The 57,671-nt window shown below is 36.1% G+C and carries 58 protein-coding genes, 6 tRNA genes, 1 rRNA gene, 2 other RNA genes and 2 pseudogenes (1 of these 69 only partly in view); 13 read left to right on the plus strand and 56 right to left on the minus strand.

Annotated elements, in window-relative coordinates:
- Positions 1–631, plus strand: partial view of a NupC/NupG family nucleoside CNT transporter gene (locus tag LJC66_RS18580; protein ID WP_014458944.1) — the 3' portion only. The gene continues 545 nt to the left of window position 1, outside the view; 631 of the gene's 1,176 nt are visible here — the last part of the coding sequence; its start codon lies off the left edge, out of view; its stop codon occupies positions 629–631.
- A gap of 343 nt (positions 632–974) precedes the next feature.
- Here the strand turns inward: LJC66_RS18580 and LJC66_RS18585 are convergent.
- The 13 genes from LJC66_RS18585 to LJC66_RS18645 form a co-directional block, all read right to left on the minus strand.
- A tRNA-Ser gene (locus tag LJC66_RS18585) sits at positions 975–1,065 on the minus strand.
- 112 nt (positions 1,066–1,177) lie between these two features.
- Positions 1,178–1,254 (minus strand) — tRNA-Arg (locus tag LJC66_RS18590).
- A gap of 9 nt (positions 1,255–1,263) precedes the next feature.
- Positions 1,264–1,348: transfer RNA gene (locus tag LJC66_RS18595), tRNA-Leu, on the minus strand.
- A gap of 10 nt (positions 1,349–1,358) precedes the next feature.
- A tRNA-Met gene (locus tag LJC66_RS18600) sits at positions 1,359–1,435 on the minus strand.
- Positions 1,436–1,453: 18 nt separating this feature from the next.
- Positions 1,454–1,546 (minus strand) — tRNA-Ser (locus tag LJC66_RS18605).
- 15 nt (positions 1,547–1,561) lie between these two features.
- Positions 1,562–1,638 (minus strand) — tRNA-Ile (locus tag LJC66_RS18610).
- Between the two features lie 337 nt (positions 1,639–1,975).
- Positions 1,976–2,827, minus strand: a complete 852-nt coding sequence (locus tag LJC66_RS18615; RefSeq protein WP_230933246.1) for a tyrosine-type recombinase/integrase — start codon at positions 2,825–2,827, stop codon at positions 1,976–1,978.
- A 125-nt stretch (positions 2,828–2,952) separates the two neighbouring features.
- Positions 2,953–3,068 (minus strand): 5S ribosomal RNA (gene rrf, locus LJC66_RS18620).
- A gap of 51 nt (positions 3,069–3,119) precedes the next feature.
- An RNA gene (gene ffs, locus LJC66_RS18625) (signal recognition particle sRNA large type) lies at positions 3,120–3,384 on the minus strand.
- Between the two features lie 13 nt (positions 3,385–3,397).
- Positions 3,398–3,586: non-coding RNA, 6S RNA (ssrS, locus tag LJC66_RS18630), on the minus strand.
- A 339-nt stretch (positions 3,587–3,925) separates the two neighbouring features.
- Positions 3,926–4,105, minus strand: a complete 180-nt coding sequence (locus LJC66_RS18635; protein WP_230933247.1) for a small acid-soluble spore protein H — start codon at positions 4,103–4,105, stop codon at positions 3,926–3,928.
- Positions 4,106–4,718: 613 nt separating this feature from the next.
- Positions 4,719–4,889, minus strand: coding sequence for a hypothetical protein (locus LJC66_RS18640; protein WP_230933248.1), 171 nt, complete (start codon positions 4,887–4,889; stop codon positions 4,719–4,721).
- A 200-nt stretch (positions 4,890–5,089) separates the two neighbouring features.
- Entirely contained in the window at positions 5,090–5,482 is a 393-nt protein-coding gene (locus LJC66_RS18645) for a carboxymuconolactone decarboxylase family protein (protein WP_230933249.1), read from the minus strand.
- A gap of 105 nt (positions 5,483–5,587) precedes the next feature.
- Between LJC66_RS18645 and LJC66_RS18650 the strand changes: the two genes are divergently transcribed.
- Complete coding sequence (locus LJC66_RS18650; RefSeq protein ID WP_195696770.1) at positions 5,588–5,971, plus strand: MerR family transcriptional regulator; 384 nt, start codon at positions 5,588–5,590, stop codon at positions 5,969–5,971.
- Positions 5,972–6,339: 368 nt separating this feature from the next.
- Here the strand turns inward: LJC66_RS18650 and LJC66_RS18655 are convergent, their stop codons facing one another.
- A complete protein-coding gene (locus tag LJC66_RS18655) occupies positions 6,340–7,188 on the minus strand; it encodes a sialate O-acetylesterase (RefSeq protein WP_230933250.1) in 849 nt (282 codons plus the stop codon).
- A 91-nt stretch (positions 7,189–7,279) separates the two neighbouring features.
- A complete protein-coding gene (locus tag LJC66_RS18660) occupies positions 7,280–7,507 on the minus strand; it encodes a hypothetical protein (RefSeq protein ID WP_016765065.1) in 228 nt (75 codons plus the stop codon).
- Between the two features lie 511 nt (positions 7,508–8,018).
- On the opposite strand from LJC66_RS18660, the gene LJC66_RS18665 reads away from it, so the two are divergent.
- Positions 8,019–8,207, plus strand: coding sequence for a hypothetical protein (locus tag LJC66_RS18665; RefSeq protein WP_230933251.1), 189 nt, complete (start codon positions 8,019–8,021; stop codon positions 8,205–8,207).
- Between the two features lie 251 nt (positions 8,208–8,458).
- Here the strand turns inward: LJC66_RS18665 and LJC66_RS18670 are convergent, their stop codons facing one another.
- The 5 genes from LJC66_RS18670 to LJC66_RS18690 form a co-directional block, all read right to left on the minus strand.
- Positions 8,459–8,944: a tetratricopeptide repeat protein gene (locus LJC66_RS18670; RefSeq protein WP_230933252.1), complete on the minus strand. Its 486-nt coding sequence runs from the start codon at positions 8,942–8,944 to the stop codon at positions 8,459–8,461.
- A 120-nt stretch (positions 8,945–9,064) separates the two neighbouring features.
- Positions 9,065–9,358, minus strand: a complete 294-nt coding sequence (locus LJC66_RS18675) for an RNA polymerase alpha subunit C-terminal domain-containing protein (RefSeq protein WP_230933253.1) — start codon at positions 9,356–9,358, stop codon at positions 9,065–9,067.
- Positions 9,359–9,519: 161 nt separating this feature from the next.
- Positions 9,520–10,227 (minus strand): DNA alkylation repair protein, encoded by a 708-nt coding sequence (locus LJC66_RS18680; protein ID WP_230933254.1) that lies wholly within the window; start codon positions 10,225–10,227, stop codon positions 9,520–9,522.
- Positions 10,228–10,267: 40 nt separating this feature from the next.
- Complete coding sequence (locus LJC66_RS18685; protein WP_230933255.1) at positions 10,268–10,639, minus strand: iron chaperone; 372 nt, start codon at positions 10,637–10,639, stop codon at positions 10,268–10,270.
- A 139-nt stretch (positions 10,640–10,778) separates the two neighbouring features.
- Positions 10,779–11,372, minus strand: coding sequence for a YdeI/OmpD-associated family protein (locus LJC66_RS18690; protein WP_230933256.1), 594 nt, complete (start codon positions 11,370–11,372; stop codon positions 10,779–10,781).
- 475 nt (positions 11,373–11,847) lie between these two features.
- On the opposite strand from LJC66_RS18690, the gene LJC66_RS18695 reads away from it, so the two are divergent.
- Positions 11,848–12,756 carry a DMT family transporter gene (locus LJC66_RS18695; protein WP_230933257.1) on the plus strand — a complete coding sequence of 303 codons (909 nt, stop codon included), beginning with the start codon at positions 11,848–11,850 and terminating at the stop codon, positions 12,754–12,756.
- A 253-nt stretch (positions 12,757–13,009) separates the two neighbouring features.
- Here LJC66_RS18695 and LJC66_RS18700 read toward each other — a convergent pair whose 3' ends face one another.
- Genes LJC66_RS18700 through LJC66_RS18710 form a run of 3 tightly spaced genes read right to left on the minus strand, consistent with a single transcriptional unit; the run spans position 13,010 to position 15,424 of the window.
- A complete protein-coding gene (locus tag LJC66_RS18700; protein ID WP_230933258.1) occupies positions 13,010–13,801 on the minus strand; it encodes an amidohydrolase family protein in 792 nt (263 codons plus the stop codon).
- The gene (locus LJC66_RS18705) at positions 13,791–14,198 is read right to left on the minus strand and encodes a carboxymuconolactone decarboxylase family protein (RefSeq protein ID WP_230933259.1); all 408 of its coding nucleotides are present in this window, start codon (positions 14,196–14,198) and stop codon (positions 13,791–13,793) included. Before LJC66_RS18705 ends, LJC66_RS18700 begins: the two co-directional genes overlap by 11 nt.
- A complete protein-coding gene (locus LJC66_RS18710; protein ID WP_230933260.1) occupies positions 14,198–15,424 on the minus strand; it encodes an MFS transporter in 1,227 nt (408 codons plus the stop codon). The genes LJC66_RS18705 and LJC66_RS18710 overlap by 1 nt, the downstream gene beginning before the upstream one ends.
- A gap of 104 nt (positions 15,425–15,528) precedes the next feature.
- Here LJC66_RS18710 and LJC66_RS18715 point away from each other — a divergent pair, with 104 nt between their 5' ends.
- Entirely contained in the window at positions 15,529–16,362 is an 834-nt protein-coding gene (locus LJC66_RS18715) for a helix-turn-helix transcriptional regulator (RefSeq protein WP_230933261.1), read from the plus strand.
- A 352-nt stretch (positions 16,363–16,714) separates the two neighbouring features.
- Here LJC66_RS18715 and LJC66_RS18720 read toward each other — a convergent pair whose 3' ends face one another.
- Positions 16,715–17,455 carry a hypothetical protein gene (locus LJC66_RS18720; RefSeq protein ID WP_230933262.1) on the minus strand — a complete coding sequence of 247 codons (741 nt, stop codon included), beginning with the start codon at positions 17,453–17,455 and terminating at the stop codon, positions 16,715–16,717.
- A gap of 315 nt (positions 17,456–17,770) precedes the next feature.
- Between LJC66_RS18720 and LJC66_RS18725 the strand changes: the two genes are divergently transcribed.
- The gene (locus tag LJC66_RS18725) at positions 17,771–18,406 is read left to right on the plus strand and encodes a DUF2711 family protein (protein ID WP_230933263.1); all 636 of its coding nucleotides are present in this window, start codon (positions 17,771–17,773) and stop codon (positions 18,404–18,406) included.
- 214 nt (positions 18,407–18,620) lie between these two features.
- Here LJC66_RS18725 and LJC66_RS18730 read toward each other — a convergent pair whose 3' ends face one another.
- Positions 18,621–19,109, minus strand: coding sequence for a DinB family protein (locus tag LJC66_RS18730; RefSeq protein WP_230933727.1), 489 nt, complete (start codon positions 19,107–19,109; stop codon positions 18,621–18,623).
- A 198-nt stretch (positions 19,110–19,307) separates the two neighbouring features.
- Positions 19,308–19,598, minus strand: a pseudogene (locus tag LJC66_RS18735) (isochorismatase family protein); the annotation flags it as partial.
- A 91-nt stretch (positions 19,599–19,689) separates the two neighbouring features.
- Here LJC66_RS18735 and LJC66_RS18740 point away from each other — a divergent pair.
- Entirely contained in the window at positions 19,690–20,316 is a 627-nt protein-coding gene (locus LJC66_RS18740) for a type 1 glutamine amidotransferase family protein (RefSeq protein WP_230933264.1), read from the plus strand.
- 319 nt (positions 20,317–20,635) lie between these two features.
- On the opposite strand, the gene LJC66_RS18745 is transcribed toward LJC66_RS18740, so the two are convergent.
- From LJC66_RS18745 to LJC66_RS18770, 6 genes are all read right to left on the minus strand, one after another.
- Positions 20,636–21,049: a DUF6892 domain-containing protein gene (locus LJC66_RS18745; protein WP_230933265.1), complete on the minus strand. Its 414-nt coding sequence runs from the start codon at positions 21,047–21,049 to the stop codon at positions 20,636–20,638.
- A gap of 530 nt (positions 21,050–21,579) precedes the next feature.
- Complete coding sequence (locus LJC66_RS18750) at positions 21,580–22,899, minus strand: MFS transporter (RefSeq protein WP_195696244.1); 1,320 nt, start codon at positions 22,897–22,899, stop codon at positions 21,580–21,582.
- Positions 22,900–22,990: 91 nt separating this feature from the next.
- Positions 22,991–24,139, minus strand: coding sequence for a galactonate dehydratase (gene dgoD, locus LJC66_RS18755; protein ID WP_028414811.1), 1,149 nt, complete (start codon positions 24,137–24,139; stop codon positions 22,991–22,993).
- Positions 24,126–24,788 carry a bifunctional 4-hydroxy-2-oxoglutarate aldolase/2-dehydro-3-deoxy-phosphogluconate aldolase gene (locus tag LJC66_RS18760; protein ID WP_230933266.1) on the minus strand — a complete coding sequence of 221 codons (663 nt, stop codon included), beginning with the start codon at positions 24,786–24,788 and terminating at the stop codon, positions 24,126–24,128. Before LJC66_RS18760 ends, dgoD begins: the two co-directional genes overlap by 14 nt.
- 17 nt (positions 24,789–24,805) lie before the next feature.
- Entirely contained in the window at positions 24,806–25,759 is a 954-nt protein-coding gene (locus LJC66_RS18765) for a sugar kinase (RefSeq protein WP_230933267.1), read from the minus strand.
- A gap of 17 nt (positions 25,760–25,776) precedes the next feature.
- Complete coding sequence (locus tag LJC66_RS18770) at positions 25,777–26,535, minus strand: IclR family transcriptional regulator (RefSeq protein WP_230933268.1); 759 nt, start codon at positions 26,533–26,535, stop codon at positions 25,777–25,779.
- Positions 26,536–26,752: 217 nt separating this feature from the next.
- Between LJC66_RS18770 and LJC66_RS18775 the strand changes: the two genes are divergently transcribed.
- Positions 26,753–26,932, plus strand: a complete 180-nt coding sequence (locus tag LJC66_RS18775; RefSeq protein WP_230933269.1) for a hypothetical protein — start codon at positions 26,753–26,755, stop codon at positions 26,930–26,932.
- A gap of 515 nt (positions 26,933–27,447) precedes the next feature.
- Here LJC66_RS18775 and LJC66_RS18780 read toward each other — a convergent pair.
- From LJC66_RS18780 to LJC66_RS18815, 8 genes are all read right to left on the minus strand, one after another.
- A complete protein-coding gene (locus LJC66_RS18780) occupies positions 27,448–28,350 on the minus strand; it encodes an AEC family transporter (RefSeq protein ID WP_230933270.1) in 903 nt (300 codons plus the stop codon).
- 91 nt (positions 28,351–28,441) lie between these two features.
- Positions 28,442–29,875 carry an aldehyde dehydrogenase family protein gene (locus tag LJC66_RS18785; RefSeq protein WP_230933271.1) on the minus strand — a complete coding sequence of 478 codons (1,434 nt, stop codon included), beginning with the start codon at positions 29,873–29,875 and terminating at the stop codon, positions 28,442–28,444.
- Between the two features lie 30 nt (positions 29,876–29,905).
- Positions 29,906–30,640 (minus strand): GntR family transcriptional regulator, encoded by a 735-nt coding sequence (locus LJC66_RS18790; RefSeq protein WP_050690316.1) that lies wholly within the window; start codon positions 30,638–30,640, stop codon positions 29,906–29,908.
- An 84-nt stretch (positions 30,641–30,724) separates the two neighbouring features.
- The gene (gene sftI / locus LJC66_RS18795; protein WP_230933272.1) at positions 30,725–32,065 is read right to left on the minus strand and encodes a sulfoquinovose isomerase; all 1,341 of its coding nucleotides are present in this window, start codon (positions 32,063–32,065) and stop codon (positions 30,725–30,727) included.
- A 114-nt stretch (positions 32,066–32,179) separates the two neighbouring features.
- Entirely contained in the window at positions 32,180–34,219 is a 2,040-nt protein-coding gene (locus tag LJC66_RS18800; protein ID WP_230933273.1) for an alpha-glucosidase, read from the minus strand.
- 56 nt (positions 34,220–34,275) lie between these two features.
- Positions 34,276–34,929: a DUF4867 family protein gene (locus tag LJC66_RS18805; protein ID WP_230933274.1), complete on the minus strand. Its 654-nt coding sequence runs from the start codon at positions 34,927–34,929 to the stop codon at positions 34,276–34,278.
- A gap of 104 nt (positions 34,930–35,033) precedes the next feature.
- Positions 35,034–35,714: a transaldolase family protein gene (locus tag LJC66_RS18810; protein ID WP_102812841.1), complete on the minus strand. Its 681-nt coding sequence runs from the start codon at positions 35,712–35,714 to the stop codon at positions 35,034–35,036.
- Positions 35,715–35,877: 163 nt separating this feature from the next.
- The gene (locus LJC66_RS18815) at positions 35,878–37,275 is read right to left on the minus strand and encodes a glycoside-pentoside-hexuronide (GPH):cation symporter (RefSeq protein ID WP_230933275.1); all 1,398 of its coding nucleotides are present in this window, start codon (positions 37,273–37,275) and stop codon (positions 35,878–35,880) included.
- Between the two features lie 612 nt (positions 37,276–37,887).
- Here LJC66_RS18815 and LJC66_RS18820 point away from each other — a divergent pair.
- Positions 37,888–38,760 carry an AraC family transcriptional regulator gene (locus tag LJC66_RS18820; protein ID WP_230933276.1) on the plus strand — a complete coding sequence of 291 codons (873 nt, stop codon included), beginning with the start codon at positions 37,888–37,890 and terminating at the stop codon, positions 38,758–38,760.
- Between the two features lie 142 nt (positions 38,761–38,902).
- Here LJC66_RS18820 and LJC66_RS18825 read toward each other — a convergent pair whose 3' ends face one another.
- From LJC66_RS18825 to LJC66_RS18835, 3 genes are all read right to left on the minus strand, one after another.
- Entirely contained in the window at positions 38,903–39,190 is a 288-nt protein-coding gene (locus LJC66_RS18825; RefSeq protein ID WP_230933277.1) for a 3-isopropylmalate dehydrogenase, read from the minus strand.
- 131 nt (positions 39,191–39,321) lie between these two features.
- Positions 39,322–40,485 (minus strand): DUF418 domain-containing protein, encoded by a 1,164-nt coding sequence (locus LJC66_RS18830; RefSeq protein WP_230933278.1) that lies wholly within the window; start codon positions 40,483–40,485, stop codon positions 39,322–39,324.
- Between the two features lie 440 nt (positions 40,486–40,925).
- Positions 40,926–41,135, minus strand: a complete 210-nt coding sequence (locus tag LJC66_RS18835) for a hypothetical protein (protein WP_221840932.1) — start codon at positions 41,133–41,135, stop codon at positions 40,926–40,928.
- Between the two features lie 535 nt (positions 41,136–41,670).
- On the opposite strand from LJC66_RS18835, the gene LJC66_RS18840 reads away from it, so the two are divergent.
- Positions 41,671–42,075 carry a hypothetical protein gene (locus LJC66_RS18840; protein ID WP_098526232.1) on the plus strand — a complete coding sequence of 135 codons (405 nt, stop codon included), beginning with the start codon at positions 41,671–41,673 and terminating at the stop codon, positions 42,073–42,075.
- A 574-nt stretch (positions 42,076–42,649) separates the two neighbouring features.
- The gene (gene lepB / locus LJC66_RS18845) at positions 42,650–43,204 is read left to right on the plus strand and encodes a signal peptidase I (RefSeq protein ID WP_098334159.1); all 555 of its coding nucleotides are present in this window, start codon (positions 42,650–42,652) and stop codon (positions 43,202–43,204) included.
- Positions 43,205–43,878: 674 nt separating this feature from the next.
- Here the strand turns inward: lepB and LJC66_RS18850 are convergent.
- Positions 43,879–44,190: a carboxymuconolactone decarboxylase family protein gene (locus LJC66_RS18850; RefSeq protein WP_098332774.1), complete on the minus strand. Its 312-nt coding sequence runs from the start codon at positions 44,188–44,190 to the stop codon at positions 43,879–43,881.
- A 1-nt stretch (position 44,191) separates the two neighbouring features.
- Positions 44,192–44,600, minus strand: a pseudogene (locus tag LJC66_RS18855) (tautomerase family protein).
- A gap of 106 nt (positions 44,601–44,706) precedes the next feature.
- Here LJC66_RS18855 and LJC66_RS18860 point away from each other — a divergent pair.
- Positions 44,707–45,582, plus strand: coding sequence for a LysR family transcriptional regulator (locus LJC66_RS18860; RefSeq protein WP_098332776.1), 876 nt, complete (start codon positions 44,707–44,709; stop codon positions 45,580–45,582).
- A 111-nt stretch (positions 45,583–45,693) separates the two neighbouring features.
- Here LJC66_RS18860 and LJC66_RS18865 read toward each other — a convergent pair whose 3' ends face one another.
- The 4 genes from LJC66_RS18865 to LJC66_RS18880 all read right to left on the minus strand — a co-directional run bounded on the left by LJC66_RS18865 (position 45,694) and on the right by LJC66_RS18880 (position 48,665).
- Entirely contained in the window at positions 45,694–46,320 is a 627-nt protein-coding gene (locus LJC66_RS18865; RefSeq protein ID WP_230933279.1) for a hypothetical protein, read from the minus strand.
- A 20-nt stretch (positions 46,321–46,340) separates the two neighbouring features.
- On the minus strand, positions 46,341–46,877 hold the full coding sequence (locus LJC66_RS18870; protein WP_230933280.1) for an SF0329 family protein: 537 nt from the start codon (positions 46,875–46,877) through the stop codon (positions 46,341–46,343).
- 323 nt (positions 46,878–47,200) lie between these two features.
- The gene (locus tag LJC66_RS18875; RefSeq protein WP_230933281.1) at positions 47,201–47,632 is read right to left on the minus strand and encodes a terpene synthase; all 432 of its coding nucleotides are present in this window, start codon (positions 47,630–47,632) and stop codon (positions 47,201–47,203) included.
- Between the two features lie 250 nt (positions 47,633–47,882).
- Complete coding sequence (locus tag LJC66_RS18880; protein ID WP_230933282.1) at positions 47,883–48,665, minus strand: GNAT family N-acetyltransferase; 783 nt, start codon at positions 48,663–48,665, stop codon at positions 47,883–47,885.
- A gap of 210 nt (positions 48,666–48,875) precedes the next feature.
- Between LJC66_RS18880 and LJC66_RS18885 the strand changes: the two genes are divergently transcribed.
- Positions 48,876–49,775 carry an alpha/beta hydrolase family protein gene (locus LJC66_RS18885; RefSeq protein ID WP_230933283.1) on the plus strand — a complete coding sequence of 300 codons (900 nt, stop codon included), beginning with the start codon at positions 48,876–48,878 and terminating at the stop codon, positions 49,773–49,775.
- Positions 49,776–50,008: 233 nt separating this feature from the next.
- Here LJC66_RS18885 and LJC66_RS18890 read toward each other — a convergent pair whose 3' ends face one another.
- The 7 genes from LJC66_RS18890 to LJC66_RS18920 all read right to left on the minus strand — a co-directional run bounded on the left by LJC66_RS18890 (position 50,009) and on the right by LJC66_RS18920 (position 57,668).
- The gene (locus tag LJC66_RS18890) at positions 50,009–51,388 is read right to left on the minus strand and encodes a PTS ascorbate transporter subunit IIC (RefSeq protein ID WP_116514421.1); all 1,380 of its coding nucleotides are present in this window, start codon (positions 51,386–51,388) and stop codon (positions 50,009–50,011) included.
- Positions 51,389–51,409: 21 nt separating this feature from the next.
- Positions 51,410–51,691 carry a PTS sugar transporter subunit IIB gene (locus tag LJC66_RS18895; protein ID WP_028414844.1) on the minus strand — a complete coding sequence of 94 codons (282 nt, stop codon included), beginning with the start codon at positions 51,689–51,691 and terminating at the stop codon, positions 51,410–51,412.
- Positions 51,691–53,733: a BglG family transcription antiterminator gene (locus LJC66_RS18900; protein WP_230933284.1), complete on the minus strand. Its 2,043-nt coding sequence runs from the start codon at positions 53,731–53,733 to the stop codon at positions 51,691–51,693. The genes LJC66_RS18895 and LJC66_RS18900 overlap by 1 nt, the downstream gene beginning before the upstream one ends.
- Positions 53,734–54,065: 332 nt before the next feature.
- Positions 54,066–54,902, minus strand: coding sequence for an alpha/beta fold hydrolase (locus tag LJC66_RS18905; protein ID WP_230933285.1), 837 nt, complete (start codon positions 54,900–54,902; stop codon positions 54,066–54,068).
- Between the two features lie 36 nt (positions 54,903–54,938).
- Positions 54,939–56,030, minus strand: a complete 1,092-nt coding sequence (locus LJC66_RS18910; RefSeq protein WP_230933286.1) for a low temperature requirement protein A — start codon at positions 56,028–56,030, stop codon at positions 54,939–54,941.
- Between the two features lie 252 nt (positions 56,031–56,282).
- The gene (gene ycaC, locus LJC66_RS18915; protein WP_230933287.1) at positions 56,283–56,927 is read right to left on the minus strand and encodes an isochorismate family cysteine hydrolase YcaC; all 645 of its coding nucleotides are present in this window, start codon (positions 56,925–56,927) and stop codon (positions 56,283–56,285) included.
- A 174-nt stretch (positions 56,928–57,101) separates the two neighbouring features.
- Entirely contained in the window at positions 57,102–57,668 is a 567-nt protein-coding gene (locus LJC66_RS18920; protein ID WP_043980920.1) for an NADPH-dependent FMN reductase, read from the minus strand.
- Positions 57,669–57,671 lie beyond the last annotated feature (3 nt).

Below are 57,671 nucleotides of genomic sequence, written 5' to 3' on the forward strand. Positions count from 1 at the left end.
CATGCAGATGATTCCGGCTGAATACGTATTAATTGCCCTTCCGCTAAACGTATTCTCTGGCTTAATCGTTTCTTCTATCGTTGCACCTGTAAAAGTGGAAGATGAAAACGAAGTCGATATCAAAGCACCTGCTAAGCAAGGTACGCTGTTTGAAGCAATCGGTGACGGAGCACTAGACGGCGGACGCGTTGCGTTAATCGTAGCAGCCATGCTTGTTACATACGTTGGTCTTTTAGCATTAGTGAACTACGTACTAAACGGCGTAATCGGATTAACGGTTCAAGACATTTTAGGCTATATCTTCTACCCAATTGCCTTTATCATGGGTATCCCGGCAGACGAGCTAATGAGAGCCGGCGGCGTAATGGGAACAAAAGTAGTAGCAAACGAATTCGTTGCCATGCTTGACTTCCAAAAAATGATGCCTAACCTTTCTGAAAAAACGATTGGTATCGTATCAGCTTACTTAATCTCATTTGCCAACTTCAGCTCAATCGGTATCGTTCTTGGTACGATCCAAGCAATCAACGGCGAACAAGCTTCACGCGTTGCCAAGTTCGGCTTGAAGATGCTGTTAGTCGCTACAATGGGTTCGATTTTAACAGGTATTATGGTTGGATTGTTTATTTAATGAGGAAAGCACTCACGTTAGTGAGTGCTTTTTTGTTGGGGGTGGTTCTTTTTGGGTTATATCAGGAGCGTTTCTACAATGTTGAAATTTATTAAATATCTCTGTTGACATACTCCGAGTTATCGGCACTATTATCAAATGCTTTTTATCTTCATTCTAATAACATTTAAATTAGTTTTACATAATGGATTAAAGCAATATCTCTTATCCAATAAAAAGACAGCTTGCTTTATCAGCAAACTGCCTTTTTTGTAATGACCCGTCCGGGATTCGAACCCGTGTTACCTTTTTAAAAGGATAATCTCTTGACCACTTGGCCAACGGACCAGATAAAATTATAAAATGGCAGAGAAGAAGGGATTCGAACCCTCGCACCGCGTTAACGATCTACTCCCTTAGCAGGGGAGCCCCTTGAGCCACTTGGGTACTTCTCTGTATGGATCTCCCACTGAGATACTGTGGAATAATAGTAGGCCTAAGTGGGCTTGACACCTACCTCACGCTTATCAGACTTGGGCTCTACCAAAATGAGCTACTTCCCGTTTATGGCGCGCCCGAGAGGAGTCGAACCCCTAACCTTTTGATCCGTAGTCAAACGCTCTATCCAATTGAGCTACGGGCGCTTCCTAAAATGGTGCGGATGAAGGGACTTGAACCCCCACGTCATAAGACACTAGATCCTAAGTCTAGCGCGTCTGCCAATTCCGCCACATCCGCATGTGAAAAATGGTTGCGGGGACAGGATTTGAACCTGCGACCTTCGGGTTATGAGCCCGACGAGCTACCGAACTGCTCCACCCCGCGATAATAACAAAGATACAATGGAAGAGGAAGAGGGATTCGAACCCCCGCGGGCTTTGACACCCCTGTCGGTTTTCAAGACCGATCCCTTCAGCCAGACTTGGGTATTCCTCCATATTTCAGGTTCAATGGTGGACCTTGTAGGACTCGAACCTACGACCGGACGGTTATGAGCCGTCTGCTCTAACCAGCTGAGCTAAAGATCCTTTCTAAGTTCTCTATTAAAATGTGGAGACAGCAACCGGATTTGACCGGTGATAAAGGTATTGCAGCCCTTGACTCTGTCACCAATAAGTATGGAAATTATTTATAGTCAGTCACATTTATCCGTATGCTACCCCTTCATATGAAACATGCACTAGTAAGTTAATAATTAATATTTGTTTCGCTACCAACAAAAATTATTTTACCTTATAATTTCGTAGAAGTCAACATCTATGTAAATTGTGTTTTAATACTTAATTTTGCAATTATTAAGTAGGAACATACACCTAAATAAAAAAACTCTGTAACAAGAATCATGATTCTTGTTACAGAGTTTTTTTATAAAAAGGTTTGCGTAATCGCATTTTCTAAATCTCTTGTAGAAGATTTTAGGTATCGTTTTGTAACATTCACATCAGAATGGCCTGCTAATTCGGCAACTGTTGCAATATCTATCCCTTTCTTAACTAACTCATGACAGAAAGTATGGCGTAATTTATGAGGATTTACATTATATTTTTTTAACATGTACTGAACCGTACGTGCAGACATTCTTCTATCAAAATTAGAGACAAATAAAGCTTCATGACTAGAATCAAGTGAATCAATATATTTCTTTAAACTATTTCTTGCCTCTGTAGAAAGAGGAACAAGTCGCTTTTTAGACCCTTTAGCATTACGAATAATTAAAAAACCGTCAGATTGGTTAATCTTTACGTCTTTATGATTCAAAGCACAAATCTCTGATACTCGAATCCCTGTATGTAATAAAGTATATACAATAGCAATATCACGAAGGTTTCCCTGTTGCTTTACTTCAGATAAAAGGCGGTCACGCTCACTTGCTTCTAATGACTCTGGTACAACCTCGTTATTTTTCTCTTTTTGTTTACGTTCAATATTTTGAACAATTTCTGGTTTTTCAAGAAAGCGTGCAAAAACGCTAATTGTTACAAAAACTTTTTCTATAGTCGACGCACTTTTATTATTAGATTCAAGGTTAACCATATAAGTTTGGACATTATTTCTTGTTACTTGATCTAAATGTCTACCTTCACTTAGAAGCCATTCATGAAATTGGTTTAGCACTGCTCGATAGGTTTTAATCGTATTATCAGATTTGCCTGATTCTATTAACCATTGGCTAAAGTCATCAATCAACGGAATAACTTCTAGGCTATTTTTTTTCACTCTAAATCCTCCTACATGTACTAATAAATTACGTAAAACATACCATTTAATTTCGTAGAAATCAATTTAAACGAAATTAATATACAAAAAAACAGCCCATCATATCAATGATGGGCTGTTTTTTTGCCTGACAACGTCCTACTCTCACGAGGACAAAGTCCCCACTACCATTGGCGCTAGAGAACTTAACTTCCGTGTTCGATATGGGAACGGGTGTGACCTCTCTGCTATTGCCACCAGACCTATTAAAGATAGTTTTTTTACACTAAATAAAAATTGCTAAGTAAAAACACCGTGCACCCGTCATTGACATGATCAAATAAGCGTTACGTGTACAGTTAGCTCGACCGGGTTGTGCTGCAACACACAGAAGAATCTACTTATGGCTGCTTCCTTCCGGACCTGACCATGTTCATAGGTTTCTGTTGTGCAGGACCTAGTTGTCAACACCACTTGTCCAAGTCAGACCTTACCTGACTCATACCTCTGTTAGGAATTAAACCCTGCTAAGGCGGATTGCAGGTTACAGGGCACCGCCATCTCCCCGTCTAGCACGGTATGTATAGTTAAGGGATTCCCACCTATGTCGTCCTCCCAATCTGTTTTGTGAACCCGCGATCTCGCAGGTGGGTTTCCGCATATTAACGTTCCAGCGATCCTGTGTCAAAGACAGGCATGGCATCCGTCAACAAATGTAGGAATCCCAAATAAACAGTACGGTTCAAAACAAATAGGGCATAACGTACATTGTAGGATAAGTATTTAATGTGTTTATTGATGATATAGATTATCCTACAATGAAATTTCGTAGAAGTCAACATAAACGAAAAAATATCTCCTAACTCTCAATGTTTTCTTATTTGCTTGATTTTCTGTTGTTGGGAAGGGATTCCTTTGAAAGGTGGAAGTTATAAGGAGTCGTGTTTCATTATATTGAGTCCTCCACTTAAAAGTGAAGTTCATTACGATTAGATTTTTATACATCCTTGATCTGACAACACTTTTCTGATGCGGTTATTTTTCTTCTTATCCTCTCCATAAAAATGGGAGAAAAATAAAAAAGCCTACATAAAACGGCTTTTTTATTCTAAGAGTAAATTATTGTTCTGTTAGTTCAGTTATAGAAACACTTTGCTTATTAGTTGGTTCATCCAGGTTATGAATTGTAGCTACCCCATTTTGTTGGTCTACATGCTCAATGTAAATGCTTTTCCCGTTATGTATGACATTGGCCATGTCCACTGAATCGGCAATTTCTTGTGCTCTTTGTGCATCCATCTTTATCTAGCCTCCTTTTTATTTATGACAGTGAAAGTATTTGTTTTTAATTAATTTTTATGCATTTAATTCCTCTATATAAAATCAATTTTAATTTTTCAACTGAGACATAAAACAGTAAAAAAGCTATCTCATTCATAATTTGAGATAGCTTTTCATTTTATTATTCAGTTTAATCTTCTTCTGGAATCTTAATTAAAATGGCTATAGCTATTGTTGCCAAAAATATAACCCCTAAAGTTAGCAATAGACTCGTACTCATATGCCTCATCTACCCTTCTCTTTTCATCCCTATGATTCCATTTTAGCAGAGGAAATTAGGTAATAAAACTGGAAATGATAGCGTTTTACTAAAAATTTTATACATGTTAAAATAATGTAGTTGTTTTAACTCAACCAACGTATTCAACTTTTTGCTTGAATAGAGCAAGCTACCTCTTTCCTATTTTGGGGTAGCCCTTTTTTTATCGTGATAAAATGTTGTTTTGGATCTATTCCTTCCTAACCTCGGTTTACATTCGTTATTTACGAACCTGTTCAATCTCTTCTTCTGTAAGATCCGTTAATTCAGATATTGTTTGATTATCCATACCTTTTTGCAGCATTCTTAACGCTACTCTCTTAATAGCTCTTTTTTCCCCTTGTTTTTCAGCTTTTTTTTTAATGTCAATGTTTTATCTACTTGGAATTCCTGGTTTACTTCATAAGTCATTAACATTTGTGGATCCTCAGTTACACGTGCCCATTCATTCATCGCATTTTTCAACGTTTGATCTTTCTCCATTACAACTTCCTCCAAAAATGAGTAAAATCTTCATCTCTTGACACATTAAACAACAATAATTGTTTTACTAATTATGTGTCTCTTTTACGATACTATTCTCACCTATTCCAAAATCAAATTAATCCCACAAAGCTTGTCCGTCCACTCTAAAACTAAAAAAGAGTAATATTAAAATCGCCTTGCCATATATACATATGCTTTTATTTCACCGTGACGGTTAATTCTCTTTCTGTAAAAACTCGTTTAGCAATAAAAATAGCATTTAACACTCTAGGAAAGCCCGTGTATGGAATACAGTGAGTAATGGCTTCTACTATTTCATGTGGTGTGAGACCTACATTAAGCGCAGCATTAATATGAACATTTAATTGTGGTTCACACCCTCCTTGTGTCGTGAGTGAGCTTATTGTAACCAGTTGTTTTTGCTGTAGGTTAAGTCCTTCTCTTGTATAAATATCTCCAAAGGCAAATTCAATGACATATTTCCCAATGTCAGGAGCAATGTCTTTTAATGATTCAATTACTCGTTCCCCACCCTCTCCATCTACTTCCATTAACGTTTTCCAACCATTTTCGTAACGTTCATTCGTCAACTGAATCTCTCCTTACAACTGAGTTAGTTTATTTACAAGTTAGATATTACGCTTTAGAGCGCGCTCTAAAGCAAGCATTTTATTTCTCATGTTATAATAATTAATATGGAAAATTTATTCAGTATTCAACAAGTAGCAAGTATGACCGGTCTTTCTACACATACTTTGCGTTATTACGAAAAAATTGAATTAATAAAAAATGTGCAAAGAGACCAAACCGGATATCGGCAATATACAGACTTTGATCTAGCTTGGATTCAGTTTTTAATTCGTTTACGTGTTACAGGAATGCCTATGCTTAAAATGAAGCAGTTTTCTGATTTGCGACAGAAAGGAGAGTCTACTATTACGGCAAGAAAGGAATTGTTAGAAGAACATTATAAAGATGTCTTAGGCAAGATAGAGGAACTAGAGTTAAATTCGCAGAGAATTGAAGAAAAAATTGCGCACTATAAAAAATTAGAGACAGCGGAGAAACAGCAGTTTTAACAAATATAAAAAAGACCTTGAAAAATGGGTTTCAAGGTCTTTTTTATAGCACTTAAGCTAACATCAAACAAAACCGCTTAGTTCATATATGCAGCAACTTTGATATATTCCCACCTAAAACTCTGTCTGCAACCTCTCCACTAGTTGTATTTAAAAAATTCGCGTGTCTTGAATACCGGCTTTTTGGAGTTCCTGTTTAAAGGATTCTCCTTTTTTTTAGTTTTCATAATTAACAAATCTATACTAACTCCACTCATTCATAATTGCCAAAAGTTCATATCCATATGAACCGCGTTTTTCTTTTAACAAACCTAAGATTAAAAGTGGAATCAATTGATTTCTCCTCATAAAATGGGATTAATTTTGCTTTACTTACTTTCATTAATAGTAGAGACATTAATAGAAAACTCCTCAAAACTTACTTGTCCCAAGGCAAACTTCATACTTTCAACAAATATACGTTCATTTTTAGTTAGTTCACGCTTTGCTTCCTTTTCAATCCATTCATGCTCAACGTCTAAAACATCTAAAACATGCTTTTGTTTTGAAAAAGCCTCATAGTATCTTAATCCAAACTTTCTTTGGGAAACGGCATCAATATGAATGCCATCTGGATTTGCTGTTAAGCCTTTTGATGTTACAAAATAACCATTTTTTTCAGTATGGGCAACTTTAGATAATAGCTGGTTTATTTGTTTATATTCTACAGCGCTTTTTCCAAATCCCACATCTCCAAGGTAATGTCCCAACTCACCGATAATAATCGGGATATCTGGTGCATTCAATTCTTCTCTCAACTGTTTAAATAACGAAAGCAATTTATCTTCATACGTCTTATAACGTTCTCCGTAACTGTCGCTTTCTCCTTGATGCCACAGAATTCCCACTAACTCACTTGTTTCCATTGCGAATTTTGCTTCAGAAATCGCGTGTCTGGTTAATAGTCCGTCAATTGTCCACTCATCAATTGAGCTTCCTCCCTCAGCACATGGTATTAACCCAATGGACTCGCCAGGATGATCCTCTGTCCAAGCTTGAGCAAAAGAGGCTGCCGGCCCAACACCAGCTATGTGACGATCAAAATTAAGCGGTTCTGCCATCGTTTGCCATCTACCGTTTCTCAACATATGTATATGCTCATTATAAATCGGCGGTACATCCTCAATAAATCCTCTGCCTGCCATATTTGATTGTCCAATTAACAATACAGATTTCATAGAAATACCTTCTTTCTCTTCCATGTTGATTACTTTTTTCTAATTTGCTCGTGGTTATACTTACAGAATTAGTTACACTTTGATATATATCTTAATTGATAGCTTCAAGGGCTTGTTTCAAATAATCCATTTCAGAGGTTATATCATCTATCTGTTGGTTTAACTGACTTACTTTATCAAGAGTATTCTGTGCATCTAATAAATTAATTTCTAACATCAACCGGCTTGCTTCACTCTCAAGTTCCAGTCTCTTTGCAAATAATACCTCATGCTTTTTTATAATTTCAGATTTTAAATTCTTACTATTGGTTTCTTTCATACTTCTACCTCCCTACCTTGTAATAACAGTATTTTATTGGAATATAGATTTCCCTATATAATTTAATAATTACCTACAGAGACGGTTTGTGTAATGGTTAAAATTCCCTTTTTTCCTTAAAGGAAAACCACATTTATTTCGCATTTACATAAGATGAATAATAAGAACCCATTAAAATGAATTCCATTATTTAGCCTTATTAGATGGCGTTCATAAGTTCTTGGTGTTGACATTCAGATACATACTGAGCGTTCAAAAGCTTCCCTAATTGTTAAAAACAAATGCAATATTCCAAAATAAGGGAAAATGTAAATCGTTTAGTTTTTTTTGCAGGAAAAGAAAGCGAAGTATATAAAAATAACAGTATGCATTAAAAAGTGTTAAGAACATTTTATTATCATTTTCTATCAGCACGAGAGCAATATTGAGAAAAGAGCTTATATAAGTCCGTGTCTTAAGTATGCCTATTGTATAGAATGGGTTACTTAGTAACTAAGGGAAGGTGATTTATATGTTAGGGGAAGAAGATTTAAAAGTAAATTGTATATCAGCTGCTATAGGTTTACTCATCCAACATAACATTATCACTCACCAGGAACTGGACAAACTAACTAAAACAAATTACCAAGTTTTTTACGATTTTCTCATGGATAAGCTAATTGAACAAGAGTTTAGTAAGGATAGAGTGGTACAAACATAAGTACTTCAATAAAACAAAAACCGCAAAATTAAAAGAAAAGATTTCCTATTTCAAATATAATTCTTATAAGGCTCTTTACATATTAGACAGATATAATATGTAAGGGCTTTCTTTTTTTAGCAAAGCCTCCTATAGTTTAAATGTATTTCTTCACAATCTATCATTTTATTAAAGGAAGTCTGCCAATATTGTTACAAAAAAGTCCTCTCCTCGTTTCAAGAAAAGAACTTATATTCAGTGAATTTTATAAGCTACTTCCAAGTCTGATCTAGTTTATCTGAGTAGAAATGTAAGGCTTTTTTATAACTTAGTATTTCATTGTCATTTGTCGTATGTAGTAAGCACTTCAGTAACAGTTCCATCGCTTTGCTGTGTTCTTTTAAATTGTATAAGGTCATGGAATAAAACACTTTAATTACATGATTATCTGGGAATAACTCCATTCCTTTTAAAAATGTCTCTTTTGATTTTTCATATTCCCCCAAGGCTCTATATGTGCTGCCCAATCCCAATATTGCCCCTTCCATATCCTTAGAAGGTAATCCTATCTTTATGGCATTTTCGTAAAAGGGTACTGCCTTTTCTTCTTCTCCTAATATGTCGAAGCTCCAAGCACATTGATAGTTATATAAAGCATCGTCTGGAAATTCCTTAGCTAACTCACTTAGCAATTCGTTAGATTCTTTGTGATTTCCACTCTTTCGTAACGCTAATGCTTTACTTAGTTTGTTATTCAACTTAAATCTCCAACCCTTCTTTTTCCCACTACTTTTTTATCGCTTAACATCCTTTCATATCCAGAAATTCAGCGTATTCGTACACTTCATCCAGATCTATTTCTTGCTTTAACTATCTGTTTAATTTTTAAAGGCTAATCCATTGGCCTGCAAAGCTGTTCTAAGTTTAGGTAAAGAAGCCGGCCCCATACCATGAAATTGTAATATTTCTTTTTCACTAAATGTTGATAGCTGCTGCAAAGAAGTTATCCCTTTGCTTTCCAATGCTCGTCTTGCTGGTGCTGATAGCATGGAAAGAAATCCGTCTTCAGGTTTGCGTTCTTTCTCACAGGTGGGGCAGGTCGGACAGCTACTGCTTTTATAATATTTGTGTCCTTTATGACAGATTCTTAGATTTCCTTTTTGGGTTTTCATTTTTAACCTCTCCTTTTCTCAAGAGTCTTTTAGCTTTTATCCCTTGCCACTTCTTCAACGGATGGTTTATGAAGGAACAAACATCCTACGTACAGTAAACTAATTATTATTAAATGCTTGTTAGTCTCGTTTCAGATAGTGTAGCTCCATTACAAATCATGCTAACACCTTACATGTTTGCGCTTGAAACCAAGCCGTCCTCTATCTATATCCTTTTGAATGTTTTCGGCAGCAAGAAGAATACTACTTTTTTTCTTATCTTTCTTAACTTCGACTGGACCTACTGCCCTTGCAGTTTCAAGCGCCTTCTCATGAAGCGGCAAATATGAAACACCGACTGTATAGATAAAATTATTCATAGCGGATTTCGTTCGATTTGGAGAATCGTGAATCGTATTTTCCACTTGATTAAGCATATCGGCAATCTTGCTTGTGCTAAATTCATCGTCAGGACGATTACCCAAAAGCCAGCAGTAACAACTCCATCCTGCCGACATTTTAAGTTCTTCATCACTTGCAACCCATCTATCAGCAACAACTTGCGCAAAATCGGTTTCTGACAACGTTACTGCAACTACATAATCGGATAGCATGTAGAAATACGCTTTATCAATCCAACGCTCAAAATCCTCCGCAGTCATCTCTTTTGGGTCTGCAATGATACCAGCAAAATACATAGCATCGTAATTGCCAGACGTATAAAGCTGCTCGGCTAAAGCCTGATTTTTCTTGATTTTCTTTGCAATCGTCTTCATTTTTCCTGTTGCCACTCCAAAAAGTGGATCGTGTGCACCATTATTTATGTAAGTCTTTTTAATTCGTTCCGTACCAAGCGCTTCAAGTTCTTTCATAACCATTACAAAATCCACCGTTCCGTACCCTCCTTCTTCTCCGTTCATAATCTGCTTTTTATTTCCGCCAAAAAGTTGAGCAGTCTTTCTTATCTAACATATTAAACTCGATTATTTTTTTTAGTAATTCATAGTTTACTGGCTCAGTCCATAGAATTCGAAACAGGCCTTTGGTAGCGCTGTATCCAGCCTGGGTGATGTCATGATTAAAGTGCGCCATGCCTGTTTCTTCAGGTGAAACGCTCAAATGATGTTTCGCTGAGGCAAAGCCGATGATAAATGTTCCATGATCAGTAAACATTGGAGTATTCCATTTAATTTGTGGTTCCAAATTCGGGAAAGTATTAGCAACCCAAGCCAAAACCTCCTCTGTTCGGTCACGGTGGTCAGGGCTATCTATACGCGCTAAATATTCTGCAAAAACTTCCATAGCATTTTCTCCTCAAATAAATTTTTTTAATCTACTCTACTTTTATACAAATCAAACATCAATCGTTCATTTAACCTTATTTCATTTTCAACTCAAATACATTAACGATTTATATTAGCGATGTTTTAAATAAAATGTACTAATCATTTAATCCTTTTCCATTAAGAATGTTCGGAATGCATTTTTCAACTCTTGATGCTCGAGTCTTAGATTGTTTGGCCGCAGAAAAATGAAGAATATATGCTCTTTGCCGTCCTGGAGTCAATGTAGTAAAAGCATCTTTTAGCGCAGGTATTTCATCAAATTTATGCTGTAGCTCTTCAGGAATAATGAGTTCTTCAGGCTTTTTAGCTTTGACTTTTAATCCGGCTTTTTCCAACTCAATGGCCTCATAAATATAAGCTTTTAAGATAGCTTCCTTTTCAGCTATTTCTTGCACATCGGTAAAGCGAATTTGTCGCGCCCCTTGTACATTCTCCGTTTGTTGGATTAGAATACCATGAGAATCTTGTAGCAGAGCACCTTTAGGAAACAGCAGTGCACAATATTCTTTAAATCCATGCATTAAAACAATGTTTTTTTTCTCAAACGTATAACAAGGGTTCATCCATTTAAAATCTTCGGTTAACTCACAGTCAAGAACAATCTTTCGCAACGTCTCATATTCTTCTTTCCACTTTTTAGCTTTAGTTAAAAATTCATCAACCTTAGGATTCATTTTACTGTTTGTCATCAAGGAACACCCCTATTCAATTTTTTAATCTGTGGCTCTAGCAATAATATAGTCAGCCGTCCATTCATTTAATGGTGTTACTATTCTTCAAATGTAGGAAATGCCCTTCTTCAACGTTTGCATTTAATATAAAAAAAACCAAAGCAAAGAATGCCTTCATGTCGATACATATAATGAATCTGTTTGGCAGCTGCTCATAATCGATCAAAAGAACCTTCCAAAAAAAGAACAGTCGTTCCCTATATTTTATAAGAACAAACGTTCCCTTTCAATAAAAACTCTAAAACTTTCCGAATTATTCCTATGAATAACGTGGAATTTATTATTTTATTAAAAAAGAAATACCTTATATACCTAGAGAAAGATATCAAGATAACGAAAACAAAAAAACGTGAGAAAATGTTCTACAAAGCAAAATTTCGGAATGAAATAATCAACAAAATTTGCCATAATAAGTGAAGTAAGGAGGTGTATTATGTTTCGATTGTATGGAGCCTTAATTGGGCTTAGTTTAATTTGGGGTTTATCTTTTGTATTTATGAAGTGGCTGCTCCCCTCAGCTGGCATATGGGGAATTGTATTTTTTCGTTGTTTAGCAGGTGGTATCATCTTGCTTCCGTTTTTATGGTGGAAGCGCAGAAAAGTTAAAGAGAAACTGCCCTGGAAGGCATTGATTGTTGTTGGCATATTTAACTGTGGTTTGGCGTGGGGATTAATTTCCTTAAGCGAAACTGAGATAAACAGTACAACTGCCTCTATTCTGAATGCAACCACTCCAATCTGGACAGGTCTTATCGGATTTATTCTTTTTTCTTATCGACTTACCGGACGTCAGTGGATCGGTATTCTTATCGGTTTTTTCGGGATACTCGTCCTTATGGATTTTCAATTTGGTCAGATTTTCGGGAAAGGGTTTGTTGGGATTGGAACAATGCTTGTTGCTTGTATCTGCTATGGGCTTGCTGGGCAGTTAACAAAACGGTTTTTGTCTGAGGTGAGCGTACTAACTATAACAACCTTCACCCTACTAACAGGTGCTATCATTGGTTTAATTGGGATGCTGATTACCGAACCATTTAAATCAGATTTATTGATTCACCCACTTCCGATTCTGGCGATTGTGGGTCTCGGCTGTTTTGGTTCAGGATTGGGTCAGTTAATCTATTTTTATATTAATAAAAATGGTGGCCCTGAATTAGCAGCGACGGTTACTTACCTGATCCCTGCCTCGGCCATGGTATGGGGTTATTTACTACTAGGAGAGACAATTACTCCAAACGTAATCGTTGGACTACTTATTATCTTTGCTGGCGTTTATCTTTCATCGAGGAAATCAAAAAGCAAAACTCCGCATGTCACTCTCGTTAGCAATAAACAAAATTAAGTAAGTAGATTCTATAATGTGAGTCTTTAAAGTTATCTCCGAGAGGAAAATTAAGAAACTGAAAGACTACAGAATATGATATATGTCAAATGGAATTCATCATATGTGATGATAAGACGTAATTCTAGTTGTTCAATCTTGTTTAAAAGGCAGCCCTCTATTTGGCTGCCTTTTTTATTTCAAGGCAGAAAATAATTTTAACATTCACTGCTAGTTACCCTATGCAACACAACATCAAACAAAAACGCTGAATTTATATATTTAGCAGATTCGAGATATTCCCACCTAACACTCTGTCTGCAACTTCTCCTCTAGATGTATGACGCTTAACGGCCTGTAAATTTAAATATGGATCTCCATATGGAAAATCTGAACTAAATAACGTTCTCTCAGGTATTTCTTTTATAGCCAAAGACAAGGCGTATGTTGTATAAAATGCAGATATATCTAAGTAAGCATTTTTAGTGTCTTTTATCACCTCTATCGTTTGTAGCCAATGAATTCCGCCCATATGCCCGTATATAACCGGCACATTTTCATATTTTTGAGTGAGAAGAAATAACTCTTGAATATCCTTTAAGTTCAAAGGATGAAAAGTATGTACCCAGATAGGCAAAGACGTATAGTCACTTGCTGCTTTAAATATAGGTTCTAACAATGGAATTTGACCTGGGCCAAGGGTAAATTCTCCAAGACCTTTCATCTTTTGCTCTTTGACAAGCTTCTCTACCCAATCGTTTAGAGTGACATCACCAGAAGAAAAAGAAAGTGGAACCGAACCAAATCCAACAAACCGATTCGGGTGCTGCTTAATCGCAACGCTTACTTCTTCTAGCGCATTTAAGCGGGCTTGTAGAGGATTCACCTCGTTATTTAGAATTTGATTTAACCTGTTCATTTCGGCTGTAAATTCTTTAACATTACTGCTTTTTTCTGGATGAACAAGAGTAGAAAACAATACGGTTTTATCTATTCCACTGTCATCCATCATTTTAATATGTTTCTCTATAGGCAAAACCACATGTGCATGACTATCAATAATCATTTTGTTTCTCCTTTTCATTTCTTTCATGAAAGACTTCATTAGCAACTTTCAAAATCGTATTTAAAGCTACAGGAAATCCAGCATAAATGACCATTTGTAACATTACTTCTAAAATTTCCTCCTGTGTCCATCCAACATTCAACGCCCCGTTTATATAAAATTTCAACTGTTCCGTATTGCCTAATGCAGTTAGGCCAGCCACTGCAGCAAGAAGGCGTGACTTTAGGTCTAAGCCTGGTCTCGAGAAAATTTGTCCGTAATTAAACTCTACAGCTAACTTTCCCAAATCAGGGAGAGCTGACTGTTCAAAGCCTGCCATTATATCCTTGTAGTTCTCTGGATCAATCTTAGCTAATATATCTAATCCTCGTTGAAAGTTATCTGTATGTGTTCTCATTACATATTACTTCCTTTCTTATTCATGAAATTTCCTATCATTTTTTTAGGAATGTTCATTGGAATTAAAGAACAAAAGCTAATGGCTATCATCAGTATGGCTATTTCACACACCCCATTCCACTGCCATTTAGTCCATGCAAGTAAACCCACATAAGATCCTAGGGACCCGCCTAAAAATGTAGAAACCATATATAACCCATTTAATCGACTTCTTTTCTCTTCTCCTAATTGAAAAATAGTAAACTGACAGGCAACTTGGTTCGCTTGAGTACCTATCGTTATGAGAAGAGCTCCTAAAATTAACCCAGGCAACCAGTACCCTCCCCTTATAAGGCCTATAAAGGCAAGTAAAGATATGGACATACACAAAAGACTTGCAACCCTCGCCCCTTTTGTATCGATTAAACGTCCGATAATCGGCGTAGCAAACGCTCCTGCTATCCCGACTAACCCTATTACCCCTACCATGTCACTTCCATACGAATAGGGATGTGTATGTAATAAAAAGACAAGCGTGGTCCAAAATGCGCTAAAAGAAGCAAACATCATCCCCTGACTTACACATGCTTTTTGCAGGGCTCTTTCTTTTATAAACAGCGGACCTAACGACATGAGCAAGTGTTTATAACTAGTGGCATTTCCTCCCTTATTTTTTGGAAAATAAATGCAAACTAACAAAATCATAAAAAGTGTAGCCACAGCGGATGTCCAATACACCATTCGCCATCCAAAATGAACATCAATAAAACCACTAGCAAGCCGAGCGCCTAAAATACCACAAACTAATCCAATGGCGACATTTCCTAAAACTTTTCCTCTACTATGATCTGAAGCTATATTCGCAGCCAGCGGAACGATAATTTGAGGAACAACCGTTACGATTCCTAAAGCTAAGCTTGTAACCATCATCCACGTTTTGTTAATAGATAAAGCGTTTAAAATTAGAATGATACATATAGAGAATAATAAAAACAAAATTAATTTTTTTCGTTCAAAGATGTCTCCTAACGGTACTAACAAAAGATTTCCTAGTGCATATCCAATTTGAGCTAAGGTAGCTATAATTCCTATGCTGGCTGCAGAAACGTGAAAAGTAGCGGACATGCTTACTAAAAGAGTTTGGTTCAAGTAGACGTTAGCCACTGTAAATCCGCAAACAGTAGCCATTAAAAGAACTAATCCTCCTGATATATGAGACGTCTTTTTGCTATCTTTTACTATCATCTGTTTCACCTCCCTTACCTAGATCATAAAATAAGGATTATAATGGTAATAGGAGTCTAGTTATACTAGTAGTAAAAGTACTACCTACACAAAGGAGTAAAATCATGGTAAGCGATAAAGAAAGAAGAAAAGAATTAGGGGATTTTCTGAAGATGAGACGAGAGCGATTGTCTCCAAAAGATTTTAACTTGCCTATTGGACCGAGGAGAAGAGCCAAAGGATTACGCAGAGAAGAGGTTTCTCAACTAGCAGGAGTCGGCATAACTTGGTATACGTGGCTGGAACAAGGACGAGATATACAAGTATCTTCTGAAGTATTAGAAGCCATATCACGTATTTTTAAATTAAACAAAGAAGAAATGGAGCATTTATTTTTATTAGGCAATCAGCCACTTCCATCTGCAACCGTGCTGAATGAAAGAGAAAATATAGATCGTGTTGTAAAAAATCTATTAAGTCAATTAGGTCACTGCCCTGCCTATGTAACAGACGAAAAACTTAATATCGTAGACTGGAATAAAGCTGCTATGGTGGTATTTGGGGACTTTAACGAGATGGATGAACGAAACCGCAATGCAGTGTGGCGCTGCTTCACTTCCCAAGAATATCAAAATCTTTTTCAAAATTGGGAAGATCATGCCCAACGACTAATTGCCCAATTCCGCCTAGCTTACACGCGTTTTGTCGGAGATGAGTGGTTTAAAGCTATGATTAGTGAACTTAGCGAGAAAAGCCCTCAGTTTTATGAGTGGTGGTCTAACCATGAAGTTTTAGGTACGCCTTGTGGAAAAAAGACCATTATTCACCCTGTGGCAGGAAAAATGATTATGGATCATATTACCCTCCAAGTTTATGATGCACCTGAATTAAAAGTGACTGTTTATCAGCCTCGTGAGGAGAATGAGACAGAAGAGAAGATGAAGCAGTTATTGAGGTAATAGTAATATTGTATATATTCATAGTTTTCAATACTAGAAGCCTATGTACTGCTGATGGGTACATGGGCTTTTTATTTTTGAGTTGGTATAAGATAAACTATGGGAACCAATTGAAATTAAAAGAATAAAGATGCTTATGTTGTGATAATCACATTAATATTAGTAATTTACTCATATAAACTTAAATCAGATCTACGCATTTCGTTTCTTTTGTCTTATTGACTTTAGTATACTTATAAAAGTGAGGCAAAATAGAAAATATAAATTTTCGCATGTGTTTATAAATTGCAGACAAATAAAAAACAGCCTCTACTTAGATTATTAAGTGAAAGCTGCTTTTAAAGTTTATGTATTAATAAAAAGCTTCGTCGCTTTGATAAAAGTTATTTATATAAGGAGAGCCATAAATATTTGCTTTACTTATGTAGATGTTAACTACCTCTTCCACAGTAAGGTTAAATCGTTTAGTAGTAGCCTTTATTGCTTTTTCGCAATGTATTTCAGGTACATAATTCTGTCCGCCATTTGTCATCTGATCAAGTTGATTTTCCATAAACTCATAAACCGCATCTTCGGAAATAGAAACATCTTCATTCTCACTATATTCTTCATCGGGCCGTACACTATCAGGATCTTTGTATTCTAGCAGATCCTCCCTTTTAATCTTTTCGTCATTATGTACTAACGTTTCGTCGCCATCCTTGTTATTGATATTCATTGAATATGAGTCACCCTTAGATGATGATACAGTGAGCGTACCAAATTCACATTTAGTATTTCCACAATAGTTACTTAAATCACTACCTATTCCCTCAGTAGTTCTAGAAAGAATATTAAATATGCCCAAAGGGTTGTTGTCATAAAATGCGTTATCAACATTAGCAGCTATATTTATTTTGTACTTGCCTTCTCCTTCTCCATCATACGAGTATGATAAGCTTTTTGTTCCCTTTGATAAATAGTCGTCAAGAATAGAATGTTTGATTGTTGAATCCGTAACTCGCTTAATAGATTCTAGTTGAATGTCTGAAGAACATCCACTAAGTAGCACGAAAGCACATGCTATTGATGTGTAAAGCCATTTCTTTTTCATAACAAACCCCTTGTATTTTATTTTTCACTAAAAAAAGACCGCAAACTAAGTGGCAGCCTTTTTTGAGAGATAAAGAGTTTTGATCTCTAACTGCATATATAGGGATGGGCACAAATGTGACCATATAATGACATGGTGCGTCATTACGAAATAAATTATACCATTAAAGGTTTGTTATGTAGATAAATACAAAAGATTTCCTGTGCTATTCGGCTTCACTTTTACTTTTGTCTTCCTTCTTTTCCATTTGATAGTTTTTGCTTGCAACAAAACCTCACAGGAATGATATAACCTCACTGATTCAAGGGTGAGGTTTTGTTTTCTAGGTTTATTAGTTTACATAAGATAAATTCTGCTGCTATTCTATTCCACCCTTTTATTCAAATGCCCTCTGGTTGGGAGAAATCAAAGAGGAAAAACCCTTATCAGCATATATATCCTAGTGATGAGGAAATGCTTAAACTTGGAGAACCAATATCATGGAAAGAAGTAATGTCCAAAAGTAATTTAAAATCCTACAAAGAACTATTCAGAGCGTTGCAATACCTTACTGGTGCGCCTAGTGATGAATATAAAAAATTAGCTTCCTATGTTAAGTCTAATCCTGATTTTTATTATCCCGAAGAAGATCGTGCATCGTTGTTTATACTAAATAGTTTAGTAAAGATCCTCTGTTCAAAAGGGGCAAATACTTTATATTTTTCGGAACCTATTCACGACACAAACGGTTCATTTAAAGTCAATGATATGTCACCTTTAGAAATAGCTAACTTATCTCCTAACGAGTCAATTATCACAGATGAAAATATGGATTTTGCATTTATGGGGATCTATGATTCGTTTATAACATTGCTTTTAGCAAAAGATACAAATATTGAGGATACAATTAAACCCCTAAACCTTGAAGCTTTCATATGTGATAAAGAAACATATTTTAATTCATTTATTTAATAGGTACCGATAAAGGGGTTTATGGAAACTAAAAAGGACAAATCAATGGGGCATATTACACGAATTTTTAGTATAGTTGGGTAGGAAACCATTCTTAAGAACGTCTTCCTACCTTTACTAGCGAAATTCATTGTATATACTAGAAGGTGCCGAAAAGTGCAAACTCATACTTTTTTAATTACAAGCATGAGTTTTATCAATAAAGTTTATTAACTTAAATTTTTGGCAATGTATGACTAAGTTCTTTACCAATAAGATTGGCTGAAACTGGTTTCTCCCCTATCTCCCTAGCCCATACCGATAATTGTCCAATATGATGTATTTCATGAGCAATCACATGACGCATAACTTCTCCCCAAGTGTCAGTTGCTATACTTCCGTCTGGTTGCGGATCATAAAGAATATTCTTTTCTTTTTCTGCATTCCAAGACCTAACAAACTCTCTTATCTCAAACTGAAAGCTTGTATCTAGCTGGCGAACTTTTTCTAAGCTTTGATATTTCTCAAAATCCTCTTGGAAATCATCTTTTCCCTGTAGAACACGAATCCAGCTCCACTCTACATCAACAATGTGAAAGAGAGTATGCAAGATTCCTCCTACTCCTCCTGTTCGTTTCCGAAGCAATTCATCTAGTGGAATATTCTCACACCATTGATACCATTCTTCTCTAACCAACCAGTTATAATGAAACATAGTTTGCAAGCTAATTCCTCCGTTTACTGTATTTTTCACTTTGTCTCTTTTTTAAGGGGAGTATGAATTAGTTCGACAACTATTTATAGATACCTATCTCATTGGAATAAGACAAGATAATATATAGAGTCGTATAGGCTATTTTGTTCCTAGCAGAGGTATTATGTTAACTAATTCTGTAGAAGATATACAGTTAAAATAACGATCTTATGATTGTATTGCTTCAGTCAAATTTAACTTTTTGATCAATTCTTCAGTTGTTAAAACTTTGGCAAACTCATTATCTAAAGTTGCTAATGACACAGTATGTATTTGTTCAGCTGGATAATATGCATTATCTGCTCCTTTTATTGCAAATGCAGCTGTGGCATCTGATACGAGATACGTTTTAAACCCTAAATTATCACTCATTCGAGTAACAGTTGATACACAATGTGGAGTTGTTAATCCTACTATTACGACTTTTTCTATTTTGTTTTCTTTCAAATGATTCTCAATCTCCTTGTTTTTTCTGAATATTTTAACATTTTTATAGATATATGCCTTTAAAATGGTATAATATAGAGAACGTCAGTTCGGGAGGCTTAATATGCAAACAAAAAAAGTTTATATTTATGTATTTAATACAATGTCAGATTGGGAGTATGGATATTTAATTGCTGAACTAAATTCAGGAAGATATTTCAGGCAAGGTTTAGCCCCTTTAAAAGTAATGACGGTAGGAGTTAATAAAGAAGTTATTAAAACAATGGGGGGGCTGAGTATACAGCCAGATATTTCTCTTGATGAGTGCACTCTTCTGGATAAAGATCTTTTAATTCTACCGGGAGGAACTACATGGAGTGAGGAGATTCATCAACCTATATTGAAAAAAGTTGGGGAAGTTTTAGAGCTTGGTACTATTGTAGCTGCAATTTGTGGTGCTACTGATGCCCTTGCAAATAATGGATACTTAGATTCTAGAAAGCATACGCTTAATAACTTAGAATATACAAAAATGGTCTGTCCTAATTATAAAGGGGAGAAGTTGTATGAGATTGGACCTGTAGTATCCGATAATAACATGATTACTGCTTCAGGAGTAGCACCTTTAGAATTCGCGAGAGACGTATTAAAAAAATTAGATGTATTTGCATCAAATACATTAGATTCGTGGTATAGCTTAAATAAAACTCAGAAGTCCGAATACTTTTTTCAGTTAATGAACTCAATATAGATTCCTAATTATATACAAGGTCGATTACAATAATTTTCTTTTTTATTTTTGTAGATACCTATTTCCTTTTATGTTAACTAAAAAGAAACAAAAAGAAGCCTTTATAAGAGATTTATTTTTTTCTTCATCTCGTATAAAGGCTCCACCATACTTTTAAATTAATTAATTTCTATTCTGCGTATTTATTTCTAACAGCATCATCCCACATAAACATTCCTTGGTTATCTTCATAGATTTGAACATTATATTTCATTACTGGTTCTCTCTTTATTCTTCATAAAGACGAATTGCTTCCCTTACTACAATAACGTCCTTCTCATTAATCCTCAATCGTAATTCCGGCTTCTTTGAATGGTTCTAATACTTCTGGATCGCACATTGAAATATAGTCCACTGCTTTTAGATTCTTTAAGTTCTGAAATCCTTCAACAGATAGTACGTCAAATGAACTGTCTTCTCCATCCCAGTCTGGCTTTAGAATATGATAAATTTCATTACCTCCATCAAAGCAAAGGGATTCAATCTTTTCCAAATCACTCATTTCCAACGTTAACTCTTCTAAATAATCTCTGATTTCAATAATGGGTCCAGATCCAGAATACCATTCAAAATTATTGGTATACTTATCTTTTAAATCGGTTAATTCTTCTAGAAATAACGGATCTTGATCTAATAAAGCTTCAATGACCACTAATTTAAAATTAAAGTCTTTAAACATTTCACTTTTCCCCATTTTACTACCTCCGATTTTATTTCTTTCTTAGGCTTTTAATCGAACCTGCACTGTTAGTATTGTAACAATCACCTATGAATAAAACCTGCTTATATTGCTGACTTTGACAGGTAGAGAAATAACAGCCCCTGTAAAAGAAGGTCTGCTCTTATTTACTTGTTTTGATTACTACTGCAAACTGATACCACTAGCAATAATACAGCAGAAGTTGTTAAAACCTTTTTCATAAATACACCTTCCATTGTCTAATAACCATTTTCTATCTATTATTCTTTGACTATTGTTAATAAAAGGTAGGAACTTTGTATATTTTATCATGCTTTTTATATTCATGAATATCACTACTACCTAATCTAATGATCTTATTCTTGTACGGACTGAAGTTCTTCTTTATAGGTAACAAAAAAGCATAAACCCGTTGCTCTCCAACAAAATTTATGCTCTTTCTCTAATAGAATTTTTAAGAATTCTCTTTTAATCCCGCCACAAATAATTCCAGATGTATGATTCCTATAAAATGATAAACACCCTTACACAATATCTCGATTCAATTCTTCATCTTTAACCACTTTAATTCTTTCTACTTTTCCTACAAGGAAGATATACGAAAGTGCTCCTAAAAGGGCCAATGCCGCTATGAACACTAGCGCTGGAGCAAAGTTTCCTCCTTTTGCTAAGAAACCAATAACAATTGGGACGATGATAGAAGCTAGACCTCCGATAAAGTTAAACACTCCACCCGTTAAACCGACTAAATGTTTAGGCGCTAGCGTTGAGACAAAGACCCATGTAATAGAAGCTAAGCCATTTCCAAAAAACGCAATAGCCATAAACGTGATAATGAGAGATGTGCTATTTACATAATTGGCTCCAATGATTGAAGTTGATAAAAGCAGCCCTACGATAATAGGTGTTTTTCTTGCAATACCTAATGATACTCCTTTTTTCACTAAGGCATCCGATACAAAGCCAGATAATAATACTCCTACAAACGCTGCTAAAAACGGAGCTGATGCTAAGAATCCTGATTTTAAGAAATCTAACCCTCTGTATTCCACAAGGTACGTTGGAAACCAGGTAAGGAAGAACCATAAAGTAGAGTTGACGGCAAACTGACCTAAGTAGATGCCCCATAGCTTTCTGTGAGAAAAGGCTTCTTTAAGATTTCCCCATTCGAACTTTGCTCTTTCTCCTTTCGTATCAGCAGCTTTAACTAAGCCTCCACCTTCTTCGATATGCTGTAACTCTGCTTTATTTACTTTACTATGCTGAGAAGGATCACGATAAAAGATATACCATATAATGCCCCACGCTATACCGATAATCCCGGTAGTAATAAACAGACCTCTCCACCCTAAAAAGTGCTGAATGGTAACTAGTGTAGGTGTTAAAAATGCTAGTCCTGCAAACTGTCCTGAAGTATAAAAAGCAATAGCTGATGCTCTTTCCTGATTTGGAAACCAGCTGGTGACTACTTTATTATTGGTCGGAAAAGCCGGTGCTTCGAATGCTCCTGTCGCTAAACGCAGACCAAAAAGACTCACAAATCCCTTAGTAAATCCTTGCAGCAGCGTAACAATAGACCAGGTAATTAAACTAAAGGCATACGTAGCACGAGCGCCAAAGCGGTCAGCCATTACCCCTCCTGGTATTTGTAACGCAGCATAAGCCCATCCAAAGGCTGAAAATATGAGACCCAGTTCTACTGATGATAGCTTTAAATCTTTGGACATGGCTGTGGCAGCTACAGAAATATTACTTCGATCCATATAGTTGATGACAACGCTCACGAAAATAAATGCTAAAACACGAAATCTAACGCGAGTCGGCTTTTCGCTATACCCCTTCATTCCCTTATCCCCCTGTATATAATAGTTTAAGAAAAGATCTGACTGACGGTCATTTATCAATCAGATCTTTTTTACTAAAATGGTTTCCCCTTTACCATTCCGCTACAGAACCGTCTTTATGACGCCATACTGGATTACGCCAATTATGACCGATATCAGCCATTTTTCTAACATGGTCTTCATTAATCTCAATACCTAAACCAGGTCCATCAGGAATTTTTACAAAGCCTTCTTCATATTTAAATACGTGGTTATCAACAATATAATCTAGTAAATCACTGCCTTGGTTATAGTGAATGCCTAAGCTTTGCTCTTGAATAAATGCGTTGTGGCACGTTGCATCTACTTGAAGACACGCCGCTAATGCAATTGGTCCTAATGGGCAATGAGGCGCAGCCGCTACATCAAAGGCTTCAGCCATCGAAATAATTTTCTTACATTCTGTAATTCCTCCTGCATGTGATAAATCAGGCTGAATAATATCGACGTATCCGTCCGTTAAGAGCTTTTTAAACTCCCATTTTGAAAACATTCTTTCTCCTGTCGCGATAGGAATGGATACGTGATTGGCAATTTCTCTTAGCGCCTCATTGTTTTCCGGCAAAACCGGCTCCTCGATAAACATTGGACGATAGGACTCTAGTTCTTTAGCTAAAATCTTTGCCATTGGCTTATGTACACGTCCGTGAAAATCAATACCTATTCCTACATAAGGTCCCACTGCTTCTCTAACAGCAGCAATACGTTCTACTACTTGATCAATTTTTTCATATGAATCCACATATTGAAGCTCTTCTGTTCCATTCATTTTTACTGCTGTAAATCCTTGTGAAACAACTTCTCTTGCTGCTTCGCCTACATCTGAAGGCCGGTCTCCTCCAATCCAAGAATATACTTTAATGGATTCTCTTGCTTTTCCGCCTAACAGTTGATGTACAGGAGCATCGTAATATTTTCCTTTTATGTCCCACAATGCTTGATCAATTCCTGATATCGCACTCATTAAAATAGGTCCGCCTCGATAGAAACCGCCTCGGTACATAACGTTCCAATGATCTTCAATATTTAATGGATCTTTGCCAATAAGATACTCCATCAGCTCATCTACTGCAGCTTTAACAGTAGAGGCTCTTCCTTCAATAACAGGTTCTCCCCATCCAACAATTCCTTCGTCTGTTTCTATTTTTAAAAATAACCAGCGTGGCGGCACTTGGAACAATTCATAATTAGTAATTTTCATGTACTTTTTCCCCTTTCGTTATACCATTCACTGCGGCTACGTATGCTTTAGCCTTTTGTGTTAGCTCCTGCAGGTATGCATGCGTAATTTCACAGTTTGTATCAACTAAAGAACTTCCAATACCAAACCCTACGGCACCTGCTTCTTCAAATTCTTGAATATTGTCTAAGCTCACTCCTCCTGTTGGAAGAAGTGGAATATGGGGAAGCGGCCCTCGAATATCTTTAATATAGCTAGCACCCAGCCTAGCAGGAAAGACTTTTATAATATCTCCGCCATTTTCATATGCCGTTAGAATTTCAGTAGGTGAAAAAGCCCCTGGGATACTAACTGCACCGTATCTTTTCGTTAGTTTAATCGTTTCCGTGTTAACAGTTGGAGAAAGGATAAACTTTGCTCCTGCTAAAATAGCTGAACGTGCTGTTTCAGGATCAAGCACTGTACCTGCTCCTACTAACACTTGATCACCCAGCTCTGTAGAAACCTCTTTAATGGCTGAAAGTGCATCAGGGGAATTTAGAGTAATTTCTATATTTTTTACACCGCCGTCATTAAGCGCAGAAGCAATTTTCACTACATCCTGCGGTTTGGCTCCTCTAATAATCGCAACGATTTTATGCTCTAATAAATGTGATAAACTATCCGTCATTGGTAAGCCCCTTTCTTTTATCGTATAACGTCTTCTCTTGTAATCGCATTCATAAATTCGTAAAGCTCTTTCTTATCAGGCAAGCCTTCAATATCACCCTCTACGGTTACGACCATAGCTCCTATAGCACACCCTCTTCTAACCGTTTCTTTTAAAGAGGATTTATCTATTAGTCCCGATAGTATCCCCGCGGCGAACCCATCACCAGCTCCTACTGGATCTATCACTCTAGCAACTTTAAAACCTTCCACGTAAGCGGATTCATTTTCAGTCGAATAATAAGCTCCTTCTTCACCTAGCTTAATAACGACTAGTTCTGCACCTAATTGATGAAACGCTGATGCAACATCTTCAGGATTATCCTTCTCAAATAAAAACTGGCCTTCATTCATTCCTGGTAAGATAATATCCGCATATGCAGCCATTTTAGTTAGTGTTTGGCGCGCAGCTGTTTCATCCCACAGCGTCTTTCGCAAATTTGGATCAAACACTATTTTCACACCATTTTTTTTAGCAGCTTTCATCGCTTGAAAAATAGCTTCGTGGCAGGAATCGCTCAGTGCAGGTGTAATTCCTGTCACGTATAAGTATTTTGCAGAAGAGATATACTCTTCATTCATATCACGCGGATTCATAAAGCTTGCTGCTGAACCTTGTCTGTAATAAAAGACTTTACTGTTCATTTCATTTGTTTTTTGTTTTAAAAACAGACCTGTAGGAGCATTATCATCAAATATCACATGTCTTACATCTATTCCTTCTCCTTTAATACTTGAAAGAATTCGCTCTCCTAGCTCGTCTTTTCCTAATCGGCTAACCCATCCCGTTTGATAACCGAGTTTTGACAGGGCAATCAACGTGTTGCTTTCTGCCCCTGCAATTTTCGAAGAAAAATCTTTAGCATATCGCATCTTTCCATTCGAGTGTGGGGTAAACAGAATCATCGTTTCCCCCATGCTTATCACATCCATTTTACCCCTCTTTTCATTTATCTCTTTGCCTCTTCATATCCAGCGATAAAAGATATATTAGCTGACGTTTGAAGCAGCCTTTCTACTATAAAATCCTTATGTTTCAGCATTCTTTCCTTAGGGCCAGCTACGCTAATAGCAGCTTCAATGCTTCCCTTTGCTCCAAATACAGGTGCAGCAAGGCAAAATAATCCTTCTTCATTTTCTTCATCATCAATTGCATAGCCCATTTGAATAAAAGAATCTAGATTATCATTAAGCACTTTTTTATCTGTGATTGTATAATCCGTAATAGGCAGTAGCTCTATATGTTCAAGCAGCTGCTCTCGCTGATCTTTAGGAAGAAAAGCTAAAAAGGTTTTTCCTAACCCTGTACAATAGAGCGGCTTACGGTTACCAGGCTGAGCTGTTGTTCTAATCGAGCGATTATTGTCAATCTTAACAACATAGACTAATTCTCCATCTGACAGCAAAGCCATAAACACCGTTTCCTGAACATCCTCCATCAGTTTCTTTAAATACGGCTTTCCTTCAGAAGAAATATCCAATGATTCCATAGCCGCTGTCCCAATTTGAATTAGCTTTGGCCCTAGCTTGTACCTCTTTAATGAGTCCTGATTCAAATAACCTTCATTGTGAAGTGTTCCCACAAGGTTAAACGTACTGCTTTGCGGAAGCGAAAGTAAATCACTAACCTCTTTTACTGTTAATCCCTCGGGATGTTGAGCAATCAATTCAAATACCCTCAATACACGTTCTGCTGATTTTACTGACATGAAGAAACCCTTTCTGAATCACATATGTGATTTTAAATTTTATATATGATTTACTGATTTAAATATTATCATAGACCGATCATTAATTCAAAATATTTTTACAAATTAAATAAATATATTTATGACAGTTCCTGAGAAATGATTAATAAATAGCAATATAAAAAAGTTTCCATGATAAAATCATAGAAACTAGAAAAAATTGTAATGGGAGCTAATCATGAAAAATAAAGATTTTTTATTATCTATTGTTTTAAATATCTTTTTAGCTTATTTATGGGTCTTTCTCATTTATTTAATTTTTGATTTTGTTCAGTTAAAGGAGAATGCTTTGTTGCTTGGACTAGCACTCGCATCCATAGGTACTCTACTCTTCGCAGAAGTAAGTAAGAAGAGTTAACCCCTTTGTTGCATATAAAATTACTCACCCTGTAAAAATTGCGGGATTTACATCTTTTGGGTTGGTTGCTAGTGCGAATCTATATTGGATAAGTTTTTGAAGGTTATGATAAAAATTAGAACAAGGAGCTTAAATTAAGCTCCTTGTTCCTTTAAGTGCCAGTAACACAATTTTTTCGCATATATAATCTGAACGTAAAAAAGCTATTTCAATGATATTTGCATCGCAGTGAAATAGCTTTTTTCTTTTACAGTTTTTCCGTATAACCTCTTAAATTTCGAATGAGAAAAGATATCCCTGTCAGCAAACAATTAAGAAACAAATATTTCGTCAGGTAGTGTTGAAAACTGTATGTGAAGTAGAAGTATAAGAAGAACACAAAGCTAAAATAGAAAATAAATTTTAAATATCTTTTTAAAACTGCGTTATGAGGAGAATTCACGTTGACTACTCCTTTTAAAGTCATATAATAAAATTATTTTTCAACCTATATTCGAACATGTTTCTGTGTCATTTTATAAAACAATTAGAAAAATGATAGGTAATGTAGCAAGGCTTAAGGAGGTACTAATTAACGTTGCACTTGATACAAACTCCGGCTCTGTATTAAATTGAAGCGCGTACATAGTTGTATTCGCAGCTGTGGGCATAGCAGCCATAATAATCATAATTTGTTTCACCATCTCATCCACCGGTAACAGAAGTGTTAGGATATAAGCGATAAATGGCGAGATCACAAGTTTGATAGCTAATGACCATGAAACTTTTGCTTTGGCTAAATTTCTAATTGATATTTTAGCTAGCTGCATTCCAAGTACAATCATGATGGTAGGAATAGCTGCACCCGCTACTAAATCAACCGCTTCTTTTACAGAGTTGCTTAATGGAATATGAAGAAACTGAAATATAGCTCCTAAAAGTCCCCCATACACAATTGGTATTCGTCGAACTGCGTCAATGGCTGATTTTATACCATTTCCTTGTGGACTCCCTTTAGCGGCATAATAAACTCCAACTGTACACATGACCAGTTGCTGTATGACCATTAGAATAATGGCAGAGTCTAAGCCTGTAACGCCGAAAAGTAATAAAACAACAGGTGTACCGTAGTTGCCATTATTCATAAATGAAGACGCTAATATCATTCCACAGGTTTCTGAAGTAGAATATCGCTGAAAATAAGCAATCATATAGACGACAGCAATTAATGCAAAGCAAAGTGCAAATGTGTATAACGTAAGATATAAGTAATCAATCGTAAATTTGGTTGTGTAAAATGTTTTGAACACGAGAACTGGAGACATCAAATAAAGTGCCATTGTTGAAATCGTTTTTGTATCAAATCCTATTTTCTTTTGTCCAATAAATCCAAGTGCAAAAATCCCGAAAATAGGAAGAAGGATTGTTAGGAACTCCATATTTGTTCACCTTCGTCATTTTTTCTTTGTTATTTTCCAAATGAAAGACCTAGAAAATTAAAAATCTAGGTCTTTCATTTAAACTGATAAATTATAAATTTAGAACAATGATACGTTCTTCAGTCATTTCTTCAATTGCATACTTCGGCCCTTCTTTTCCGTTACCGCTCTTTTTCACACCGCCATATGGCATATGATCGACACGATACGCTGAAGCATCATTTACAATTAATCCGCCTACTTCGATTTCACGAGCTGCCTTCATAGCAAACTGTAAGTCGTTCGTAAAAAGGCCTGCCTGCAACCCATAGTCAGAATCATTTACCTTTGAAATCACTTCATCAATCTCATTATATTGAGCAATAGCTACTACTGGCCCGAATACTTCTTGACGACAAACTTTCATATCATCATTTACATTGGTCAAAATTGTAGGAAGATAGAAAGCACCATCACGCTTTCCTCCTAGTTCAATTTTCGCCCCTTCTTTCACCGCTTCTTTTACCCATTCTTCCACTCGCTCTGCTTCTTTGAGACGAATCATAGGTCCAATATCCGTTTGCTCATCCATTGGATTACCGACTACTAACTTTTCTGTTTTTTCTTTTAGCTTATTAACAAATGCAGTATAAATATTCGTATGAACATAAATTCGTTGAACGGAAATACAAACCTGTCCCGCATTATTAAAGCTTTTTTGAGAAATTAAAGATGCAGCTTTTTCCAAATCAGCGTCTTTATGTACGATAGTAGCCGAATTATTTCCTAGTTCAAGTGAAACTTTACGCAAACCTGCCTTAGATCGAATGAGCTCTCCTACTCTTGGGCTTCCTGTAAAAGTAAACATATTAACATCCTGGTTTTCTAATAACCATTCACCGATTTCTGCCCCATCTCCAGTCAATACTTGAAGGCGCCCCTTTGGCAGTCCTGCTTCTTCCATTAATTCAGCGAGCTTGAGCGCACAAATTGGAGTGACTTCAGCAGGTTTTAATACTACACTGTTCCCAGCTGCGATTGCTGGTCCGAGTTTATGACAAACTAGATTAATAGGCACATTAAACGGCGTGATAGCTGCAACAACACCAACTGGGACTTTTAATGTAAAAGCCATGCGATTCTCCGAGCCTTGAGCCGATTCAACAGGTACACCTTCTCCATGAATACGCTTTGCCTCTTCCGCTGAAATTTGTAAAGTTGTAGCCGCACGCTCAACTTCTCCGCGAGATTCACGAATGGACTTTCCAACTTCAGTAGCCAAAATTTCAGCAAATTCTTCTTGACGGCTTAGTAATAAATCTGCTGCTTTCATTAATACCTCGTAGCGTTCATATGGTGAAAAAGTGTTTTTTAATGCGTCTTTCGCACTGGCAACAGCTTTATTCACATCTTGTTTTGTTGCTACTGAGATTTCAGCTGCAGGCTGCTGTGTATATTTATTTAAGACTTCCATTTTTTCTGCTGTTGTTTCCCATTCCCCGTTTACATATAAACCATATTGTTTGACTTGAGTTAAACTCGTCATTATCTCCACATCCCCAATTGTATTAGCATTTTATCTTGTAAGTTCGATATTGTAATGATATTTGTCACTGCGATATTTTGTTACCGTAAATTCAAGTGGCTTATCATCAAAACCGTAACTTACTCTTGTCATTTCAAGTAAAGCTTCTCCGCCCCGTATGCCTAACAGATCTGCTTCATAAATCGTTGCGTTAATGGCAGATACCTTCTCTTTAGCTCGTTTTAAGAATATTTCATTCTCTTCTAGTACTTCATAAAATTTTGCACGATTTAAATCTTGTTCAACTAGTATTTTCCCAATATGCAGAGGCCAGCAAGAACGTTCAATCGCAATAGGCACTTCATCAGCAAAACGAATTCGTTCAATAACTAAAACCTCTTCTCCAGCATCCAATTCCAGCATGGAAGTTTCATGATACAAATCTTTTTTAAAATCAGTACGAATGAGCTTTGAATTCGGTGTTAATCCTTTTTCCGCTACTTCTTCTGCTAGGCCTTTAAGCTTGCCTAAGCTGCCGCCGATAAGTGGCTGAGGCTTTACAATTGTTCCCCTGCCTTGTTTTTTTTCCAGCAGCCCGTCCTGTACTAACATAGAAATAGCTTGTCTTAAGGTAGTACGGCTTACGTCAAACTCTTGCATTAATTCTTGTTCTGTTGGAATTAACGTATTGGGCTTCCAAACTTTTTCTTGTATACGTTTAATTAAGACATCTTTTACTTGAAGATAAAGCGCGATATTTTTATTAGAACCTATTGTATCTTTCATTTTCTCAAACTCCTTTTAAGTTAGCGTTTGGTATTATTATATAGTATTGGCTAACTTTTACTGTAGCAGAGAAGTAGGATCTTTTTAGACATACACCTTTGTTTCTAAATTAAGCATACGCCCTAGTTCAATTAGATGTTCTGTCACATCACCATACACTAGTGCAAAGTGAGGCTCATACCCCGCGTGCATAAGTTCATAAAGTGTGTCTGATGCATTTGTCGCCAGTTCCACTTCTACAGATGTACCTGTAAAAGGCTGCTCTACATCTAATGCATTTCCTTTCATCACTAGAAGACGATAGCCATCAGGCGTATGACTTACCCTGAAGATCGTTACTTCTCCTGCTTTTAATCCAAAATCCATTGCAAAACCAATTTTTCTGTTAGGATGCACCCCTGCTGTTGCTCCGGTAGAAGGATTGGCAAGTGAATATGCTCCTGCACCGCAGTGCCAAAAAACAACCGAGTTTTTTTCTTCATCTATGTGAACCAAATCTCCAAGGTAAGGTGCATTTCCGCCTGCTAACTCACGCAGGATAAACATGGAGATTGATCCATGAATATCGGACTCACAGGATGTCACCATTCCGTCTTCCGTAAACTGAGACAGCGTTGAGCACGGAGCAGCTCCTAAATCATTAAAGAAATCCGGCCAGCATCGCATAGCTAGTGCATCTAACTCTTCACGTTGAATGTGCTTTTTAATATATGTGGAAAATTGAGCAAATTTAGTAACCGTTTCATCATTTCGATTTAAACCAATCACCTGCTTTTCTGCCCGCTCAACTTCTCCTATCCATTCTTGTTCTGGAAGCTTTACACACTCTTTAAACGCTTCTTGTAAATCCATCTTATGAAGGGTTACGCCAAGTGCGTTTTTTAATTCTTCTTCGTTTGTTGCTGAGAAAAAGAATCCTGGTGGATAATCTCCCACTACCCCAATTTTTAATTCATTTAATGCTTTTAGCACGCGCATAACGTTAATTTGTCTTAATAGACGATCCTGTAAAGCTTTCTCATCTGGATTTCCAAATACAAATGCAAACGGATGCTGATGGTTGCGCAGTACATTACTGGTGCTATTTCCACCTGTTAGCGAGTTCAAACGTAAACGTCCACCTACGCTTGGCTCACGTACGGACCAAACAATTACAGGCTGTTTAAAATACTCCAATATCTTAACCATAAATTCACCATCGGCAAACGTAACGCTTTGATATAAAACGGTATCAATCTTATCCCCTTTAATTGAATCAAGAAACCCCTGTAGTTCTTCAACCGAAGTTATAATTTGCTCCGGCGCAATCACAGTACTGCAGTTACCTTTCAGCCACTCCATACTTTTTTGACGATAAATTTCAGCTGCTTCAATATCAAATGTTTTTCTACCTATAGGCACATATAAAGCTGTTGTATTTTGCATATAGAGTTCCCCTTGTCATAAAACTATTTGTTATAACCATTTTAAAATACATAATTACCTTTATCAACACTATTTTTCCGTTTGACTACATTTCTTATATAAATAGCTTTTAAATTAGATGTGAATTAGTTTAGAAAACAACTCACTCCAAATCGATTTTTTACGGTAAAATACAGGTGGATAACCTAATGGCGCCTGAACAGTAACCGATCCTCCTGTGTACTCTTCACCACTCCATACATGGACCCACTGATCTTCTGGTAAATATACTTCCCACTCTGTTTGGTTTTCTTGATGAACCGGCGCAACAAGTACATCTTCACCAAATAAATATTGGTATTGAATATCATATGTTTTTTCATCTTCTTCATAGTGCATAAACAAAGGTCGCTGAACAGGAATTCCTCGTCGGGCATTTTCTTCTACAAGCGATTTAATATAAGGTGCCATCGTTACATAAACATTAGACATTCTTGCTAAATGTTCTAATGTTTCTTCATCACCGTCAAACTGGAAACAATCATCCGGACGATTTCCTTCATGTGTTCTCATCATAGGCGTGAAGGCTCCCATTTCTGCCCATCTCATCAGCAGCTCTTTTGAACGTTTATTACCATGTAGGCTTGTGTACCCGCCAATATCACTATGGTGTAAGCCGCAACCACTCATTCCTGAGGATAAAGCTGCAGGAATAACGGAAGCTAAACCATCATCTAGCGACCAATCTACGCTTTGATCTCCGCCCCAAAGAAGCGTACAGTATTTTTGTATGCCCGTATATCCGGCACGCATAAAGTATACAATCTCACTAAGTTTCCCTGCTTCTGATACCGCTTCATAGTTTGCTTTTGCCCACATTGTCGGCCAAGCATTGTGCATAATCTTAGCGTCGACTCCATTTTTGAGCACAACATCCGTTGGCAAATATTCACCAAAGTCGGCCATCCATCCATCTAATCCAAAATCAATCATGTTCTCTTTAATAACTTGTTTATACCATTCAGTAGCCTCTTCGTTGGTAAAATCCACAACTCCGCAATAAAATTCACCGAAATCCACTAAATACGTATTTCCTTCCGCATTTAATGCTAAGTATCCTTTATCTTCAGCTTCCTTATATAAATCACCTTCAATGGCTACATATGGATTAATGTAACCTAGAAAACGAATATCATTTTCTTTCCACTCTGCAATTTTTTTATCTAACTCTGGGTATTCATTCTCGTTCCATTTCCAATTCCACATTAAACGTTTACCGAAAGAAGTAATACGTTTGCCCTGCCAGTCTTGGCACCATACTCCGGATACTTTCATACCTTTTGCTAAAACTTTTTCTAATTTTTGTTCAACAACATCTGTACCACCTTGAATACCTAAAACCACGCCGTTATATACCCAGTCTGGTAGCTCGGGCTGTCTTCCGAATAAACCCGTAATTTTTTCAACTAGTTCAAGGTACGTATCCGCCGTTTCAAACAGCATATATTCAGGTACTTCCCAAACCTGCAGTTCATGGAATGTCTCATTGCGAAAGTCAAAGTCCGCGTATGCCGTTGTTTCAACATGACAATAGTACTTTTTACTAGATACATATGTAGGCTGAGGAAAGTTAGTATTATAATAATCTCCTCCAGCCTTATCAACTACATCAGCTTGCCATGTTACATATGTCTGTTTGTTTCTTCCTACGCCCGGCTCAGATGTCCATAAAGGAAAGTTTTTCCCTCTCATATTAAAATGAGAGAGTTGTTCTCCGCATCCATATACTTTCTCTTGTTTATCTGCAGCTACTCGTAACCAAAAGCGGTTAATGTTCGCATCGTGTTTTTGGTATTCTACTTTTAGACGATTCTCTTCTTCTTTAACTATAAGAGACAGCATGTTATCTCCATTTTCATAGTTAGAGAAATCTATTTTATATGCGCCTTCTACTTCCTCAACAGTTGCGTAGCGAAGAGCTGCACGTTCAGTAACGTAATCTTTAATATCAAAGTTACCTCTATACATTTCAATCGTTTCTTCTCCATAACCAACAAACAGCATTGGTTTTTGTATGGTATGCTGAAGTAGAGCTACACCGTTAAGAGCAACTTCAAATCCATCTTGTAAGATTTCCACATTTACCCCTTTAGTTACATTTAAGGTACCTGACATTTTTATCTCTCCCATCAATTAATAGAGCTTAGTCTTTTGTCTAACATTCATACGCTCTATTGATAAACTTTAATATTTTCTCCTTTTATACCTGGATGTGCACCTTTATTGATTAATTGCTCTCTTTCAGGATGAGCAATTAACCATTTATTTTTCATGAACAATAACTCATCTTCTTTTGTTCTTTTTTGAATATTAGTTGATAACGGATCATTTGTTCCTTTAGGTAAAATAACGATTGTTTTAAATCCTTCATTATTTACCTTACAAGGAGCAAAATGTAATGTCGTACTATATAACTCAACTGCTGTTCCTTTAGGCACGAAGAAAGCGATTACATCATTTGAATTAAAAAAGTTATCCTCAACGTCCTGTACCTTTCCTAATAAAAGAACCATATCTGTTATAGCGATGTTGATTTCACTGCTTTTATGATACTCAAGGCCATTTAAGGTTGAATTAGGACCATTACAATATCCAATTTGAATAGGCATATCACCATAAAAAGCTTCTTGAAGTTGGTTCTTAATAATGGTATTTTCCATCTCCGCGACGGATGCTACATATACATTCTGATCTTGAGGAATAGCTAAATTATCCATATATGTTTCTAGTTCACTGAAGTCATATTCGTTTACTGCCCTTCCATAAGGTTTAAATTTGCTGTCCTCTATATGATAGAAAGGCACATGTTTGTTTAAGTCTTTCATGTGTTCAAAGCTGCGCAACGTTTTCTTCTCTCCTTTTCTATGTAAAAAGCCCCTCAAAGAAGATAATAAGATTCTAAGAGGCGCCTTTTATAAAATATATATGTTTATTTTAAGACAGGAGCTTCTGTGACTGTATTATCCCAAGCATTACGGAATTTGTTTAATCCATAGTCTGTGAACGCATGCTGGAAGCTTTCTTTATATACATCAAATCCGCAGGTCACAATATGCGCACCAGCTTTTGCCGCATCTACAATTTGTTTACCATTACGTAAAGCAGCAACAATGATTTCTGTGTTGTAATCGTAGTTTTTATAGATATTCACAATATCCTGAATATATTGAGTTGTATCGTCCCCGCTATTTTCTTTCCAACCTACAAATGGAGATACAAATTTAGCGCCAATTCTTGCAGGCTGAAGTGCTTGTGATGGCGAGAAGACAAGAGTGACGTTAGTAGAAATACCTTGTTTTTCAAATTCCTTTGCTGCAATTAAACCAGGTTCTGTGCATGGAATTTTAATAACAAAGTTTGAAGATAACTTAGCAATCTTTGTCCCTTCTTCTACCATATCTTTGGCATTATCCAAATGAGGATTGATTTCTACTGAAATTGGGAAATTTTCGATTCCTTTAAACTCACTTGCAAATTCATCTAGAACCGTTAAGAACGGCTTACCGCTGTTCATAATATGACGAGGGTTTGTTGTAACACCATCAATTGCCCAGTTTTCATACGCGTAACGAATTTCCTCTAAAATGGCACTATCTAAAAAATACTTCATCTTTATACCTCCAGTTAAGTGACTATTACCCTTTAAAGATAATAACCTTTATATAATTTGTAATAACCTTTGTATTTATAATATGAAAACGCCACCAATATTTCAAGTACTTTTTGCTAGATTATTAAATTAATTTTGTATTTCGTCCAATTTACCTATCATCTTACATTGGTATTCTATTTTTACTTTTAGCAAGATCCGCTACGATTTTACTGTATTTATCATCTGAAAGTTTATAAAAGAAAAACATTACAATAATCGTTGCAATGGCTAATGTACTTGGATAAATAAACATTAATCCTCTAATTCCTTGCAGCACATTTGCATTCTGCACCGCATTTGGAACGTAACCCACTATCCCTAATACAACGCCAGGAATAAAGCCTGCAAGCGCTTGAGAAAGTTTACGGAAGAAAGTAAAGAAAGAATACACGACGCCTTCCGATCTATTGCCAGTTTTCCATTCGCCATACTCTACAGCATCAGAAACTAATGCCCAGTTCAAACTATTTACAAATGAGCTTCCGAAGAAAGCAAAGCAGGCTAATGTAATAAAGATCACTGCATTATCTGCAAAAACATAAGCTAAAATATCTCCTACAGCCCAAATCGCGCACCCCAATATGTACGTAGACTTTTTTCCAATCCTTTTGACCATGAAAGGAACCATTGCCACACCGATAAATACACAACCAATACTGAAAAAGCCCATGTAAGGAACGATTGCTACGTTTTTTAATACGTACTGACAAAAATAGACTTGTACAGCAAGCTTGACGTTAAAAGCTGAAAAGGTAAACAAATTAACTAAACAAAGAATGAGTAAAGGCGTATTCTTAAAAAGCCCTTTATAGCTGTCGGTCAGCTTTACATTTATATTTTGGGGTTTTTCATACACATATCTTTCTTTTACATTGGCATAACAATAGACTTGTAACAAAACGCCCAAAAATGCAAAAATAGATACAGCTACTAAATAACCCGTAGATTGATTGTTAAACATTAAGACAATCGGCATAAACCCTACAGTTGTAATAAGAAGTCCTAAATTTGAACCTGCTTGTCTAAATGATGCCATTTCTGCTCTTTCAACAGGATCTTTTGTCATCGCAGGTACCATTGATCCATAAGGAATATTTGAAATGCTATAAATCGTTCCAAATGCCATATACGTTACATATGCCCATATAATCTTTCCGGTTAGTGAAAAATCCGGATTAGTAAAGCTGACTATTGTTATCAAAGCAAGCGGTATTGCAGCGTAAAGAAAGAATGGTCTAAATTTGCCTTTAGGACCTATCTTCTTACGGTTATCAATCCAGGTACCTACTGTAATATCAGCGAACGCATCCCATATTTTCGTAATTAAAAATACTAAACCTGCTGTTGCAGAAGGCAAGCCTAACGCGTCGGTATAAAACTTCAGCAAATAAATTTGACCCAAGTCTAACATAAAGTTATTTCCTACATCTCCCAATCCATAAGCAACCTTCTCTTTAAGTCTTAGTTTCTTAGGTGTATTAATTGAATGTTCTACATTTTGAACCAATGGCTGTTCCATAAGTTCTCCCCCTTTGTTTAACACATTTTAAGACTTCACATTAAAGATGCATCACATAGGAGATTACAATTTTGATACACTTCCAAACTTATAATCTCCTCTAGGTTGATACTGAAATCACCATCCCCTCCCATAACATCACAACGTTTTTAAAAAAGTTACTACCTTTTTATTTATAATATGAAAACGCATACAAATTATCAAGTGTTTTTTTATTTTATTTTTAAAAAAAGAGAAAAAAATAATACTAAAATTCTATAGCTATCTCTTGAGGAGTAAGGCTACCCTATTCTTATAAACTCCTCGTTAACAATTTTGAGCGGCACGTAGAGAGTGTTTCAACATCTACCTTTGGGCTATTCCATAAAGAGAAAAAAACTCGTTATATCGAGGATGGATAAAGAACGGTATAAAACAAAAATTGTAGCTTCATTGAACCCCTTCCCTACCAAGGATTCTTTTTGGCTGTGTGCCGGAAAGAACGGTTTATGTATACTAGTTAGGGATATCCTATATAGATTAGAATAGAGAAAAAACCTACATAATTGTGCATAAAATGTCGGATAGCATTGTTTGAATCCTGCTATTCTGACAATAAGGGAGGTCATAAAAATGGATTTGCTTAAAAATATGAACAGAGCTTTGCATTACATTGAAGAGAATCTAACTAACGATATAAATTTTAGAGAAGTAGTAAAGCTAGCTCTTTGCTCGGAGTATCACTTTAAGAGAATGTTTTCTTTTCTTGCAGGTATCACTTTGTCAGAATACATCCGCAGAAGAAGACTTACTCTTGCAGCATTCGAACTTAAAGATAAGAACGTGAAGGTTATTGATATTGCGATTAAATACAGATACAACTCACCGGATTCTTTTGCACGAGCTTTTCAAAACTTGCATGGTATAAGCCCTTCAGAAGCCAAAAAGGATGGCCGTTCACTTAAGGCTTATCCACCCATGACCTTCCAGCTATCGATTAAAGGAGGAGATGAAATGAACTATCGAATTGAAGAAAAAGAGGCATTTCGTATAGTCGGCATTAAAGAAAGAGTTCCTATAATTTTTCACGGAGTTAACCCAAAGATTGCTGCTATGTGGGAAAGTTTACAGGGTGAAACAATAGATACACTAAAAAAACTTTCTAATGTTAAACCATTAGGGCTGCTTAGTGCGTCTGTAAATTTTTCTGAAGGACGAATGGAGGAAAAAGGGGAGCTTGATCACTACATCGGGGTAGCAACAACCAAGAATTGCCCCCATAATTTAATAAAGCTTGAAGTACCTGCTTTGACATGGGCTGTATTTGAAGCCGTTGGGCCATTTCCTGATACTTTACAAGATGTATGGGGGCGGATTTATTCCGAATGGTTTCCATCCTCAAATTACGAACAAGTAGAGGGACCAGAAATTTTATGGAATGAACATAAGGATGTAACCTCACCGACTTTTAAAAGTGAGATTTGGATACCAGTATCAAAAAAATAACGCTGATTCAATAATAACTATTTCAATATAAGAAAAAGGGAGTCCACAAATGTAATCTCCCTTTTTTTAATTTATAGCTTGCTGTAATGCTGGTTATGACAACTATAAACTTACGAAGTATAAGTCTTACTAAGCAAATTTTTTATTTATTGTTATATTGTTTTATAACTGTAATTGTAACTGCCAGTAACAGAACAATTGCGCTATTTATAAGTAAGTAGTATCCAACTTGTAAACCATAAAATATGGCAAACGCGTCTCTAATAATCAACAGTGCTAATATACCGCCTATTGCCCCAAATAAAGCCGCCAGTATCAATATTGTAAAAGCAGCAGCGTATAGACTTTTCTTTTTTTTGTAGGAGATAAATCCAACGATATTTGCAATGATAATAAAGAGACCGATAAGTATTAAGAAAAAGGTAGCCATTTTCTTTAATTCTCCTCTGCGGACTATTGATTGGTTAAAATTTCCAATACCTAATATCACTTTAACATAAAATTCTATGTAAAAGTTTTGCTTCTTATAACATGTTTGATATTCATCCAAAAGAAGCTGACTTACATTTTAAGATCTTTCTTTATATTTTTCCTTATAGTTAAATTGGCTAGGCGTTTACGCACTGATTCCATAGGACCCATTTTAAAATAGCGAAGCCACAAAGTAGCAAATAACATTTGAAACAAACAGATTAATACCCAAACAAAAATGACGAAGAATGAACGAGGGTGTCCACCCAATCCAAGGCCCCATCCATAAAATAAAATTGAGCTTAAAACATTTTGTAACACATAGCAACTTAAAGACATCTTACCTACTTTCTCTAAAACGCTCCATAATGAAAAGGCCTGAAATTTTTCAATTAAAAAACTAATGGCTCCCATGTATCCAATCGATAAAATAGGGGCAAACACATACCTTACTGGAAAATCAAAGTATCCTCCAGGAATAAATAATAATAGGTTTAGAGGTAACCCAACTAAAAGACCCGCCTTCATCATCCTCTTTCTGATATTAATACCATTGGAATTATTGTCAAAAGCCCCTATTCTCACTAGTAAAACACCAATTAAAAACATACATATATTAAATGGAATGACGAAAATTGCTTCTGTGCGCAACTCCCAAAAATGAAAAAGTCGATACTGCATTTGGTTCATCCATGATCCATGTTGGTAAAGGTTCACCACTTCTTTTGGGACAGCAACTAGCTCATCTCCTATTGAGTTAGTTAGCACACCTAAAAACACAAGTACTATAAAGAAAAGATGAATCGCTGCTGCACTAATCATTGTTATTCGTATCATCGTCTTCCGCATTTTTACGATAAACGATACGACAATGGCAGTTACTGCATAAGACATTAGAATGTCGTACTCTAAGACAAAAATAAAGTGCAAAAGCCCTTCCATTAATAAAATCAAAGACAGCCATATGTACCTTCCTGGCCAAGTCTGATTTAATCGTTTTGACTGCTGATATTTCAGTTCTAAACCAACACCAAACATAATAGCTAAGAGCCCAAGTAATTTCCCGTTAATTAAGGATAGAAAAAGGATTCTTAAAAAATCATCTCCTGATAACCACCATTTGTTATGGGTAAAAGTAAATATATAATTTATATCTCCCAGATAGGCAAACAGCCAAATGTTCGTTCCTAATGTTCCTAGAATCGCTAATCCTCTTAATATATCTAAAGAGCGAATTCGTTTTTTATTCTTCACTTCTTATCCCCCACCCGTTACGTTTATTCTAATAACGTTCCTAAAAAGGATTGTTTATTTTCGTTACTCCCCTTCTTGATATGTCATAGTTCAACTATATTAGATTACGTTGCGTCACCTTCAACCCTTATTTTTAAATAAATGAATGAATTATTTTTAATGCGATAAAGAAAGCGTGGATACGTTTTGAGAAGTGCAAAGACTGCCCGCTTTGGAAGCAGGTTTAGCCAAAATTCAAAAGGTATACTGACATCTGCAGAGTACTAATTACAAAAAAAGAAACCTTCGTATTTTCAAGGTTTCTTTTTTTAAAATATTCCACTCTAAGCGACAATTGAAGATGAACTAAAATGCTTTTACTGTGATATAGCGTTTTCCGACGGTTTGTAATTCATAAGGTAAATAACGTCGTTGAATACACACTTTCTGAAAGCTGGCATCTAGCTTTTAGAAAGTGTGTTTATCTCCCTTTCAATAAGAGCTACTGAAATTTCGAATGCTTGTATCCGTCTTTTAGCTAAGGTGATTTGAGATTTATATCTACCAGCGTTTTCTTTAGCTTCAAACGTTTTTACTGTCTGTCTGAGTTTATGTAAAGTTGAATCAATTTGACGTTTTGCTTCAACTAATTCAGCTACATCAAATTTCATTTACATCCCTCTTTTTATAATTTTTATCGGTAAGATGTTTTCTTTTAAAAAGATAGTTTATCAGTAGAGCTCCTGTTATCTATATCTCTTGTCTTGTACATGAGTAGCCATCCAAAAATACTGATCATACCTAATACCGTAAACACGCAAGTACTACTTAACAATATACCTGATAAAACAATTTTTTTATCCATAGAAATTGAAAAGATTCCTTTCAAAGAAGTAAGTTTCTGTAAAGTGTTGAGAAATAAATTACTGAATTGCATTAGGAATTAAATTATTAAGAAACCCTTTCAATGGCACTTTCATCTCCTCTAACAAACAGTTATTTTTCTGGCATTTCAATATTTTCTTTTTATAAAAATTAGAATTTTACCCTTTATATTAAATAGAATAATAGTCAAGCTTGAATAAAACCTGACCATCTATAATAAAATTTAAGGAAAAACCCTTTTGATTATGCTATGTAAGTTTTTATTAGGTTAATTCTATGAAATGTAATAGATTATTCAGATGGAAAAAGGAGTGAATACAAATGAGTTTAGCAACCTATATAGGTTCAAATGTAGAATTACCTATTAATGACGAACTGGATGATATAGTTACTATTGGGAGCTGCTTTTCAGATGAAATGCATCGATTAAACATAAAGAAACATCATTTTACTACTTCTTATGTTTATGAAGTGTCAAGTGACTGGGGAATTGAAATTACGGAATATATGAATAAAAGCAGACTGAAAGAATCAAAAGAGAAACTACTTGCACTGTGTCGATTGATGGATCACTATCTTAAATCAGGAGATTTTTTTGAATTGTATAGCTGTTGGATAGGAGAAGAAGCTAAACAGCGAGAAGGAGCACTAACTTTAAACATCCATTATTTTGATATAGATGCTATTGAAATGCCTGAAAAAACATTAGTTAAAATCAAAAAATAAACTTCCCTTATTATGCTAACAATTTTTTCTCATCTATAATCTGAACGCAAAAAAAGCTATTTCAATCGTATTGGCATCGGAGTGAAATAGCTTTTTCTACTTTACATTCAAGAGTGTGTTAGATCCTTATGGATATCTTCACATGTGAATTATATCACAAACTTTTCTGCGTGTGAAGATGAAAAATAAAATTTGTATGACAAGTATCTAAAAAAATTAAAGAGCAGCTTCTTTTGCCAATGACGAGGCTGCTCTTTATAAGTGTTCATTCATACTTATCCGAGTACGAACGATAGCAACATTGTAACCCTTTTTTATTGTCTTCTTATCTTTAGAGTCTTCTGGTCGTCCAACTCCTACTCCACCGCCACCCATAAGTAAGGATTTTTTACTAAATACTAATTCTCCCCTATATTATATGCATAATTAGAATTTCCAATATACTCAGAGTTAATTACTTCTTTTCCGTTGTAAGTGCTAGCATATATAACCTTCAATTGTTAAATTAAAGGTTTTTTTCTATATATTATGCTATACTTTTAAACATGTATTACGGTTGTAGAGGAGTTTTAATTTGAAACAGAAAGAATTGTTTTCATGGATTAAATCCATTATTATTGCCTGTATTCTAGCTTTTGTGGTGAGAGAGTACCTATTTACCCCTATAGTAGTAGACGGCGAATCGATGATGCCTACTTTGAAAGATAGTGAACATATCATTCTTAATGAACTGGGTAAAAATAACGTAGATAATATAAAAAGATTTGATATTATCGTTTTTCATGCTACAAAGGAAAAAGACTATATTAAAAGAGTCATTGGTTTACCTGGTGATCATATAGAATATCGCAATGACACGCTATATGTAAACGGTAAAAGATATGAAGAGCCTTATTTAGATCAATATAAAAAAGAAATAGGAACAGGCCCATTAACTGAGGATTTTAAACTTGGAGATCATACAGGCAGCAAAACCGTTCCAAAGGGTCAATTATTTGTCATGGGAGATAATAGAATGTACAGCTTAGATAGCAGATCACCCGAAGTAGGAACAATCTCCGTGGACAAAATCGTAGGAAAAGCTAAATTAGCTTATTGGCCTTTAAAAGAATTTGAATGGATTAAGTAAAATCTTTTAAAGCTCCCTTATGAAAGGGAGCTTTTTCTATTTATTTTCCAGTCCGTCACATGAAATGAAGCATTGTTGCTTTAAGCCCCACACTAACTGCAGCCCCTGTTTAAATTCATTTTTCCTTATATTTTCTGCGAAAGTGAGAAATCGCTGCTGCTCCTACAGCAGCAGTCAAAACTGAAAAAATAGTAGATAGCGTATCATTGGCAACAAACGTTTTCACCAAAAACGCAGAAAAAAATAGCTACAAAACCTATTCCTAAATATGAAAGATTAATAATTGATCACTCCAGCTATAACGTTATTCCTATGTAAAAGGTTTTACAATTAAAAACATAATGAACATAATAACGGTAAATAAAGCCCCCAGAAGAGCAAAGTTAAGTGGCCTATGAGTATCTTCATTAGCCTTTACAAACAGCTTGGACCATCTTGTATACATCACTAATTTTGTACAAAGACTAAACAAAAGGCCTGCAATGATTGAAGCAATTGCTATTTTTAAGATATGAATTCACTCCTTTCTAACATAACAGAAGGATATCCATAACCTAACATAAACACCTAAATAATACAAAAATTCAAGAAGCATAGGAAGTAGTCTTGCCACTTTCTATGCCGCTAATGATTAAACGCCCTCCCTTATTGTTAAACATAATTTTGATTTTTTATTATTGCTTCGCTACTATATTCAATGCTGCAGCTGCTTTTGGCCACCCCACGTAAAAAGCCATATGGGTTATTAATGCGATCATTTCTTTTTCAGTAACGCCATTCTTTTTTGCCAACTGCAGATGAAAAGACATTTGTTCGGTGTTGCCAATACTGATTAAAGCAGAAATTGTACTCAAACTTCTTTCTTTTGAGGTTAAAGTCGGGTCTCTCCACACTTCTCCAAATAAGATATTTTCTCCATATTTCACAAAGTCAGGAGCCAGATCTCTCATTTCTTCCAGTAGCTTAGACTCAATGCGATTATTCATTCTATTTTTCCTCCTTTGGATTCACCATTTGTGCGATTCCTTGCCCAAATGACCAGTTTTCAAGCCGTGTCTCGTTTAATGTAATAAAAATATTGTTTGTAGAAATTCAAGTGAGTGGAAAGCTCCTCTGCAATAGATTGATACAGATTCTTTTTCTGCTGAATCGTTCTCCCCTCCCCACATGTAATGGAGATATAAATCATTTGATCTGTTCTTTTTCCCCCATTTTCTAAGAGATACTGTGAATCATAGAAAAAATGCTGAGGTGAATACGGTAAAAACAGTTGAAAATAATCGTCTTTTGGAATGTGAAAATGTTGGATTAAAGACTGATGAATACAATTGCTTACTTCTTTTAGTTCCTTATCGTTTAATTGACATTCTGGATAATAAACGTTAACAAATGGCATCTATCATCTTCCTTTCTATATCCAGTGTACTTCCATACTCTTCATTTGTATAATTGAAAATAAGTCTAATAATTATCGAAAAAACCGATAGAGATGGGGTTAGGAAGTGGAAATTAAAGAATTAACGACGTTTAAAACAATTGTGGCAGAAGGAACGTTTTCACTTGCAGCAAAAAAATTGAATTACGCTCAATCTACCGTCACTGCTCATATTAAAAAGTTAGAAAAAGATCTTGGATTTCTTTTGTTTGAACGGAGCTGGGAAGCAAAATTAACAAAGGAAGGTACACTATTTGTAGAAGAAGTAGATAGCTTATTGAAGCACTGGGAGTATTCAGTCTCTCAAGCACAGCGTATAAGCAAAGAGGAAACAGGAACAATCAAAATAGGCTTATCAGAATCGATTGCTCAAAAGCTGATGCCAGCTATATTAAGCTATTTAAATGACGAAAAACCTTACATCCACTGCGATTTTACCATTGGAAACACGGCACTTTTATCAGAACTATTACGTCAAGATAACCTGGACTTTGCTGTTTGCGGACAGAATATGAGCCTTTCCGGCGTAACTTTTACTCCGCTTGGTAAAGAACAAATTCAATTTATTGTGAATACGCCTAACCATCCGCTGCTACAGCAGAAATCAGTTGAAATAGCCGATATTATTCACTATCCCATTTTAATAGGAGAAAATAGCTGCTATTACTATCAATCCGTCAACCACTTTTTATCCGAGAATAATTTAGCCTTTAAACAAGTCTACAACTGCAGTGCCCTGCACCTCATTCCAGAAATGATGTTTGGATATGCAGTAGGAATTATCCCTAGTGGCACCAGTTTAAAACCAACTAATATCCCGTTTAAAGTACAAGGGTTTGACCCTGAGATGCCTATAGGATTATTAATGTCTGTTGAAAAAAGAACCTATTTGAGTCAGACAAAAAAGAATGTTGTAGAGGTAATTAAATCTTCGTTATCGTAGATCAGTACTCACGTAGAATAACGTATTCACCTAAAAAATCCTCTGCTCTGGAAGCGAAGGATTTTTTATAGTTATAGAGAGTTTGATCCCTTTTACAGATTAATATAATACTCATCCACTATCTCTATCATGAGCATAGTTTTTTGATAAGCTGTCTTTAAAATCTTGAGGAAGCTTCATATCTCTAAAATTTAAGCCAATTAAATCTTCAACATCTTCATTTAAATACGACCATTTAGATGGTGATTTCATTAAATGGTCTAACAAAACAGATTCATTAAAACCTATGACACATATATCTAAGCTCCGCTCTCCCCATATCGCCCACTTCTTAGAAGAAGAAAACCATACAATTTTTTCTGAATGATAGTATGGAGCATCCGCAGGGTAGTCCTCCGGTCCAATTTCTAGGACATTCCTATACTCTTCACTTGATAAAGAAGTAGGAAGCTTCAAGTAATTAAAATAGCCAAACTCTTTATAAAAATAATTTGTGGGATGTGGATCTAAAACCGCAACGGTAACTTCCTTTTCACTAAAGATTTTTGTTAAATATTGTACAGTAGGCCAAAACTCCTCACACATGCCCCAGTAGACCTCTTCAAATAAGTAATAGTCACACCTTTGGTTAAATACTTGATGGGGCAATTCCTTATTTGTGTTGAAGATATTTTTTAGATTTTTATTAGCGGATTGAAATTCTTTGATATCTTTAATGAAGAAATTTGTGGGCTTCACAGTATAGCCTCCTTCTTTTATTAACTGGGCTTACTATTTTCAACCTTACATCTTAGTTCATAAAATTGCATAATTAAAGGGTGCACGTCCGAATTGTACTTTAGAGCTTTCAGCGTCCTTTTCCCTAACCTTCTATCTACTAATGCAAGAGCTTGAGAAATAACGTTCCCAGAATTTAATGCTCGATCAATGGATAGCTGAGGATACTGGATGAGGGGGTTATAAACATGATCAACGTTAAAAATACCTCTATATTCTAGAATACTTACAGTGTAGTCCATATCACTTACCTTCCCGATGAACTCCGGGAAACATTCATATAAACACTCTGGAAAGGGGTTGCTTGTTTTTCTCTGTACTTCCTTCCAAAGTTTATCATGTTCCATTAAATATTCTGCTGAAGAAGCATTAAAAATCTCCTTCTTATCTAGAGTAATCCAAATACGTGCCTGTTCTCCAAAAGAAACGTTATATTTAGTCAAATGAATACTCAATCTATACTTCAACTTATCACAGAATAAATTCTCCATATTTTTCTTTACTTTCGTCCACTTCATGCTATTTTTGTACTCCTATTCCCTAAAATTATACGATTTCGCTTCTAGAAACATATTATACAAAATATACCTAGTTCAAGTTGTTTTTCTTCATATATAGAATATACTTCATCGTTCTAGACAATAAAAAGAGCATCTAACTATTCATTTAGATGCTCTTTCTATTCATTTCTTTCTCCCTCTGTTAAGAAAAAACGCCATTATAGTGTAATTTCACACTATAATGGCGTTTTTTTGAATGTTTTTAAATTAATAAATGTAATTGAGTTCCCAGAAAAGTATTTATGTAAACTAGCTTTATATATGGTATACATCGTTATATTTTAATCTTGAGATAAATAAATCCAGTTCCTTTCATCAAATTCTTCAATAATATAATTTGAACCTATATCCTTTAAAATTTTATTAAAAAATTTTATATTAACGTCATGATCATACAAATCTTCTTGAAGGTATTCCGTAATAATAAAATTCGTTAAATTTGTATTGTTAACAAAATCTGAAAAGAACGATTTTAGAAAAAGTGAATCTTCTTCACTTAATTTTTCATCATTAATTAATGCAATCCTAAATACATTTAAAATTGCGTTAATATCTTCTTCCTCCATATAACATAATGGATCTAGTTTTTTATCTTCTTCTGTAAATGGCTTTCTCGTGTCTTCTATGACTACATAAGAAAAGATAGTTCCCTCTCTTTCTACTTGAAAAATTTCTAAATCACGTAATTTTAACACTCTATGAAGTGATATCATAAGGTCCCCCTGCTTAAGTATTAATTCAGGATCTTTTAATAAAGTAGATACTGTTACACCTAACGAGCATAGGATTCAGCTTACAGCAAAATCATCTTGTGCTCTGTTAATTAGAGGGCAAGGCTTATCGGCCGCCTGCGGAAAGCGACGTCTTGCACGGAAATCAACCCCAGTGCAACAAGCGATTTGCTTATGCATTCCATTCGTTCGCCTGGAGATTGTATTGATTTATCTATGTCTCATTCTCTTTTCATTTTAATACATATAAAGCGTAATCCTCTTCATTCGAAAACCCAAGTTTATTGGCTAGTGCTTTCGATGCTTTATTGTTATTATCGCAATCCCAAGCGGGCATAACGTTCTTTTCCAAACATTTATTTATAAACGCCTGGCCTACTATCTTTCCTAATCCTTGTCCTCTATAGTTAGGGTTAGTCACAATATCGATTTCAGCTATTGTTCCACTATGAAAAATAGACACACATTCAGCGATAATCTTTTCTTTATGGATAAGACAAACTCCTAATCCGTTTTTCAGAAAATTACTCTTTGATCCCCAGTACTCCACTATATATAATTCATTGAAATTCTCACTTTCCCTTAAAGAATCAGCGTTAAAGTCTTTTAACTCATAGGGATTGGACAGGCTGTACGTGGAATGAACTTTTGAAGGAAGAAACCTATACTTAGAACGCGTCATTTTCTTTACATACGTTTTGAAAGTTTCGTCAAAAACAGTTTCCCAATCAGTCGATGGAGTAAAAACTGTAAATCGTTTCTCCTTACCATACACGTTCTCAACAAAATAACGATAGAGAAAGTTATTAAATACCACGTCATTTCCTTGTCCAAATACATAATAGTCACCTGCACCTATTCTAAGAAATCCTGATGATGGCCTCACAATATCATTTACGTACACGGTTCCTGGAATAACATGATTAACAACAGAAAAAGCAAATGTAGGAGTCTTAAATGACGCTTCTAACATATTGTTTATCTTGTAATAATCTTTTGGTTCTAAACAATGCATTTGATTTCCCCCTTAATACATATCACTGTCTTCATTATATAAGTGCATGCACAAATTTAGTTATCATAATGTGCTTTATCGATACAAAAACAGCCCAAGGAATAATTAAAATAAAAGTTAGTTACTCTTTTTCAGGAGAGCTAACTCAAAAAAATTTCATATATAAGTTTGTTATAATAAAGATTTTTAAAAGCAAGGAGGAGTATATAAGTGCAAATAAGAAAACATGAAAGACAGTCATTTTATGCCGGATGTCAATTCGTAGATATAGAAGATCATGAACATGAGAACGTCTTACCTCTCCTTATTATGTATCCTACATACCAAGAAGAACAAGTTGAAAAGATGGGACCTTACACGATAAGCGCTGCGCAAGATGCTCCGCTTTTAAATGGTTCATTTCCTTTAGTCATTATTTCTCATGGCGATGGAAGCACGCCTCTTGCTTATCGGACCCTTGCCCAGTTTTTAGCACGTAATGGTTTTATTGTAGGGGTACCTCAACATCCGTTTAATAATCGAGAAAATAATACGCTGTCTGGAACAATAGATAACCTAAAAAATCGGCCTACCCATATACGTACTGTAATTGATTGGTTTTTAAAAGAAAGTCCCTTTTCTCCGTCCATTAAATCAAATAATATTTCTCTTATTGGCCATTCAATGGGAGGATATACGGCTCTTGCTGTAGCAGGTGGAGTTCCCACTTCTTTTCACTCTGAATCTCCTGATCAAAAGCCTTATTGTTTATCTGTTGATCAGGATAAGCGAGTTCAATCACTTATTCTTTTAGCGCCAGCCACCGGATGGTTCAGAGAAAGAGGCGCTCTTGAAGACGTGAATATACCTATTTTAATGATTACAGGCGAAAAGGATACGATTACTCCTTCTTTTCACGGGAGATTTGTGTTAAACGGGGTTTCTGATGCGGAAAAAGTTCAGCATATCGTTGTAGAAAATGGAGGGCATTTTTCATTTCTTAGCCCATTTCCTGACTTTATGAAATCTCCTACCTTCCTCCCTTCTCAGGATTCGGAAGGCTTTAATCGCAAGGAGTTTCATGAGGACCTGCAAAACACTATATTGAACTTTTTATTACATTCTTTTTAACAGATTAGTCAGTTGTACCACCTTTTCTTTTGAAGCAATTTTATTTAGAAAGAGCAGTTAAAATCCCTTAGAAACTGATGAGCTTCTAAGGGATTTTATTTGTAACCTTATGCTTACGAATCAGATGCCGGCATCCTAAAGAATCCTTGAAGCGGTCAGAATGCCTTTGTTAATTGCATGAACTGATAATGAATGGATTGATGATACTACTTCAAGCTCTTGCATATCATTTTTTATTTCTCGACTTTTTTGTAAGGCACTGCGTGATTTTCTTGCTTGCGTATACTGGCCAAGATCATGATCAGCAACACTAAACCAATACCAACCATAATAGTAGTTTTTCCACCGAAATGAGCTAGTCCACTCAAGAATAGTCCCACTATACCGAAGTCTGAATCTGAAAATGTAGCATTTGATAGACCCAAATCTCCCAACACGGGTATTAATAGAATTGGCATGAAACTGATTAAAAGGCCGTTCACAAATGAGCCTAAAATCGCACCGCGTACACCACCCATTGCATTTCCAAACACCCCTGCAGCTGCACCCGTAAAGAAATGAGGTACTACACCCGGTAAAATAATGATTCCTCCTGATAAAACTAGTATTAACATACTAACAATGCCGCCTAAAAAACTTGAAAAGAAACCAATTAATACAGCGTTTGGTGCATAAGTATATATAATTGGAACATCTAATGCTGGCTTTGAATTTGGCACAATTTTAGAAGATATTCCTTTAAATGCTGGTACAATTTCAGCTAATACTAATCGTACACCAGCTAAAATGACGAAAACGCCCGCAGAAAACATTCCTGCTTGAAGTACCGCAAATAAAATATAGTTTTTTCCGTCACTTAATTTTCCTTCGACATAACCAGGCCCTGCAAAAAGAGCGACAATAACGTAGAAAATCGCCATAGTTAATGCAATACTAACCGTACTGTCTCGTAAGAAGCCGAGCCCTTTTGGAAAGTTAATTTTTTCTGTTGATACAATCTCTTTCTTTCCCTTTACAGCCATCCCTACGAGACCACCAACTGCAAAACCAACTGCTCCAGAATGTCCTAATGCCACATTATCATTACCTGTTAGTTTACGGATAAAAGGCTGAACGAGGGCTGGAGAAAGCGTCATGAAAATTCCCACCGTTAAAGCACCAAAGAGAATTAATGAGAACGATGTAAAACCACTTACGGATAAAATGATGGCAATCATACATGACATGTACAAAGTGATATGTCCTGTCAGAAAAATATATTTAAATCGTGTAAAACGAGCAATCAGCAGGTTTACAATCATACCAAAAAACATAATTAATGCGGTCGAAGAACCATATTTACTCAGTGCAATCGCAACGATGGCTTCATTGTTTGGAACGACACCGTTTACGTTAAATGCTGCTTTGAACATTTCTCCAAATGGAGCGAGGGCTTGCTGAAGAATCCCTGCACCTGCTGTAATAACCAGGAATCCAACAAACGTTTTTGTTGTTCCTTTTAGTGTATCTGAAAGATTTTTCTTTTGTGCCAGTAGACCTACTAGAGCAATTATGGCTACTAAAACTGAGGGTTCACTCAGAACGTTAATTAATACATTTAACACCTGATTCATCTCTATCACCTCTCAATTTCTTTACAGTAGATTTTTTTCTTGCAGAACCCCTGTTAATTTAGCGCGTAATTCTTCTAAATCAATAATATTATCCAAAATTACGACGTTTCCTAAGCTTGCACCGCCTTCTGCAATATCTTTTGCAAGGAAGAACACGTCTGCATCCTCTGGTGTTGCAGAACCTAAATCAGAATGATTTACTTCTACGCCGCTTACTCCCATCTCATTCAACAACTGTTGAATATTCATTTCTACCATAAAACTTGTTCCTAATCCTGATCCGCATACTGTTAAAATTTTCATTATTCATCTTCTCCTTTTTTTCGCATCATAGCTATAATTTCAGCTGAAGTTTCAGCTTCTTTTAAACGTTTTAATGAGTCTTCATTTACTAAAAATGAGGTCAATTCTGCCAGCGCTTTTAAATGTAATTTGTTATCAATAGCTGCTAGACAGATAAACAAGTCAATTGCATGTTCTTCTTGGTTCAGTAACAAAACTGGTTTCTTCATTCGTAGAAGGGACATACCAAGCTCTTGTACACCTTGTTCTGGCCGGGCATGAGGAATAGCTATCCCTTTCCCTATATGAATAAAAGCTCCCATTTCTAAAACTCTATCAATCATTGCTTGAGTATAGGCTGAAGTAATATAATGCTGTTCCTCCAAAGGTTTTGCTGCTAGTTGGATTGCTTCTTCCCACTCTAGAGAAGCGTCAGAGAATTGAATCTTATCCTCTGTTAAAAGTTCAGAAAGCATAGGGGCGTAACTCCTTTCACGTGTATGGCTCTGTCTTAAATGTTTCGTTAAATCTTCATAAAGCGCTTTTTCATTTTTAATAGTTGCATATTTTCGTATGGTCGCCATTAACTTATCCATTGGGATAGTTGATTGTACCGGCAAATTGAAATCAGCTGCCACAGCCTGCTGCAAATAGTTTTCCTCTAGCGCTGTTAATAATGGACGTGTTAAATAAACAGGCTTGGATGATTCCAAATAAATAGTTGAAAAAATCATATCGTAACTGTCTGGTGACAGCTTTTCGATTTCTGCAGCCGAATATGATTCTGTAAAATGCAATTTCGGAAACAATTGTCGTAATTGCGTTCGCAGCATCATAGAGGAACTAATCCCGTTTGGGCAAACGATTGTGGCTCTATACACTTTAGGTTTAGCCTCTAGTTTTCGAACATGCCCACCGAATAAAATCGTAAAATACCCTATCTCTTCATCTGAAATACATTTTCCCGTATATTCAGAAAGTGGCTTCAACGCCTGTTTAACAAATTCAAAGAGTACACCGTGCTCTGTTTTAATTGTGTCAATCAACGGATTTGATAATGGCACTTCACAGATGATTCTAAAATAGGCTGGTACCAAATGTTTATATAAGAGCGATTTTAAAATGTGCCTTTCCTTAAATGGTACTAATATTAAGCGCTCTACTTCTGAAATAATAGTACTCGATACAAGGGCAAGCTTTTCATCAATATGGAGCTCTTCTATATTCTGCATAGCAGATAACAATTGAACCGTTAGATAGATAACCTCTGCTTCAGCCACTTCATCAAATAAATATGCTGATAGCTCTTCCCCCATTTTTAGTAAGGGCTGTTCTTTCATTAATTTAATTTGCTGGATTGGTAGAATCAGTTTATGATGCCCTGACCTGCACTGTAGAAATAAGAGTTCATAAACTAGCTGATCTAGCCGGTTACTAACAAAATCAATCCGATATTTTTTAGCTAAATCATTTACGTTCTCTCTAATTGCTGAACCTGTATTTTCATAATTCCAACTATTAAGAACCTGCTTCATCCCTGAAATGCCCATTGGCAATTGCAAAAGTGTTCCAATACAAATAGTTGCAAATCGACGCTTAAGCCTCTCTTCTCCTTCTAGGTGAAAGCCATCTGTCCGGTTATAAGATAACTGAATGCCTTCTTTCTCACAGTACGAACGAAGCTTTTTAATATCCGCTAGTGCTGTATTCCTGCTTACCTGCAGAAAAGACTGATAATGTATATTTGCTATCGGCTCTTTTCGAATATACGTGTATAAATAAATTAAGTATATCCGCTCAGTCTCTTGAAAAACTGACTGCTGACGGTTAAGCGATGTTCCTTCTTGTTTCCAATAGTTTTTAATTCTTTCATCAACCTTAAATTCTATATCAATCACTTGAATTTTCGGTAAATCTAAATTGCTTAATGCATTGTTCAACTTATCAAGCGTATAAGCAAATTGTCGAGGTGATAAATTTATTTGAAGCCTCAACTCCGGAATTGATAGCTTCGGGTAATTAATCATCTGCTCAAGCAGCTGCAATGTTTTATGATCAAACATCTTATTATCCTCCTCATGTTTATTATAAAATAGAAGTGTTAGCGATTACATAACTGTTCAATCCAATCTTTGTTGTCGTTTTAGAATAGCTATTGGACTGAAGGTTATATTTTCCATTTAAAAGTTTAATATAACGCACCCCAGAATGACAAACGTATATTTTTTGATTTTTATCTTTTAAATCTATAGTAAAGCAATTTAAATGACATCCCTTACTATAGTAAGCTTTTCTATCGGCTTAAAAAAACAAAAAAGAAGTGACCCTTTGGTCACTTCTTCTGTTCATTAACTATTTGCCGAGCTGTTTTTACTTATCAAACATTCACTTGCATTCAGTTTCTTAAAAATGACAACAGCGCTTCGTTAAATTCGTGTGCATGCGTTGCATTTAAGCCGTGCGGACCGCCTTTTATTAAAGCTAATTTGGAACCAGAAATAGCTTCATGCGTTCGTTTTCCGCTATATTCAAATGGAACGATCTCGTCTGCATCACCGTGAATAATAAGAGTAGGTATTGTAAATTTGGCTAGATCGTCTCTGAAATCCGTTTTGCTGAAAGCAGCTATGCAGTCAAGTGTACCTTTAGGCGATGCGGCGGCTGCAATATCCCGGTTGTAAAGTCGAAATGGTTCGCTGACTAAGTCATTTCCGGCTTCAACCCCAAAAAATGTTTTTGTAAAATCATCAAGGAAAGCTAAGCGATCATTTTTTACGCCGTTTTCAAATTCTTGGATTCCTGCATCATCCAATGCTCCTTCAGGATGATCTTCTGACTTATAAAGAAATGGTGGTACAGCTCCTGCAAATACAGCTTTTTCTACTCTATCCGTTCCGTAAGTTCCTACATAGCGAGCTACTTCTCCGCCGCCCATTGAAAACCCAACTAGTGTCACATTTGTTAAATCCAAATGTTCTAGCAGCTGATGTAAATCAGCAGCGAATGTATCATAATCATAGCCGTCCCATGGCTGAGAAGACTTTCCGAATCCTCGGCGGTCATACATTATGACTCTGTGTCCAGCCTCAACAAGAGCCGGAACTTGATATTCCCAAGATCGTCCGCTTAGCGGCCAGCCGTGAATTAAGACAATCGGCTTCCCTGTCCCATGATCCTCGTAATATAGTTCAATAGGTGCTTCATTTTCTGTTCCTACATTAATTTTTGCCATTTCGCTACCTCCAGTATATAGTCGTTCTTTATTTGGTTAAGTGGTCGTAAACCTAGCGTAGATAATAAAAAAGATGGCTAACTCTCCTATGATGAGGGTGCTCGGGACGACTAAAAGTAAGTTAATAATAAAAAACACAGCTAAAATCCCTAAAAACAAGCCTAAATGATACACTTTCAAACGATGTTCTTCGAATCTATACTGGTGAAAAACAAGAGTGGTTGCCATGAAGTAAAGCAGCACGGATCCGAATACAAAATATAAGCTGAATGTGTACTGAACTTCGTGTAAAAACATCAGCTTAATCGATGCTGCAATCATGCTTAGAGACATGAGGATAAGTAAGTGTCCGTAAATAATCGTTTGTCCGGCTCTTTGGATAGACTTGTTCACTTTCTTTTCTACGTTCTCAAAGTACTGCCACCACATGGCAATGATCAGGACAAATGAAATAACCGCAAATAAAATGGTATTCCAGTCCCCTTTTTGTGGCTGTATCACAGCAAGAATGCTGACAACGGATTCTCCAAACAGAATTAATGTTAGTAACGCAAAGCGTTCTAACAAGTGAGCGGTGTTGGTGGGTAATTTCGCTAACCGTTTATGTCCTAAAATAGGTAAAATCATGTCCACTGCAATTCCCGTATATAACACGGCGTAGCGGACCCATGAATCAAAAAAGAGCGACAGAAGCGAGATAAAAATCCCAATTCCAAAGCATGTTCCTAAAAACACAGCAACTTTTTTTCTCTCACCCTGTTCAAATTTCTGAACAATAAGATATTGAATTGAGGTTAACGCTCTTAGCCCGATATAGCCAATCAAAAAAGACACGTAATATTGATCAAAATCTACGGACAGGCTTGAGATCATGATAAGAACAAACAGCATTTGAAAAATCATAAAGATGCGCTGATGTAAAAAATCTTGTCCAAATCGATTGATAAACATCGTTTGTCCCGTCCACGCCCACCATATCGGAATAAAGATCAGTGCAAACTTTAACAAATACTCTCCATGAATATACCCTTGTTCAACGTGAAGCAAAACATGCGTAGCAGTCGCAACGGCTGCCACAAATAACAAATCATAAAAAAGCTCCAGCCACGTAACTTTTTTTTCTTCCACTACTCCGCATCCCTTCCTATCATTTATCAGGCTGTCGTTAATATACTTTATTTTATATACAAGAGACGCATCATGACAGGTAGCGTAGTAAAAGATAGGTGAGCCAGCTGTTCATCAGCCGGCTCACCTATCTAACAATTTATCTTATGTCGTTACGTTTTCTCCGTCACATAAATGATCCACAGATGCCATTCTACTTTCATGTCTTATATGTAAAGAGAACGACCTTTAGCAAGATGAAGCTCCGCTATGTTAGACACTCTGCTTGCTGAAATCGCGCTGAGCTCCTCTATAGCTGCCCATTAAGTTTTGATAACCAGGAAGATGACTAGAAATTAAATTACCAAAACCTTCAACGTCGTTGCGCCAGTCACGCTGCAGCTCGCACGCTACGCTAAACCAGTTCATAAGCTGTGCACCCCCGTGAGCCATACGCGTTAATGCTGCATCCGCTACTTGCTTATTGAACGTCCCTGAAGCATCCGTCACAACAAACACTTCGTAGCCTGCTTTGATGGCAGAAAGTGCAGGAAAAGCAACGCAGACATCTGTTACTACACCGGCGATAATCAGCTGTTTTTTCCCAGTCGCTTTAATGGCTTTAACAAACTCTTCGTTGTCCCACGCGTTAATTTGTCCAGGACGAGCTATTTTTGGCGCATTAGGAAACAAGTCAATGAGTTCTTGCATGAGCGGGCCGTTGGGTCCATTTTCAAAGCTAGTTGTTAAAATAACCGGTAAATTAAAGAATTTAGCCGTATCACCAAGAGCCAATACGTTGTTTTTAAATTCATCAACACCATAGTCACGTACAAGGCCGGAAATAAGCCCCGTTTGGTGGTCAACTAAAAGCACGGCAGCATCATCTTTTGAAAGGCGAGAGTAAAGATCAGACATTTTATAATCCTCCTTAAATTAAGGCAAGTAAGGATACATGTACCTCTTCCATTCCTTACAAGCGGTCTATAATTTGAACGGTTTTATGGATTTCATTTATGATCTGTTAGGTAAAACATATATAGAAAGAAAAGCTATTTCTGAGGTGAAGGTTCGTGAGGTGTGTTCTCTTTCTTAATCTAGAACAGGAACAGGCGCTTGATCAATCCAATGAATGAACTGCTGTAGGTAGCGTTGAAGATAACGTTTTGTTGATTCATCGGTTAGTACCTTTTGTTGAGCATCAACTTTTTCGTGAACTTGCGAAATCAGCATTTTTTGAAAGGGTAAAACATTAACTTGCATAGCTTCCAGTACTTCTCTCGTTTGCATTTGAGCAAAAGCCGTACCGAAGCCTCCAGGTGTTGCGCCAATTAGTCCAACTGGTTTTCTGTTTAAAACAGAAGAAGTCCGAGGTCTTGATGCCCAGTCTAAGGCATTTTTTAACACTCCTGGAATTCCTGAATTGTACTCTGGACTAACTATAATAACGCCGTCAACATCTTGAATCGCAGCTCTAAAGGATGCGACAGATTCGGGTGATCCGTCAGCTTCTAAGTCTTCATTAAAAAAAGGCAGGCTGCTTATTTCAATCCAGCGATATTGAGCTGAGTCATCTAATGTAGTCAATGACTCAGCAATCATTCGGTTATACGAATTCTTTCGTAAACTTCCACAAATAAGACCAATGGTTTTTGTCATCTA

Origin of the sequence: Priestia sp. TSO9, assembly GCF_021029645.1 — a bacterium.
GTDB classification, from domain to species: domain Bacteria; phylum Bacillota; class Bacilli; order Bacillales; family Bacillaceae_H; genus Priestia; species Priestia megaterium_E.

Bases quoted from the DNA above. Each gene is read 5' to 3' on its own strand.
- LJC66_RS18850 (WP_098332774.1), bottom strand. From the start codon at position 44,190: ATGAATAATCGCATTGAGTCTAAGCTACTGGAAGAAATGAGAGATCTG.
- LJC66_RS18810 (WP_102812841.1), bottom strand. From the start codon at position 35,714: ATGAAGTATTTTTTAGATAGTGCCATTTTAGAGGAAATTCGTTACGCG.
- LJC66_RS18740 (WP_230933264.1), top strand. From the start codon at position 19,690: ATGCAAACAAAAAAAGTTTATATTTATGTATTTAATACAATGTCAGAT.
- LJC66_RS18720 (WP_230933262.1), bottom strand. From the start codon at position 17,455: ATGAAAAAGAAATGGCTTTACACATCAATAGCATGTGCTTTCGTGCTA.
- LJC66_RS18765 (WP_230933267.1), bottom strand. From the start codon at position 25,759: ATGGATGTGATAAGCATGGGGGAAACGATGATTCTGTTTACCCCACAC.
- LJC66_RS18745 (WP_230933265.1), bottom strand. From the start codon at position 21,049: ATGGGGAAAAGTGAAATGTTTAAAGACTTTAATTTTAAATTAGTGGTC.
- LJC66_RS18820 (WP_230933276.1), top strand. From the start codon at position 37,888: ATGGATTTGCTTAAAAATATGAACAGAGCTTTGCATTACATTGAAGAG.
- LJC66_RS18675 (WP_230933253.1), bottom strand. From the start codon at position 9,358: ATGAAAACCCAAAAAGGAAATCTAAGAATCTGTCATAAAGGACACAAA.
- LJC66_RS18840 (WP_098526232.1), top strand. From the start codon at position 41,671: ATGAGTTTAGCAACCTATATAGGTTCAAATGTAGAATTACCTATTAAT.
- LJC66_RS18900 (WP_230933284.1), bottom strand. From the start codon at position 53,733: ATGTTTGATCATAAAACATTGCAGCTGCTTGAGCAGATGATTAATTAC.
- LJC66_RS18895 (WP_028414844.1), bottom strand. From the start codon at position 51,691: ATGAAAATTTTAACAGTATGCGGATCAGGATTAGGAACAAGTTTTATG.
- sftI (WP_230933272.1), bottom strand. From the start codon at position 32,065: ATGCAAAATACAACAGCTTTATATGTGCCTATAGGTAGAAAAACATTT.
- LJC66_RS18805 (WP_230933274.1), bottom strand. From the start codon at position 34,929: ATGAAAGACTTAAACAAACATGTGCCTTTCTATCATATAGAGGACAGC.
- LJC66_RS18905 (WP_230933285.1), bottom strand. From the start codon at position 54,902: ATGGCAAAAATTAATGTAGGAACAGAAAATGAAGCACCTATTGAACTA.
- LJC66_RS18800 (WP_230933273.1), bottom strand. From the start codon at position 34,219: ATGTCAGGTACCTTAAATGTAACTAAAGGGGTAAATGTGGAAATCTTA.
- LJC66_RS18700 (WP_230933258.1), bottom strand. From the start codon at position 13,801: ATGATTATTGATAGTCATGCACATGTGGTTTTGCCTATAGAGAAACAT.
- LJC66_RS18770 (WP_230933268.1), bottom strand. From the start codon at position 26,535: ATGTCAGTAAAATCAGCAGAACGTGTATTGAGGGTATTTGAATTGATT.
- LJC66_RS18890 (WP_116514421.1), bottom strand. From the start codon at position 51,388: ATGAATCAGGTGTTAAATGTATTAATTAACGTTCTGAGTGAACCCTCA.
- LJC66_RS18785 (WP_230933271.1), bottom strand. From the start codon at position 29,875: ATGACGAGTTTAACTCAAGTCAAACAATATGGTTTATATGTAAACGGG.
- LJC66_RS18705 (WP_230933259.1), bottom strand. From the start codon at position 14,198: ATGAGAACACATACAGATAACTTTCAACGAGGATTAGATATATTAGCT.
- LJC66_RS18635 (WP_230933247.1), bottom strand. From the start codon at position 4,105: ATGGATGCACAAAGAGCACAAGAAATTGCCGATTCAGTGGACATGGCC.
- LJC66_RS18750 (WP_195696244.1), bottom strand. From the start codon at position 22,899: ATGAAGGGGTATAGCGAAAAGCCGACTCGCGTTAGATTTCGTGTTTTA.
- LJC66_RS18695 (WP_230933257.1), top strand. From the start codon at position 11,848: ATGTTTCGATTGTATGGAGCCTTAATTGGGCTTAGTTTAATTTGGGGT.
- LJC66_RS18655 (WP_230933250.1), bottom strand. From the start codon at position 7,188: ATGAAATCTGTATTGTTAATTGGACAATCAAATATGGCAGGCAGAGGA.
- LJC66_RS18875 (WP_230933281.1), bottom strand. From the start codon at position 47,632: ATGATATCACTTCATAGAGTGTTAAAATTACGTGATTTAGAAATTTTT.
- LJC66_RS18780 (WP_230933270.1), bottom strand. From the start codon at position 28,350: ATGGAGTTCCTAACAATCCTTCTTCCTATTTTCGGGATTTTTGCACTT.
- LJC66_RS18880 (WP_230933282.1), bottom strand. From the start codon at position 48,665: ATGCATTGTTTAGAACCAAAAGATTATTACAAGATAAACAATATGTTA.
- LJC66_RS18710 (WP_230933260.1), bottom strand. From the start codon at position 15,424: ATGATAGTAAAAGATAGCAAAAAGACGTCTCATATATCAGGAGGATTA.
- LJC66_RS18650 (WP_195696770.1), top strand. From the start codon at position 5,588: ATGGAAAATTTATTCAGTATTCAACAAGTAGCAAGTATGACCGGTCTT.
- LJC66_RS18665 (WP_230933251.1), top strand. From the start codon at position 8,019: ATGTTAGGGGAAGAAGATTTAAAAGTAAATTGTATATCAGCTGCTATA.
- dgoD (WP_028414811.1), bottom strand. From the start codon at position 24,139: ATGAAAATTACTAATTATGAATTGTTCCAAGTGCCGCCACGCTGGTTA.
- LJC66_RS18775 (WP_230933269.1), top strand. From the start codon at position 26,753: ATGAAAAATAAAGATTTTTTATTATCTATTGTTTTAAATATCTTTTTA.
- LJC66_RS18870 (WP_230933280.1), bottom strand. From the start codon at position 46,877: ATGAAGTGGACGAAAGTAAAGAAAAATATGGAGAATTTATTCTGTGAT.
- LJC66_RS18815 (WP_230933275.1), bottom strand. From the start codon at position 37,275: ATGGAACAGCCATTGGTTCAAAATGTAGAACATTCAATTAATACACCT.
- LJC66_RS18790 (WP_050690316.1), bottom strand. From the start codon at position 30,640: ATGAAAGATACAATAGGTTCTAATAAAAATATCGCGCTTTATCTTCAA.
- LJC66_RS18920 (WP_043980920.1), bottom strand. From the start codon at position 57,668: ATGACAAAAACCATTGGTCTTATTTGTGGAAGTTTACGAAAGAATTCG.
- LJC66_RS18835 (WP_221840932.1), bottom strand. From the start codon at position 41,135: ATGAAATTTGATGTAGCTGAATTAGTTGAAGCAAAACGTCAAATTGAT.
- LJC66_RS18685 (WP_230933255.1), bottom strand. From the start codon at position 10,639: ATGGAAGTTTTTGCAGAATATTTAGCGCGTATAGATAGCCCTGACCAC.
- LJC66_RS18760 (WP_230933266.1), bottom strand. From the start codon at position 24,788: ATGACGGATAGTTTATCACATTTATTAGAGCATAAAATCGTTGCGATT.
- ycaC (WP_230933287.1), bottom strand. From the start codon at position 56,927: ATGTCTGATCTTTACTCTCGCCTTTCAAAAGATGATGCTGCCGTGCTT.
- LJC66_RS18690 (WP_230933256.1), bottom strand. From the start codon at position 11,372: ATGACAAACAGTAAAATGAATCCTAAGGTTGATGAATTTTTAACTAAA.
- LJC66_RS18825 (WP_230933277.1), bottom strand. From the start codon at position 39,190: ATGGCTACCTTTTTCTTAATACTTATCGGTCTCTTTATTATCATTGCA.
- LJC66_RS18660 (WP_016765065.1), bottom strand. From the start codon at position 7,507: ATGAAAGAAACCAATAGTAAGAATTTAAAATCTGAAATTATAAAAAAG.
- LJC66_RS18715 (WP_230933261.1), top strand. From the start codon at position 15,529: ATGGTAAGCGATAAAGAAAGAAGAAAAGAATTAGGGGATTTTCTGAAG.
- LJC66_RS18640 (WP_230933248.1), bottom strand. From the start codon at position 4,889: ATGGAGAAAGATCAAACGTTGAAAAATGCGATGAATGAATGGGCACGT.